This window comes from Sphingomonas crocodyli (assembly GCF_004005865.1).
Taxonomy (GTDB): Bacteria; Pseudomonadota; Alphaproteobacteria; order Sphingomonadales; family Sphingomonadaceae; genus Rhizorhabdus; species Rhizorhabdus crocodyli.
Genome location: NZ_SACN01000001.1, coordinates 613,846 through 671,516, shown reverse-complemented (window position 1 = coordinate 671,516; position 57,671 = coordinate 613,846). Strand labels below are relative to the sequence as shown.

The window sequence follows — 57,671 nt, the reverse complement described above, 5'->3', positions numbered from 1 at the left end:
CTCAGTGGCAACTTTCTTCTCGCTCATTGCAGTCTCCCCGCCGCAGGCCGCCTCAAGCGCCCATGCAGATGTATTTCTGGTTGAGAAATTCCTCGATGCCGTGACGCGAACCCTCACGCCCGAGCCCGGAATGTTTGATGCCTCCAAACGGGATAGGCGCGCCTGTGAGGCGCTCGGTATTCATCGCGACCATGCCGTATTGCAGTGCGTCGGTTACGCGCCACGCTCGCGAGACATCGCGCGTATACACATAAGCCACCAGGCCATATTCGCTGTCGTTGGCAGCCTTGATGACTTCGGCCTCATCGCTAAATCCGATGATGGCTGCAACGGGACCGAAGGTTTCTTCGCTCATGATCGCCATGCCAGGGACGACATCGGCGAGTACCGTCGGCGTGAAGAAAGCACCGCCTAGAGGATGAGGTTGGCCGCCCACCAAGAGCCGCGCACCCTTGGCTAGCGCATCATCAACATGGGCCTGCGATTTTGCGACCGCATTTACGTTTATAAGCGGACCGATAACGGCTCCCGGAGAGAAACCATCAGCCACGGAGAGTGCTGCAGTCCGCCGGGCAAAGGCCTCGGCAAATTCAGGCAGAATGTCTTGGTGAACAAAGATCCGATTGGCGGCGAGGCAGTCCTGTCCGCTCGTCGCAAATTTGGCAGCGACAGCGGCTTCGGCCGCGACTTCTACATCAGCATCGGGAAACACCAGAAAGGGGGCGTGACCACCGAGCTCGAGCGATACGCGCTTCATCGTTTGGGCGCAGCGCGCGAAGAGCTTTCGTCCAATCGCCGTGGAGCCGGTGAACGAGAGCGCGCGAACGATATCGCTGTCGCACAAATGGCCTACAATCGTCTCGGGATCTCCCGTTAAGACCGACAGCACACCGGGAGGCAGACCGGCTTCTTCCGCCAGCTCAGCCAATATCAAAGCGGAGAAGGGTGTCTCAATCGAAGGCACTGCGATTGCCGTGCAGCCGGCCGCAAGAGCAGCGGCGGCTTTGCGCGTCAGCATGGCAGACGGGAAGTTCCAAGGCGTAACCAAGGCTACGACACCGACAGGTTCTTTCTGAACCATCATCTTGCGGCTGGGCAGATGCGCGGGGATGACCTCCCCATAGATCCGAGATGCTTCTTCGGCGAACCAGCGTATGAAGCTCGCGCCATAAGCAATCTCGCCGCGAGCCTCATCCAGCGGCTTACCCTGCTCGGCTGTCATGAGCGCCGCCAGCGGCTCTGCTTCAGCTATGATGAGGTCATGCCAACGCATCAAAATGTCGCCGCGCTGCCGCGGAAGGAGCCCTGCCCAGCCCGGCAATGCGCCTTGAGCGGCAATAATTGCCTGATCAACATCCGTTGTTGAAAGGCAGGGCACATGCCCGACTATTTCGTTGGTCGCCGGGTTCCGCACGACAATCGTCTCGTCAGATCCTTTGATCCAGCGACCCGCCACATAGGCACTCTGACGCACGACGTGCCGCCAGTCGCGCCCCACGGACTGCTGCAGGTTATGAGCGACCATATCGCCTCCATTGGAGCCGGCCTCGCAGCCAGCGGGAATGTTCAGTTAGGTGTGGGTTGGGTCATGGCCGTTTGCCGGCCATGTCGAGCGCCACATCAACGATCATGTCTTCTTGACCGCCGACCATCTTGCGGCGGCCGAGCTCGACGAGGATCGCTCGCGTATCGATGCCATACTCGCCCGACGCTTTTTCCGCGTGGCGCAGGAATGAGGAATAGACGCCGGCATAGCCCAGGGTCAGCGTCTCGCGGTCAACTCGCACAGGACGATCCTGAAGAGGGCGCACCAATTCCTCAGCAGCGTCCATGAGCGCATAAAGATCGCAACCATGGGTCCAGCCATAGCGATCGGCCGCGGCGATGAAGACTTCGAGCGGAGCGTTGCCAGCTCCTGCTCCCATTCCGGCCAAACTCGCGTCGACCCGCATCGCACCATTTTGTACCGCGACGATCGAGTTTGCGACGCCCAGAGACAAATTATGATGCGCGTGAACACCGCGTTGGGTCTCGGGCTTGAGCACCCGATCATAGGCCTGAAGCCGGGCGGCATATTGGTCCATATTCATCGCGCCGCCGCTGTCAGTGACGTACACGCAGTGCGCACCATAGCTTTCCATGAGTTTGGCCTGTTGGGCGAGCGCGTCGGGCTCGCTCATGTGGCTCATCATGAGGAAGCCCGACACGTCCATGCCCAGATGTCGCGCGGCTTCGATATGCTGCTTGGAGACATCGGCCTCCGTGCAGTGCGTAGCGATGCGCACCGATCGCACGCCAAGCGCATAAGCATGCTTGAGATCGTGCACCGTGCCGATGCCCGGCAGCAACAACGTCGTTAGTACCGAATGGTCCAACACGTCGGCAACAGCGGCGATCCAATCCCCATCTGTATGGGCGCCAAAGCCGTAGTTGAAGCTCGACCCTTGTAAGCCGTCGCCGTGCGCCACTTCGATTGCATCGACTTTGGCTCGATCGAGCGCCTTGGCGATCGTCTGAACATGCTCGATGCCATATTGATGGCGAATAGCGTGCATGCCGTCACGCAAGGTGACATCTTGGATGTAGAGCTTGGTGGTTTCAGGATCGAAGGTCATGCGGCGTCTCGCTGCAGCCGTTTCATCGCAATCTTCTCGGCAGTGGCGAGCCCTGCAGAGGTCATGATGTCGAGATTGCCCGCATAGGCCGGCAAATAATGAGCCGCGCCCTCGACCTCGAGGAACACGCTGGTTTTGACCCCCTCAAACTGTCCGACGCCTGGGATTTTGACCGGATTATTAGATCCGAAGCGCTCGAACTGGATTCTTTGCTTCAGGCGATAGCCAGGCACATAAGCTTGGACTTTCGCCACCATCGCTTGGATCGCTGCTTCAATCGCGATCTCATCCGCACCAGACGAAAGCGTGAACACAGTATCGCGCATCAGCAACGGCGGTTCGGCCGGATTGAGGACGATGATGGCCTTGCCCTTAGCGGCGCCCCCAACTTTTTCGATGCCCAAGCTCGTCGTCTCGGTGAACTCATCAATGTTCGCACGCGTGCCCGGGCCAGCGCTCTTGGAAGCGATCGAGGCAACGATCTCAGCGTAGTGGACCGTTGCGACCGAAGAGACCGCGGCGACAATCGGGATTGTTGCTTGGCCACCGCAGGTGACCATGTTGACGTTGGATGCATCAAGATGTTCGTCGCCATTGACGACGGGGATCACATAGGGCCCGATCGCTGCCGGCGTGAGGTCAATCATCACCTTGCCAGCAGCAGTCACAGCATCGCTATGCCGCTGATGCGCACCGGCAGAAGTTGCATCAAACACCACGCCGATGTCAGGCCATATAGCGAGCCTCTGAAGGCCTTCGATACCGTCATGCGTCGTGGCGACACCCAGTCGCTCGGCCCGCTTCAGACCATCGCTCTCAGGATCAATGCCCACCAACGCCCCCATTTCGAGGATCTGGGAGTGCCGCATGATCTTGATCATGAGGTCTGTGCCGATGTTGCCGGATCCGATGATCGCGGCCTTCACTTTCGCGGCCATCAGCGGCGTCCTTCGAAGCTGAACGAAGCTTTACCAAGCCCGCCGATGGTTGCCGTGACGCGATCTCCTGGACTGAGCGGAACCATAGGCCCCAGAGCCCCAGTGAGCACGATGTCACCCGCACGAAGGGGCGATCCAACATTTGCCAAAGTACGCGCCAGCCAAGCGGCAGCATTGAGCGGATGTCCGAGACAAGCGGCTCCCGCGCCGAGCGAGGCTATCGCGCCGTTAATCTCGAGCACCATCCCGCAGGTGAAAAGATCTAGACCCGCAAGCGGCTTGCGCTCTTCACCAAGGACAAAGAATGCCGATGAGCCATTGTCGGCGACGGTATCAGCAAAGCTGATCTTCCAGTCAGCGATCCGACTGTCGACGATTTCTATCGCTGCGACAGCGTGGTCGACCGCGGCGGCAACCATATCCGGTGTTGCATCGCGCACGTCGAGATCACGCGCCATAATGAGCGCGACCTCGGCCTCTACCTTGGGTTGCAGCGTATTGGAGACCGGCAGAACCCCACCATCTGGGATCGCCATGTCTGCGAAGAGCACACCAAAGTCGGGCTGATCGACGCCGAGTTGGGTCTGAACCGCCTTGGCTGTGAGACCAACTTTACGGCCGACAATGCGACGCCCAGACTCTAGCCAGCGTCGGGTATTGATTGCCTGAACAGCATAAGCGCCAACAGCATCTGTCGGATCCAATATGTCACGAAGCGGCTGGATTTGCCCTGCTCGATAGGCCTCGATGAGGCGGCCGGCCGCGATGTCAAGATCACCGGACATGGCGTCAACGCCACGTCGCGAAGGCAATACCGCAACCCGTCCCAGCAGGTGTGCGATAGCAAGGAACATAGTCGATGAGGTCAAACGTCATGCCATCGACGGCGCCGGCCAACATAGACCAGCACCGCAATTCTGAGTTTCCTGATTGAAGTCGCTTGCGCGGGAGCGTTGCATGGCTTTCACGCCCACCCTCGCGCAGGATGTCGAGGAACATATTGTCGAGCTGCTCATCGACAACGAAGTGGCTGAGGCCACCCGTTGCGACGACTGCGACACGAATGTCTTCGGGCCAGCTCTTCACCGCACGGCGGATAGCCTCACCGATATCGAAAGCCCGTAGCGGGGAAATCTGGTTCGGCGGATAATATGCGTTGATGCTGATGGGGATGAGCGGCCAGACTTTCTCTATCATCAGCCGATGGTAGATATAGCCAAATGAGTGGCTCATACCCTGCCCCTCAGGGTAGAATTTGCTGTGCGAAGGGTCGAAGCCCATCTCGCACAAGTCACCGATCAAGCGTTCCGCGAGCTTAGCATTGACCGGAAAATTCAGAGCTTCCTGCGGATACCATTTTTCGCTGCGCAGCTCGTCGGCATATTTCCATTTCATGATGCCCTGCGGCAAATAGGGTAGAGTCTCGCCCCAATAGACTGAGAGCGCAGGCATGTTTTCGTCATGGAAAACCTCCCGCTGGTCATCACCAATCGCGATGATCACATCAGGGTCGGCATCGCTCAGAGCTTTTGCCACCGCGCGAATGCCTGCCTCATTGGCTTCGTGCCGCTGCTGCATGAGGACCGGATCAAGCTCTGCTTCGGTCTGCGGAGGAGCTTTAGCGAGAAGGTCGGCATATTTGATCTGCTCGCCATCATTGTCGAACAATGTGAAGCGCGTTTTATCGTCAACCGCACCTCGTTCGAGCCAGGCTTTGGGCTCCATTAACAAGATCGGGGAATGCGAACTGCCGACCCCCAACACAATTTTCGCCATTGTGTAATCCTTACCTAATGAGCGTTGGTCGCAGCGACGGATTGCCGGCTAAGCGACGGTCATTCGTTCGCGTGCACCGTCTGCAAAATCGACGCCGCGCGGCAGCACGATCCCAGCGGATCGCACGCGGTAAATTTCGGGCTGAAGAGGCTGATGTAGCTTGCCAGTGCTTTCGAGTTCGTCTGCCAGAGCAAGCATGAGTTTGCGCCAAGCAACGATCGCTGCGTCACCCGAACCCAACATCTCACGCGACCGATCTACGATCGGTCCCATAGTTTCCTGGATGGCAGAATCCTGCAGACCAATACCGATAATGCCGGTCGAGTTCTTATCGCGCTGCATTGCGCGATCGATGCCGTAATTGTTCGAGCGGTTATGGACCGGCTTGAAAGAGCCGTCGTCGAGAACCGGGACGTTGACCTTCGCGCTGTCTAGCCCTTCAAACTCGCGGAGTGGCCTGTCCGGACTCCAATACATCGTGAAGGTCCAGGTGTTGTAATCGTCGATAGGCACCCAAGCGTGGCCAGCAATCGGCCCCTCCGGACTACGTGGAGCAATCATGGTGTAGAAGGGCGCCAGGAACTGCGTGATCCGCCAGTAGAACTCCTCTTCGGAAGCCTTACGGCGTGCACCGATCAACATACCGTAGTCGCTAGGCCGGACGAAGAATTTAGGCGCAGTATCCTGCGCTAGAAAACTCAGGCGCGGATCGATCGCCTGCTGCCGCTCTCGAAACCCTCGCCCTGGTTCGCGGGGCGAGAGCAGGCTGTGAAGGATGCCGACATGACTGGAATCGATGCCGCCCTCGACGCCCTGGGCGTAATTATTCTCCTGCAGCCTTTTTTGGATATTCCGGTGAGTGGACGGAACGAGACCCCATTCGAGTTCCGGCGGCCGATCCGGCATATGATCTGGATCGCCCATATAGACCCAGATCAAGCCCCCCCACTCCATAGCCGGATAGGATTTGATCTTAACTTCATCGCGCATCGGCGAGTTTGCTGGCTCAGCCGGCATGTCGAGGACGTTGCCCGACACGTCGAATTTCCAGCCATGATAGACGCAGCGCAAACCGCATTCTTCGTTGCGCCCAAAGAACAAATCGACCCTGCGATGAGGGCAAAAACGATCTAAGACTCCGATCCTGCCGTCCGTATCGCGAAAGGCGATCAGATCCTCTCCGAGGAGGCGCACACGCACAGGGGCGCAATCAGCTTCCGGCATCTCCTCAGACAGAAGCGCTGGCATCCAATAGCGGCGCAGAACCTCGCCCATAGGCGTTCCGGGACCAACGCGCGTGAGCCGCTCATTATCTTGTCGAGTGAACATTCTCACACCATCGTTGCAGCATGGAAAGGTGGAGCAGCGCCCCGTTGACGAGCTGGCTATTGCATACCGTATGCGATGTCAACTCACGCAAGACCCTATAATCCGGGCGCGCGGCGCGATAATGGTGACTAATCTTTTTGCAAACGTCATTGATGTGTGCAGTATGCAATATCGTGGATTGGAGGTCGGAATGAGTGATGGGGGCGAAGCATCGGCCGTTTACCGGCGGCAGGCGTGGTTCATGGTTGGCTTTGCGACGATCGGCGTCATGTGCAGCGTCATTTCGACGGTCATGATCAACACCGGGCTGTTCATTCGGCCTCTCGGTGCTGCCTTCGGATGGTCACGCGGAGACGTTGTCGCCTCACTATCGATTGGCGCGCTTGTTATGGCGGTTGCCAACCCATTCGTTGGCCAACTCATCGATCGACTGGGCAGCAGAAGGATGCTGATCCTGTCTCAACTCGGCTTTGGTCTCGCAACCGCCGCCATCCCCTGGCTGATCTCCACCAACGGCATTAGCGGCCTCTATCTAGGCTATGCCCTTATCTCGATCCTGGGCGCGGGCTCGACGATCGTCGGCTTCATTCGGTTGCTGTCGGGTTGGTTTTCGGGACCCTTGCTTGGATCCCGCGGCTTTGCGCTGGGCTGCTGCTCGGCGGGCGTCCCGCTTGGCGCTGCGCTCTCTGGGCCGCTTGCCATCTATTTGATTGCCAAATTTGGCTGGGCTGGCGGCTTTCATGGCCTGGCCCTAATTCCGCTTTTGATCGCATTACCAATCTCGATCTTTGCGGTCCGAGAAGCACCTCTTCAGGAAGCTGCTCGCCACGGCAATGTCGATCTACCAGGCCTGACGTTGCGCGAAGCCAGCCGCACCGGGCATTTTTGGAAGCTGATCGCGTTAGTCTTCCTGATCTCAGCTTGCCTGCAAGGTCTGGCCATTCACATGGCGCCATTCCTGCAAGATGTTGGGCTTCCACTCTCCAGCGTGGCCATTATGACAACCTTGATAGCCGCCATTGGCATTCCCGCCCGTCTTGTCGCAGGACATCTCTTTGATCGCTTTTTCGCGCCCAGGGTTGCCTTTGTGGTATTTGCACTACCAGCCATCAGCACCTTGCTGATGGCTTCCCACCCCGTTGCGGCTGTAGCGATCGGGGGGAGCATTCTCCTGGGCATCGGCCAAGGCGCGGAATCTGATCTGATCGGATATTTGGTGAGCCGCTACTTCGGGCTGCGCCATTCCGGCAGGATCTTCGGCACAGTCTACGCAGCCTTCATGGTCGGCATAGCCTTTGGCCCGTTCGCCTCCGGACGCGCCCACGACTACACCCATAGCTATCAGCTGTCGTTCACCCTTGCAGCCCTGGGTCTCTTTGCAATTTGTGCGTTGCTGCTCTGGCTGCCGCGTTTTCCTGCCGAGTTCGAACGGCGGGCACCTGAGGCATGAGATACAAAGGCCGTGCGATCTGCTTCGCACGGCCTCACCATTTAGATGGCGACATCACACTTGTCAGCGCAAGAGCCCATCAAGGAACGCATCGAGAGCCGCATTGAAACGGGCTGGTTGCTCGAAATATGCCGAGTGGCCGGCATCCTCAATCTCGATGAAATGCGAGTTCGGCACGAGAGCCTGCACCGCGGCAATTTGAGCAGATGTGAATAAAATGTCGCTTTGACCTGCCACAAACAACGTCGGAACTCCGGCTTCCGCCAGGACAGCCGGCGACCAACGCGGCATGACACCGCGCACCGTGTGGACATTGACTGAATTGAAGGTCGCCAATTGCAGATAGAGATGCGTGCTCTCAGGATCCTTCAACCGTATCGACGGTCCCAAAACCCGTTCGACCTGCGAAAGCTGACGATTGGCTTCAGAGGTTGCACGGAGCGCAGAAGCCAAGGGCTCAGGTACCTGGATCCCCGCAAGAGAATCGGCGACCACGAGAGCTCGAACCCGGTGTGGATATTGGCAAGTGAAGGCCGCGCAGGTCCCGCCCCCCATCGACTGCCCCACCAAGATAGCGGTTTCAATTTCTAATTCGTCGAGCAATGCCAACAGGTCACCGACATAGCGCGACCGCCCCTCACCCTCGACGTCCTCCGATCCCCCAAAAGCACGGTGGTCGAACACCACGACGCGGTAACGCTGCGAGAAATGCGGGACCTGTCGAAACCACGAGACGCGGTTCCCACCCACACCATGAGCGAGAATGAGCGCCGGCCCATCGCCATAAGCATCATAGCGAATGCGGCTCGCACCGACTTGTAAGAAGGCCATAAATCACCCCGGATCGCATACTTGATTTTTGCATACGGTATGCATAGACCATTTATGCGTCAATGCTTCGGGCTGGGCCGAAGCGGGGCAGTCAACAGCACGGGAATAGAATTGTGGCAGACAGCTTCGTCGAAGAACGGCTTCTCAAAAAAGTGCCGCGTTGGCGCAATTATCTCGAAGCCAAGTTTGGCTTCAGGAACCATTGGTATCCTGTGAAATTTTCGCGTGAGATTGCCGAAGGCGAGGTGATCACCGCGAAAATTATGGGTGAGGAAATCCTGCTGAAGCGGATCGATGGGAAGGTTTTTGCCATCCGCGATCGGTGCATCCACCGCGGCGTCAAACTCTCAGAAAAGGTAGAGTGCTACACGCGTGGCACCATTACCTGCTGGTATCACGGATTCACCTATAAGTGGGACAGCGGGAAGCTCTGCGACATCATCGCTAGCCCCAACACTCCCATCATCGGCAAGAAGGCGCTGAAGAGTTATCCCGTCGAAGAGGCCAAGGGCCTCGTCTTCGTGTTCGTGGGCGACCCGGATTACGAGCCCCATCCCCTTTCACGTGACGTTCCACCGACCTTTCTGGACGACGACATGGTGGCGCACGGCGCGTCCTACATGGTCAAATCCAATTGGCGGCTGGGGTGTGAGAACGGCATCGACGACCTGCACATCTATCTGCACCGTCAATCACCGCTGGTTCCCAATACACAGCGATCGCTGCCCCTGGGCCACACTGACCGCCCCGATGATTTCTACGAACTTTTTGAAGCGAGCGACGGCCCCAAAGGCATAGCTCCGCGCAAATTCAAGGACGCCAAACCGATGGCCTATGAAGGCCGGGTTGAGGGCAAGGTCGTTGTCACTGGCACCAAGATGCACACCACCCCCGAGGAAGCCGCCAAGAAGCGGACTACCGGCCATTATGTGTGCCTGCCAGGCGTGCTGCGTGTGGACAATTTTCCATTCACCGGCCTGTTTCAATTTGAATGGTATGTCCCCGTGTCTGACGACACGCATCTCTACATCATCACCATCGCTAAGCGGTGCGCGACCGAAGAAGAGCGTGCGGAGCATGAGCATGAGTTCTTGCACCGCTGGAAACCCGTCTCGCTCGAGGGATTCAATAACGAGGATGTCTTCGCGCGTGAGGCGCTCCAGCCGTTCTACAATCATGACGATAACTGGCTCGAGGAAACGCTAGTCCGGGAGGACAATGGCATCATCCAATGGCGCGAACTGTGCCATCGCCATTCCAGCGGCGTCCAAAAGCCGAGCGACGTACTTTGAACCAGTGGAAGGGCGCGTAATGATCGTGCCCTTTCCGCATTTTGGGGTTTCGGTGATGCCGATCTACCCTTTTGCTCGCTTGGTGCTGATCCGCCGGCACGAACCAAGGCCGGCCAATCGCGTTCTCAATCAATCTGATGCGAACCAGCTCTCCCCTGCGGACGTGCCTGCGGCCGGCACGTCCGCCTTTCTGCGCATTGGCCTCATTCTTAGCTGCCAACCTTTAGCGCGCTGGTGAGCCCTTCGACCGCCGCAATAACCGACAAGGCGGTTATCCGACCAGTTCCCGGCTTCTCAATCGTCGGAATATTTTGGATCCGGAGCTCAAAGCTCGCGCTGTCCGCATCCACAAGGATTCGATGCGTATTGCGCTCAAGTGCAGGGTCCGCCCAGATCTGCAGTCGGGTCTGATCAGGCCCGATACCAGCGAGGGCGAGCGAGGCAGCGACGTTCACATTGGCGGGGAAACCGCGAGCACCTTCCCGAGCGCTGCCATCGAACAGCATGAGTGGCTCGGTGAGAGCCGAAAGATCGACGCCCTGACGCACAACCTCCGGGGCGCCAATAAGCGACTTGGGCGGCTTGCGTGTCACCATCGTGACCGAATGGATCGTCCCTTGGGCGGCCGCACGAACGGCATCGAGCCCCAAAAGGGCACCCGTCGCCATGATGATCCGTCCACCATGCGCACGTGCGATGTCGACCACGTCCATATTTTCGATCAGCGCTGCGGCACTGACCGTCACAACGCACGCACCGGCGGTCAGAGCCGGCACCACGATGTCACGAAACGCAGCGGTAGGCGCTGTTTCAACGACGATGTCAGCCTGAAGCGCCAACGCATCGGCGGACATGATAGGCACGTCTGCTCCAAGATCAGCTAGGCTCTGTTCAACCTTGGCTCGATCGCCGCCGACCACGCCGACCAACTCAAGGTCGGGCTGGGCAAGCACCCATTTCCCAACGGCTTTTCCGATCGTGCCGAAGCCCGCGATACCAATTTTGGTCATCGTACCTCCTGAAAATCGATGTTCAGCTTTCTTGGAGGAAGGCATGTCGCCTTGCAAATAAAAACGGCATACTGTATGCAGTGAACATCGCAGGAGATAAGAATGACGTCGATGACCTTCGTGTGCAAAATTGGGGATGTGCCGCTCAATGGCGTTAAGCAGGTCGCCCTTGCCTCCTTCGATGAGGAGTTTGCCGTCTACAACCTTGGCGGAGAGTTCTTCGTCACAGACGACATGTGCACGCATGGGATGGTTTCGCTCGCCGGCGGCGACGTTGAGGACGGACAAATCATTTGCCCACTCCACGGTGGCGCCTTCGACATTCGCACCGGGGCGGCAACGGAACTGCCCTGTCGGACTAAGTTGCGTACCTACCCGGTCGAAGTGCGTGATGAGGATATTTTCGCGGCCCTGGGATGATCGGCGACGCGATATCATTCCCGCTGGTCGCATCAGCTCGGCCTAGCCTAGACGCCGAGCGTAGCCAGCTGGCCCCGGTCACTCAGCTCAGGCAATATTCGCAGATCTTGTAGAGCATATAGAGCGGCACAAGCACGAGCCCGAGCAGCAGCAGACCATTCATGACCAGATCGACGCGATCAACGCGCTTTCCTGCATGACCTGGGGCGGAGCCGGCGACGCTGGCAGGAGCCTCGCCTGCCCCATCGCCGCCTGGCTTCTCCCCCTGATGGTCGACCATCTCGTTAGACCAGGACTTTGAGATCGACCGCATCATCTGTCAGGGCGGCAAAATCGATGCTCTTGCGGCCTACCAACTTACGCGCCGTGCGCATGTCACGCACGGCGTTGATAGCGGTAACGCCAGCAATACTGCTATCGACGACGTGGAAGATGATTGCGCTTTCTTGATCAAGGCGGCCTCGGACCAGGTCTTCGTCGCCGATCGGGCAACCGATCACCTGCACATTAATGTCATATTGATCGGTCCAATAGGATCCTGGCTCCCGATACTCATCGGTTGCGCCCATGATCGCGCGCGCCACATGTTCGCCGTGCATCGCCGCATGCGCCCAGGTTTCCTGGCGATCATACCGACCGAGGCCCGCGTTCATGTGGAAGGTGACCTCGCCAGCAGCGTATATAAACGGGTTGCTCGTGCGACCATTGGCATCAACGACGATACCACCCGCAGCGACCTCTAGATTGGCCTCGCTAGCAAGGCTTGTATTGGCAGTGACCCCCACACCGATGACCACCTGATCGGCGGCCACCTGTGTCCCATCAGAGAGATGGAACACGAAGCCATCTGCCATTCGCTCGGTTCTGGATATCGTCGTCTTCAGACGGATATCGACGCCTTCGCGCCGGTGACGCCTCAGAAGAAGGTGTGACAGTGGCGGCGAGGCTGAGCGTTCCATGACCCGGCTTGCCGGATCTATGATCGTCACTTGGTGTCCGCGCCCCACAAGCGAAGATGCAACCTCAAGGCCAATGACACCCGCCCCTACGACCACGACACGGCACGGTGTGCCGGCAGCGTTTCGCAATGTTATCGCGTCGTGAAGATAGCGCAGATAATGGACGCCCGGCGTTCCGTATGGGAGTGCATCGAGCACTCTCACTGACGACCCCGTCGCGAGAATCAGACGATCATAAGAGAGTCTGTCGCCTGAGGCCAATTCGATGGTTCGGACGTCCGGATCGATCGATACGCAACGTGCCGACAAAGACAATTCGACCCCACAAGCAGACAACTGCCCTTTGGGATCGAGACCAATCCGAGCCTCACTCCCATCATTCGTGAGAACGGCCTTGGATAGAGGCGGCCGATCATAAGGCGGGTGGGGCTCATCGCTGAGCAATTTGATACGCCCTTCAAAACCGGCATCTCGCAGACTTAAGGCGGCTCTGACCCCTGCAATGCCTGCGCCCACGATGATGACGGTGTCCGACGCACCCGGCGGTGTTGCAGGCATTAATCAGCTCCGTAACTGTACTGGGGAAATAGTTCGATGGCCGCCATTCCGGTGATCCACGGCGCAACGGGTTCGTAGAAAATGCGCTGCCCAGACGTAGCGCCTGCCGCCCCAGCTGCTACGAGCCAGGACAACAACTCTAGACCCCCATTGCCTGCCAGCTCCACGATCTGCGCACAGTCATGGGTGCGGGCGAACTCTTCTGCTCCGCCCTGCTCAAGCGTGCTCAGGAAATCTTGGTCAAAATCTTGAGCGATCTGACCTTCGCCAGGCATGCGAAGCCAATGTGAAAGGCCTCCCAAACCTATCACAATCACCCGCTCTCCTTTGGGACGGGCGCATTCGATGAATTGGCGCAAGATCTTGCCGAGCCTGTGACACCGCGCCGGCGAAGGCGGAAGCGGCATCCCACTATTTACATACAGCAACACTGTCTGAACGGCATCACTGGGATCCACCACCAGCTTGGGAAAGGCCATACCGTGGTCGGGTATGACCTCTTCAGCTTGGACCAGATCATAGTCCGCATGGGCTGCGAAACGTGCGAAGTCTTCGGCAAACGCACGGTCACCGTTCATGGTGGTCACCGGAACTCCGCCATCCCCTAATGTCTGCAGCCGGTCTGAGGTTGCGATAGCCAGCGGTATTTGGAGAGCGAGATCGAAATTGTTGAAATGATCTGGGCCGATCAACACGAGCCGATCCGGACGTAAGGCCGATACCCGCTCTCGGATGTGCAGCATTCCTTGAAGAACTGCCTCCGCCTGATGCTCAACGCCTTTGGGCGGGAACATCACATGCGACATACCGAAAGCGCCGACAATTCGACCCATTTCAACGTTCCAAAAGTCGGTCGAGATAGACGTCGAGCGGTCCAGCCTGCGCGGTTGCTTTGCCCTTGCGTAGCCGCAGATATTTCATCTGAAGATTGGGATGCACGCCCAGGTCAGTCATCGCCTCGATCGTTCCGGCTTCAAGCATTGCAGCCTCACCAGAGGTGACAGCATATCGCTCGAAGACCGGCGCTGGATCGATCGAGAACTGTTCGGCAGCTGCTGCATCGCGCAGCAAATCCTGGATCATTCGGTGGATCCGGTAAGGCGCAACAACTGGCATGTCAGGCCTCAAACCCTGGCCCGTTTAGAAAGGCGGTGGTTACCGCAACGAAGGCCTCTGGAGCCTCGATCATCACCCAATGGCCGGCGTGGGGCAGTATGAAGCCCCAACTATTTGGAATCAGATCGAGATAGCCATAGGTTCGCGCGAGAACGGCCACCTGGTCCTCCTTGCCGCCAACCACAAGCGTTGGGCAGCTCACCGAACTGATCCGCTCGCGCGGATACGTCATCGGATCTTCCTTGAGTCTATTGTGGATGGCTCCCATCGCAGCGCGCGCACCGGGACGCATGGTGAGCTCATGACGATAAGCCACCATTTCGTCACTGATCTCGAACCGCGAGCCCGCGAGAAAGCTAACGAGCTTGCGCATCCCCTCCGGCGTGTAGTCGTAGCTTCCCAGAGCTTTCTTTGCTGCAGGGTCGGGGTTGCTCACATCAAGACCGGCCGCCCCCATCAAGACGAGCTTGCGGACGAGCTCAGGTCGCTCAATTGCGATGCCAAGTGCTGTCGCACCACCCATCGAATTGCCGATTAGATTGACGGCCTTTCCTGCGCCGATCGTCTCCACGAAGCCCGCCATGTGGCGGTTGCGCATGGTCTGCCCATAGTCGAAATCTTTGGGGTCCGGCCGATCGGACTCCCCGAAACCAGGCATATCGACGGCGATCACGCGAAAATGCTGCGCGTAGGCCTCCAGACAGCCTCGCCAATTGCCCCATGCATCCGCACCAGATCCACCACCATGGATGAGAATGAGCACCGGACCGCTTCCCGCCTCGATGTAATGAGTCTTCACTCCTTCGATCTCAACGTAGCGCTTTTGAAGATCCACCACTCATCTCCTGTTTGCATACTGCATACCGCATTCCATCTACCGCGCAACAAAGAGTTGCGTCCGATGGAGCATGGGGCGAGAAGCAATCCTGGTTTCGAGCGTGAGCAGTTTGCTTTCGGGAGATGCAAAGAAGAGTGACGCGATCCTGTGGATTCGCTTAAGGAGTAGCGATGCGGGGCCGCACAGACGGTTGATCGACGATCGGAGAACAAAGTTGAATGTACGAGGAAAGGGCGCAACGGCTGTCGTTCAGGTCGATAGGCTGCGCGATCAGGTGTACCGCCTGATCCATCAGGACCTGAAGGTCGGACTGCTCGAACCCGGCCAACGCTTGGTCGAGGGCGATCTCGCAAAACGGTATAATGTATCCCGTACACCGATACGCGAAGCGCTATTTCAGCTTTCGCGAGACGGCCTTCTTAGTCCTGCCGAACGCGGATATGTTGTGGCGGCCGACGATGTTCAAACCACAATTGACCGCCACGAGGTTCGCGAGCTGATCGATCCGCGGCTTGCTGCCCATGCGGCTACCGATGGCACGCCAGCGCAGAAGCGAGCGCTCGAAAAGGCGCATGAGCGCCAATGCACGGCCCATTCTGCCGGCCGCCTAAAGGCCTTCATCAAGGCGAATCTCGAATTCCGGGCCGCTTTGCGGGCCATGTGTCGCAACCCTCTGCTCGAGCGCTGCTCTCAAATGCTTGACGATCAGGCTCAGCCGTCTCGCAGAGCCGTCTTCGAGGTTGAAGAATATCGCGCAATTGAGATCGCGCATGACACCAAAGTGCTGGAGGCGATCCTTGCCGGGGACGCAGCTCGTGCGGACGCTGAGATGCGGCAATATGTGGAAACGGTTCGGCGCCACCTTAAAAGCGTGACCCGGCCTGGCTCGCATGCCTCTGCGCCGACGCCGAGGGAAATAGCTTAATTCAATCCCTTATTTACAGCCGAGAGCGACCGGATCGGACGGGTCCGCCCGGTCGCTTCTAATCAATTCAACCGTCCAGCCCGTCCTTGATCGCCTTGGCAGGCGTGAAACCGAAGCGGCGATCTGGATCGCAGCGCCGGTGGAAGGATTGCGGTCTTCCCGTCCGGGGGCGGCTTTCACCTTGAACCGATCGTTTTGCCAACAAGCTCTACGAAATTTATCTCGGCGGGCAGTCGCCCGGTAAGGTGATCAATCCGATCCGATCGCTGCTGTTACGATGATCTCCACGAGCGTAGCGCTATTTGCCATAGAACACTGAGTCGTCGCACGAGTCGGGAACGCATCCGGTTCAACCCAAGCATCCCAAGCTGCGTTCATTTCCGAGAAGTCGCGGGCAATATCCTTCATCCAAATTTGCGCGGTGAGCAGCCGCGACTTGTCAGTCCCCGCGTCACGGAGGACCTTGTCAATCTTGGCGAGAGTTTCCTCGGTCTGCCCTTTGATATCAGCGTCCTTGTCGCTCGCGGTTTGGCCTCCGACATAGACTACCCCGTTATAGACCACAGCGCGTCCCCGCCGAGCATTCGTCACAATTCGTGTAATATCCATTGTCATATCCCTGTATTCGGGTGCCGAGATAATGCTTAAAAGCGGTGCCGGTCAGCGAGATGGCGCATCTTGTGTTAGTGTTCCAGCAACCAAGACTGGGCGCGCTGCACCATATCCGTGCCGTAATCGCTCAATGCCGCAGCTTCGGATATGACACCGTCTGCCAAATCCGCTGCGATGGCCTCTATCGATCGGTCCTGGGTGGGCCCGAAGCCGCCGCCGCCGGCCGTTTCGATGCGCAGTGTTTGCCCTCGTTCAAGGATCACACCTGCGATTTTGGATTCGAGCACTTGCTCGTCGGGCGTATCAGCATCACGCAAGAGGCGCGCTCGCCCGCCCTCTCGACCCCCGTCCACGCCTGCGGCACCGCGCTTATGGCTGTCAGAGCGCGCCGACACGATCGTCCCATCGCACAATGCACGGATCTGGCGCGCGATCCCCAGGCCTCCGCGTTGGCGCCCCGCTCCCCCGGAATCCACGACCAGACCATATTCCTCGACAAGCAACGGATATTCGTTTTCGAGCGCCTCGGTCGGCATGTTCAGGCTATTGGTCACATGAACATGAGTGGCGTCCATCCCGTCATGTTCGTGGCGTGCGCCGGATCCGCCGCCGATCGATTCACCAAAAACGTAGAAGCGCCGGCTATCCCCATCCGTGATTTCGCCGGACAGATTGATCGTCGGGAGGACGTCGAACGCTGAAGCAACAACTCGCTCTGGCGGAAGGATATTCCGAAATGCGCCGAACACTGCTCCGGCAATTTTTTGACAGGCTATGGTGCGGGCTCCATTGGCCGCTGGTGCCCGCGGGTTCGCTAGCGTTCCAAGTGGCGCACATATTTTGACCGCTTCGAACATGCCGCTGTTGGGCAAAAGCTCGGGATCGAGAAGCGATTTGACGCAGTAGTAGATCGTCGCACGCAAAGCGCTTTCTGACACGTTGAGCGCCCCGCGCGCCTGCGCCCCCGTTCCATCGAGATCGATCAGCAATTGCTCGCCGTCGACCGTCACGGCAACCTTGATAGGCACCATGTCACCACCATTGCCGTCGTCGTCGAGCCAGGTCGTGAAGCTGTGGGTTCCTTCTGGGAGATCAGCGATGCGGCGGCGCAAGCGGCGCGCCGTGTAAGTCAAGGTATCCTCGATCGCGGCCCGCATTTCGGCCTCGCCCATTTGGCGGACGAGTTCGAGCAGCTGCTCGGCGCCACGATCATTCGTCGCGATCTGAACCCGAAGATCGAGCCCCCGCTGCTCCGAGAGACGCGAGTTTGCCGCGATCAGATTGACGAGGTCGGCGTCCACAACGCCGTTCCGCGCAATCCGGATGACTGGGATACGTAGGCCTTCCTCAAAAATGGTACGGGCCTTCGCCGAGATTGATCCGGGCACAGAACCGCCAACATCCGAGTGGTGGCCAATATTGGCCGCAAAAGCCAACAACCGGCCATCATGGTAGATTGGCGTGACGATAGAGATATCCGGCAGGTGCGTGCCACCAGCAAGATAGGGATCATTGCAGATAAACGCATCGCCATCGCTGATTTCGTCTGCAGAATATCTCTTAAGGATAGCCTGCATTGCCCCCATCAATGAACCGAGATGAATCGGCATGTGAGTTCCTTGCGCCAGCAGCCGGCCTCGATCGTCGAACAGACCAACCGAGAAGTCTCGACGCTCCTTGATCTGTGCAGAAAAGGATGACCTTACCATCGTGATGGCCATCTCTTCAGTGATCGACATCATACGATTTGAAAACACTTCCATTGCGATGGCGTCGAAAGCGCGAGTGATTGCCTGATTCATTCCGCTGCTCCTTCAGGCCAAGGTTTTAATAATGAAGTTGCCCGCACTATCTGCGATTCCGGTCTGGTCGGGCCGCAACACTATTGTAGAGCTCATCTCATCGATGATCGCCGGCCCGATTAAGGGCGTGCCGAGCGGAAGTAGCGCACGGTGGTACACTGTGGTTGGACGCCATCCGGCCTGGCCGAAATAGACGTCACGCTCGTCGACCATAGCGGCGGCCAAACTGATCCCCGGCGAAAGAGTGGGGTTCGGAAGATCAGGTAATCGGCCGACGGCCTGCACGCGGCAATTAACGACTTCAACCGGATGCTCCGGGAGTTCGTAACCGAACTCACGTCGGTGCGTTTCGTGAAATGCATCGACAAAAAGGCTAAGACTACCGGATCCATCACCTGGCAAAGTAACCCGCAGATTATGGTTTTGCCCGAGATAGCGGGCGTCGAGCGTGATATTGATGAGACGATCCGAGGGAGGGATCTGCTCGAACGCCAGCCAATCGCGCCCCTCTTGAGCCATGGTGGAAACGCACGCGGAAATTCTAGGCCAACTTAGGTCATCGGCGGTGAATAGAGTGGTGCGGACAAAGTCTCGGCTGACATCGGACAAAAGCACACCGCGTGCACAGAGGGTGCCGGGCTCCTGTGGAACAAGGATTTGGGGCATGCCACATTCAACGGCCACGTCCGATGCGAAAAGGGGCCCTGCGCCGCCAAAGGCGAACAGCGTAAGCTTTGCCAGGTCATAACCATGCTCGCTCGAAACAGCACGTATCGCCCGGCTCATGTTCGCCGTCGCGATTCTTAACATGCCATATGCTGCGGCATCCACCGAAATGCCGAGAGGGCCGGCAATCTGATCATGGATCGCCTTACGCGCCGCGTCATGGTCGACCTTGAGGCGCCCTTCGAGAAGAGCAGTCGGGTTGAGCCTGCGCAAGACGATATTCGCATCCGTCAGCGTTGCTTCTGTGCCACCCTTGCCGAACGCAACAGGCCCTGGCACAGCACCAGCGCTACGGGGGCCGATCTTGAGCGCCGACGCATCATCGACCGCAGCGATGCTACCCCCTCCAGCACCAATCACGTGAATGTCGATCATTGGGAGCTTTACGGGAAAGCCCGCCACCAAACGCTCGCTGGTGAACTTCGGCCGGCCGCCAGTGATGAGAGAAACGTCCGTACTCGTTCCCCCGACGTCAAACGTCACTAGATCGAGGATATCCGCTGCTCGACCAATACTCGCGGCGCCCACGACGCCGGCCGCCGGCCCGGACAAACAGGTCAGAACGGGAAGTTGCTCGACGGTTTTCATAGGAAGCAGGCCGCCGTTTGAATGCACCGTCAGAGGTTCGACCTTCAATCCGCTCGCAGCGATGTTGGTGCGCAGCCGATCGAGATAGGCCTTCATCTTCGGCCCGACATACGCGTTGAGCGCCGTAGTCGACATGCGCTCGAACTCACGGAATTCAGGCAGCACTTCGGAGGAAATCGACACAAACACGCCTGGCAGGCGCGCCGCGACCTTGTCTCGGACTAGTTGTTCATGCGACGGATTCCGGTAGGAGTGCAGAAAGCAGATAGCGACTGCCTCGACCTTCGCGCGCGCCAGCTCGTCGAGTGCCGCATCAACGCTGTCGGTATCGAGCGGAGTTAAGACCTGCCCCTGAGCATCCAAACGCTCATCGACTACAAGACGGTGTACGCGCCGGATCAGCGGCTCCGGCTTGACCACTGAATAGTCAAACAAATCTGGCCTGGTCTGGCGACCGATCGCAAGCACGTCACGGAAGCCCTGAGTGGTCAGAAGGCCCGTTTTTACTCCACGCCGCTCTATGATCATGTTCGTAGCGACAGTCGTGCCGTGCCCGACATATTCAACTTCGTGTGGTGCGATCGAAAACAGATCGAGCACCTGGCGAATGCCTTCCACGATCGCCTCTGACGGATCTGACGGAGTGGAAGGGGTCTTGAAAAATCGCAACGTACCGGCGTCTCGATCAGAGACGACAAAGTCGGTGAAAGTCCCGCCGACATCTAGACCTATGCGATACATTTTTCGCGCAAACTCCACCTGGATCCTGGACTGTCTCAATCGAGCGCCCATCGAAAATTCACGGAACGATCGGGCAGTTACTTAATTCAGTCAAACTCGTGGAATGCGTAACTCATTCCAAAATGTTATGAACTCGGCGCCCGTGTATGCGCGTAAGTCGGTGACCGATGTTCGCTAGCTTCTGTGTTCGGCGGCAGTCGTTTGCGACGGTTCGAAGCGTCGGGAGCTTCAGCCCCATTACGGTCTGCGGCGCCCGGACATCTACCCAGCGTGGTCGGCGACCTGCCGTTCGGACTCTGCGACAGCCTCCCTCATCGGCTTCATTGCCAGCCGCAGCAGCCAGGCCCCGCAAGGCATCGTAAAGGAGCACAACAGTGACAAAGACCAGCCAATCCGACCCGCGTCGCCAAACACAAAATCGGTCAACGCGCCCACCAGTGTCGGCCCGAGCCCAAGGCCAAGAACGCCATATAAAGCATAGGCTAATGCGGTTAGCTGACCGCGAAGCTCATTCGGTGCCAAAATGGCCAAACTCGCCGCCATGTACAGCATAGACGGGATCGTGACCGCGAGCAGCACGCCGTAAACGGCGAAGAACAGCCAGGGATTCGGGATAAAAAAGGCGAGCACGGAAATCGGTGTCGAAGCGAACACGACCCATGAGTAAAAAAGGAGATTGGCGTCCGTCCTGCCGCGAGCATAGAGCCAATCGACGATGCTTCCCTTCAAAACCAAGGCACCGGCGGCGAAAAGGCTGACAACGCTCAAGATAGGACCATATTGGATCGGGTCGAGGCCGTAGCGGCGCGCAACAAAGGTCGGCACCCAAGCCGTCAGCGCGTATCCGCACAGGGCGATCAGGGAAAATCCGACATACATCGGAATCATCAAGCGGCGATGAGTTCTAAGATATTCGAAGAGATAGCCAGGCTTCGGCGGCGTAGCGCTTCTCCGCCCAAGCCTCGGCGGCTCCGCAAAGGTGAACACAAGAAGCGATGCCAGTGCACCCGGTATGCCGACGACGAAGAATACAGCTTGCCAAGGCTTGAGATCACCTAGCAGCGGAACGGCAAGCGACACTCCGCTTAGTAAGCCGATCAGCAATCCCCCCAGTCCAAAGGCGGTTGCCGATCCGATTTTATTGCTGGCTTGATAGATCGCCATTGCGGTGGTGAGGCGTTCGCGCGGGAATTTGTCCGCTAGAAGCGACGCCGCCGCCGGCCCTAATATGGCTTCACCGGCCCCAACGCAAACGCGGGCCGATCCTAGAGCCAATGCCGACTTCGCTAAACCGCTAGCGGCCGTCGCGATCGACCAGAAGCCTACGCCAAGAAAAATAGTCCGGCGGCGCGAATATCGATCGATTATCCAACCAAGGGGAAGTGCGCACACGCCGAGGGTAACGCCGAATGCAGGCCCTAGAATAAGGCCCATCTGAAAGTCGCTTATCCCGATATCGGCTTGGATAGGTTCCACCAACATCGTTAGGAGGTATCGGTCGAGAAAGGACATCACATAGAAAAAGCAAAGGACGGCGAGCGCCCACCAGGCGGTCCAGTCAGCCTTGAGCTTCAGAGTGGGATTATTGGCTGACGACATATTCACGCAGACCCCGACTTTCGACCAGCTTTCTGATCAAGTTCGTCAGATCGATCATCGACCGATCCATACAATCTGCGTGAGAAATCATTCTGACTTCGTCTGCAGAAATTTTGGACACCACCCACGCGATCCGATGTCGGGCGCCACGTTGGAGGTATCACGCTCCTCGGCCCGCTTTGACACCGTCTCGCGTGGAGCAATGCCTTTAGAACTCACTCGAAAGGGAGACCATGAACGCGCGCGGCGAGGCGAGTGTGTATGTGGGCGTACCTGCCGCAATAAGGGTGCCATTGACCCCGCGTGTTGCCACAGCGTTCGGCTGCGTCGCAGAGATTGCGCTCAGGAAAGGCTTGTTGCCGACGTTGGTGATGTTGAACTTCACCGCCGCTTTCTGTCCCCAAAATTCTGGAAGTTCATAACCGATACCCAGATCGACTGTGCTGTAGGATTTGATCTTCTGGTCGTTCATGAGCGTCGAGAACTGGGAACCGTTATACTTCCAGAGCGCATTGGCGAACAGCGACCCAGTCCGATAATTTAGCCCCGCGGTCGCAGTCCATTTCGGCGAAGCAGGCGCGACCTTGCCGGCCGTTGGAAGGAAATCGCCGCCTGTCGCGAAGTTGCTCTTTGTTTTCGCATCTAGATATTGTCCGTTCACATAAGGTGAGAAGCCGTAGATTGGCGCGAAACCTAACTCGGCAGTGACACCGCGCGTCTTCTGGGTGCCGGCGACCAGAACTGTCGAGACACCCGCTCCATTGAGAATTGCGCTAGCGGATATCTGACGATTTTTGATCGTCTTGTTGAAGAATGCGACGTCGAATGTGACAAGATTGTCGTGATAACGATATCCGAACTCCTGGCCGAGGCCGGTCTCCGGCCCCTTGTCCGACCGGCCGAGTTGAGCCACGCGGCCCGTCCCAAAATTGTAGGTGTTCGGGTAAAGCTGGATCGTGAATGGCGACCGAAGACTTTTCACGATATTGCCGTAGATCTGCATCGTCGGGGTCACATCGAACGCAAAGCTCGCTCGAGGCAGGAAACGATGGAAAGTCGATCCGAAATCGGTCTGCGGTCCCGGCGCTAGATTGGTTCCCCTGAGAGATTTACGAAAATATTTGAGTCCAACTTCGAGCGTTAGACGATCGTTCAGCAGTTTCTGCTGATCACCGATCGAGATCGCGTCAATTTTCGAACTGAACTTGTAATTCAGTCCCGCAATTACATTCCCATCGGTGGAGCGCAATGCATCGTTTGCCCACACGCTGCTGACGCTCCCGTCCTGAGCAACAGGCGTGAGATTGTTGATCGCGTCGATATCGAAATAGTCGTGCCAGTAGCCGACGAGTAGACGATTGGAGTCTGTCACATCATAGGTCAGCCAGGTGTTCGCACCAATGGCATAGTGGTCCTGGAAGCTATTCGACATCGCAGGAATCTGGCCGTTCACCAAAAATAGGCCAGTGGTGTTGATCTGAACGCGGCTCGTTCCATTGAACACACTCGCCGGGTTCACGGATGTTTGACCCGGGCTATTGCTTTTCGTCCAATGATAGTAGGGCACCACCGTAAGGGTAAGCCGATCGCTGAAGCGAATCTCATTTTTGAACGAAACAATCAGATTCTTGCGCTGATAGTAATTCAGCTTGTAATAATTCGTAGTAACGCCGGGCACGAATGTTCCGGCATAGTTCCCTATCGTATAGTCATCGGCGGCCTTTGCAGCGTTGAACTGCGCCAACGAGATGACATTCGAGCGCATGCTGTTCCAATCGGTGTAGGACACGAACAGCGTGCTGGTCGCCTTGTCGCCCCACTCCTTCGTGATCTTCGCATCAGCATGAACGCGGTCCCCCGTGCCCGGCAGATTGAAGGTGCCCGCTCTCGTGTAAGAGCCAGAGGCGAACGCCTTCAGGCCCGATTCACCGATAACGCCAGTCTCGAGACGCCCAAAGATGCGGTCGGTCTTGTACGAGCCATGACTGTAGGCCACGAATCCACCGAGTTCTTCGCTTGGTTGCCGAACCGTCGCGATAATCTCACCGCCCACAGCCGTCTGCACCGGATCGGTTATACGCGACGACCCGGGGATCACGGTTATACCCGCTAAGTTTTCAGGGTCGACGAAGGTCTCCGAGTAAGGAAGAAAGAAGGCTTGGTCGACGACCGGGATATCTTCGAGGATCCAACCCTGCTCGTTGGACGGCAAACCGCGGATATAGACGAAGCTACGCTGGGCCATCGCGAATGGATCCGACTGACCCGTTGCGATGCCGGGTAAGGTCGCAATGATCTGAAGGGGGCCACTCAGAGACATCCGCTCCGCTATCGCCTTAGCGCTAACACTGCTGACAGCTAGGGGCTCGCGCTGCGCGATCATGTTGCCGCCGCCAACCGCCCGCTTCGCGGTAACGACAAGCTCGCGCAGGATGTCTTCCGGCGCAACCGCACTGCTAGACACTTGCGCTGGGTCGGACGTCGCCTCGGCCGCCGCCGACGCACCAGACGCGGCAGGTACCTGCTGCGCCGACGCAGCACATAGTGCCGTCATCGAACCGCAACAGGCTAAAGCTACACGCAGAGTGATCGCTTTGGTTTTGTGCGCTTTGCCGTGAATGTTGTGCCGCATCGCGACCCCCCTTTTTATATTGCCGATATTTCGACGACATTGGGAGGCTATGCTGCGCGAATGAACGCTGTCTAATTCGTGTTTGTCGGACTTCATTCTGTAGCGTTATGTTTTTCGGAATGCGAAAGTGCGCTTGCACGCTTCCAACGGTTCGCATTTTTCATCGATTTGAACCCACGCCGAGAAAGATAGCGCAGGTGTAAAGGCACGGTTGGAGCTCGGCCGCCCTTCGAATTTCTTCTTGTTGTGATAACTTGCGCGCTGCCTTGTGAGGCAACTTGGATCAATGTTTCGGGGGCAATCGCTCGATCCAATGAATAATATAGTCGGCAACGACCAGATTGTTCCTGTCTTGCATGAGCATGTGGCTATTGCCCCGAAAGCCATTTTCCACTGGACGAAAAATGGATGCGTTACCACCTGCGTGGACGACACGTGACACGAATGCCTCACAATCCGCCAGCGCATCCCCCCAATTCGCCCCCACCGGCTGGCGAGAAGAAAGATGATCGCCGAAGATCACAAGGATCGGGACCGCCGACAAGACCCGTATTTGCTCTTCAGTGTAAACCGATGACGTGCAGCCGGCGGGTTCAACCGAGATGATTCCGCGAATATTTCCCTTGCCCAGCAACACAACCTCGAGCGGCATGCGACCTGCTTGAGAATGACCTATCATAACGACCTGCGTTAGATCGTCAGCCAGTTCGGACAGTCCCGGGATCGTTGGGTTTGGAACAGAATACATATCGGTCATGTCTGGCACGACCTGCTTGGCGAGTTCGCCTGTGGCCTCCAATGGAAACTGGCTGTCAGGAAAATCGGAACCGTCAGCTTGCTTTATACGAAAGCGGGTCAGCGCCGTGTCCGAACCAATACGCCGAATGTTCGGTTGTGATCCCGAGGGACTGACGCCGGCACGCACATCATTGAATTTTGCCGGATCGAAACCCGATCGCCCCCGGCCGACCTGATCAACGACATAGCTGTCATAGCCTTTGCGAACGAAATATTCGTACCAACCCATCCTGCCGTCGGGCGTCGTCTCGAAGCTTTTGCCGCTGAGAGTTCCGCCATGAATCATCACCACTGCCGTTCCCACGCTTTTGGCGGGGAGCATGTACGCGACGTACATCTGATCAACGATGATCTGACCATTGCCATAGAGGCCGATCTGGGCAGCGGTTCTCGCAACGGATTTCCCACCCACATAGAAGCTGCCCACTCCTCTTAATGTTAGTGAGGTGCCGGATTTCTTCAGATCCTCAAAGCGCTGAGCAACGCTGCCGCTTGATGAGAGTGCGGCTAACAACATGAAGGCTGTCAGCTTGCCCCTCAATCCACATGCGAAGTAGCCGATCAACTTGTTCACGTGCCCTCATCCATCGGTCAATCTCGCCCCCAACCGACGCCATTTCCGACTGGGCGGGCACCGGATGCGTCCATCAGTCGCTCTGGCGCGAGACCGCTAAGATCAACTTTGGAATAGCCATCAACCAGTAATTCTGCCGTCGCCACACCCAAAATGGGCACCAGCTGAAAGCCATGCCCGGAGAAGCCGAAGAGATGCATTAGCCCGTCGCGCGAAGGCGACAGACCCGCGATTGCAATGTTATCGAAAGTCTTTGCCTCCAGACCCGCCCAGGTTCGAACAATCCGCAGATTGGCGATCTCCGGGAAGAGCGCCAGCGCGGCAGCCGCGGATCGAGACATAGCCATCCCGTCAATCTCAGATGTTTCGGCTACGAGATCAGCCTTGCCCTGTTGGCCACCTCCAATCAATATAGTCCCTTGAGCAGTTTGTTTGAACGAAAGCTTTCTGCCGACAGCTCCGATCGTGGGCTTCAGAAAGGGCCTGACGCGCTCTGTCACGAGCATCATGGAGGCTTTCGGGCTATCAAGGGGTATCTCATCGCCTGCCATCGCAGCGATCTGCGCAGCCCAAGCTCCACCTGCGTTCACGAGCAGGGGCGCCTCGAAATCTCCTGTCGTGGTTCCCACTGACCAGAGCGCCCGGCGTCGATCGATTGACGTTACGCCAATCCCTTCGTGAATGTGGACGCCTGCACTTCGCGCGGCAGCGTAGAATGCCTTGATCGTGCGATGAGGATCCGCAGCACCATCTTTCCGAACAAGCCGCGCGCCAACGCAGTGACGAGAAATTGCTGGTACGAGCGCTCGCAGTTCCGCCGCGTCGATCATTTCTTCATGCGTAAAGCCGTCCGCGCGAAGGAGCTCCACTTTCGTCGCCAGATCGATCAGCTCGATTTCTGTTTCAGCGACCTTGATCTGCCCGCTCGGCTCGAACCCACAGTTATCGCCAACGAGCTCTTCCATGTGATGCCACATTTCCATGGCGGCAAGAGAGGCCGGTAATTCGGCGCGGGCTCGGCCGAGCGTTCGGACGCCGGCAGCCGAGGCTCCGGAAGCATGGCGCCCGATCCGTGCGCGCTCGAATAATGTGACTTTCAACCCTCTTCGCGCCAATTGCAGTCCCGCTGAAAGGCCATGCAAGCCACCACCGACGACCAGAGCGTCTGAGGTCCTCTTCATCGCGACACCTGCAAGTCAGCCAACTCCCCCAATGTCAGCGGCTTGAGGGGCGGACGGATGCGGGGAAACGCGACACATCGCCGTTCTACACCTTGAGCTTCGGCCACAAGCCGCACTAGGCTGAGGCCGCATTGCCGCCCCTGGCATGGCCCCATCCCCGCCCTTGTTGCGATTTTCACGCCATCCGTACCGAGATGGGTGCGGCCCTCAAGCGACGAACGGATCGTCACTGCTTTAACCTCCTCGCAGCGGCACACGGTCGCACCGTCCTGGATCGCCAACTCGACAGGAGGATATGCCGCATCAATGAAGCGCCTAAAGCGCGCGGCCGCGTTGAGCGCTCGCTCTAGGGGCTTTGCTAATTGGATCGCCTCGAAACCCGGCATTTGCTCTGCTGCCGCCAATATGCCTATCGCAACGAGCTGGCCGGAAAGCCTTGCTGCCCGAGCCCCCGCGATCGTCGCGCCGTCGCCAGCAATGAAGATCTTCGGCTCAGAACTTTGACCAAATCTGTTCCGGACGGGCTCGAAACAGGATTGCCTGTCATTCCAGCGATGTTCGCATCCCGCAGCCAGCGTTGCATGCAATGCTGGCACGACCCCATCGTGGACCAACAGCAACTCAGTATCGATTTCCCCTGTAGTCCCCGAGCTCGTTTCGTATTGCACGCGCTCGAGGCATTCACCGCCACGCGCTTCGAGCGAAACCACATGTCTTATGGCTGGAAGCCCAGATGTCTCCACCGTCCAGCGCAGACCTCGGCAAATATCCTTCCACCCATAAGCCAATGCACCGGGCAAATAGCGAAGCGACCGAGCCATTGAATTGGGCGGCGTCGTATCCAGCAGCCCTGCAACCCTACCGCCGGCGGCGGTCAACTGATGCGCATAAAGAAGCAGTAACGGCCCACTGCCTGCGAGCCATACCGGCTTATCGGGAATTTGCCGTGCCACCTTCAATAGGATTTGGGCGGATCCGACCGTCATGACCCCGGGCAGTTCCCAGCCTTGAAACGGCATTGGCCGCTCTTGCGCGCCCGTGGCCAACACAAGGAAATCGGGCTCGAACACGCGTGTCCTGCCGCCATGGCTCAAGAAAACGCGCGGCCCCTTTTCGATCTGCCAGACCTCCGCGTTCGGAAGATAAGTGCCACCGCTCGCGCGGAATCGCCGGACAAGTTCAGCACCTTCTCGGTCCTCTGCGGAATGAGCATTCCGATTTTCTATGGAGGCGAAAATCCGCCCACCCGGTGCGGGCTGGTCATCCGCGACGGTCACCGAAACTCCGCGCGACTGAAGATCCAGCGCAGTCGACATTCCAGCGGGTCCCGCGCCGACGACGAGCACCGCAGTCAACGAAGAGCATCCTTAAAAGGATCTGGCCGGCCGGCCTGCCGATTGACAACCATGCCTTCCGTCACCCGGGCCATGCAGCTGCGCGTCGAAGTTACGCCGTCAATCTCCGCGAGGCATTCGAAGCAAGCCCCCATCATGCAATAGGGCGCCCGCGGCGAACCGCCGATGACCGTTGTACGGCTCATGTGAGGAGCATGTCGCAACAAGACAGCAGCAACCGGCTCGCCGAGATCCGCCTTGATAGCGTGGCCATCTACTGAAATGGTCACCTGCTTCACTGTGGTCAGGCTATTGTACTTTCTGAACATGGACGCTTTCGACGATCTGTTATGCGCCACGTTTGTCCGCGCTGAGATCACGCGTCAAAGTCGATTTCTGACGAGTTCATTCTGCGGAGTTATGTTTTCTTAGTTGGCCGTCAACAGCGGACCCGGCTGCGCGAGCCGCGCCCCCAACTACCTTCCTAGTCCAGAAACATTTCTGTAAGACACCAATATCGGTCGTTCTTTCGCTGAGGTTATGAGATGCGGCGCCACGTTAATTTGAGACAAATCGAGGCTTTCGCTGCCGTCATGCAGAACGGAACAATCGCGCGAGCAGGCGAAATGCTGAATATTTCGCAGCCTGCCATGAGCAAACTCATTGCCAACCTGGAATTCGATTCCGGTCTCATCCTGTTCGATCGTGTCAAAAAACGATTGGTGCCAACAGAACATGCCCTGCGGTTACGAGACGAGGTCGAGCGGATTTTTGCCGGTGTGCATCAGGTCGAAAGTGCCATCACGGCGCTCCACCGCGAGGGGCAGGGACGTCTTGTAATTGGTGTGATGCCAGCCTTGTCAGGCAATTTCGTGCAACGTGTGACTAGCGCCTTCCTCCGGTCGAATGAAAACGTCATTTGTTCCGTGCAAGCGATGAACTCACAGTGGGTGGTCGAACGTCTTGTTGCGAGAAAGATCGACGTCGGGCTAATCAATGGCCGGCTGGATAACCCCCACGTCCTCGTCACAACGCTTCTTGAGCACCCTCTCGTATGCATCATGCCGAAGGATCACCCCCTCAGCTACAAGACGCATGTCGAGCCAGACGATCTGAATCAATTGCCGTTCGTTGCTTTCGAACCCCACATTTTTGTACGGCACCTCGTCGAAGAAATGTTCGAAAAGCATCGGATTACGCCTAGCATCGTTGTATCAGCCAGCGCGGTGCTCACGGTGTGCGAATTCGTAGCCGCGGGGCATGGCGTATCTTTGGTACATCCGTTGATGGTCAGCGGGCTTGAGAACCATTTAGTTGCCCGTCCTTTTGAACCCAGCATTCCTTTTAAATTTCAGCTTTGCCGAAGCGCCGACAGTAAGAACACAAGGCTAGTCGACGCTTTCGCGGCAGAAACACAAATCATCGCTAATGATTTATCGCGCGCGCTGTTGACTGTAATGGTATAGCCGCTGCTCTCGAGCGCTTCGATCGCCTGCCATGCTTGTCCGGCCGCCAAACGCCGGCGAAGTTTCCTGCATTCCCGCATGCCCAAAAAGAATATGTGACTGTCGATGACAACGGCTTCGCCTTGCCCGCCCGGTCGCGTGTGATCAGTTCAACCGTTCAGCTTGTCCTTGATCGCTTTGGCAGGCGTGAAACCAAGCTTCTTCGAAGCAGCGATCTGGATCGTAGCGCCCGTCGAAGGATTGCGACCTTCCCGTGCAGGGCTGGCTTTGACCTTGAACTTGCCGAAGCCCGGGAGCGAGACCTCTTCCCCCTTGGCGGCTGCGTCGGCGATGCCGGCGAAGACCGTCTCAACCAGCTTCTTCGCATCCGCTTTGGTGAGACCGTGGGCTGCCGCGATGTGATCAGCGAGGTCGCTATTGTTCATGGATGTGTTCCTTCTGCACTATGCTGGCCTGTCTTGACGAAGTGCCGCCTGTTCAGGCGTGACCTGCGTCACATCGGCCTTGCTGCAACGTGAGCGACGCGCTGCCGCCTGTCGATTACCGCATCAGCCGAGCGCCTGTCGCACCTAAAGTCGCTCTCGCTACCGTCATCACAGACAATCGTCACGCAAGTTTGACCGGACCGCAGATCGAAGCCGTCAGGGCTCTTTTCGAGACATCCAGCAGCGATCATTTCCGGGATGAATCCGTAAGGTTGAAGGGCAGCGGAGCATAAGAGCGGTGGTCCGCTGGCCTGCAGGGATTGGGCCGAACATTGAGGAAAGCGTTCGTCGAGCTTTGTTAGCTGTCGCAGCCTTTCGACGGCCGAAATATGGATCTTGGGCCGCCCTGCGCTGTGAGCGATCTGATGATAGCGGAGCGGTTCGCGGAAATTGCGATACAGCGCCTTATACGCGATCGTGTAAGCTTTGGCGTCATGGATGGGACCATACCGATCCTCAAACACGCGTGCATCGGCCGCAAACAGCTTGGCAGGCCGAAGCCGATCCAGCATCCAGTTAAGCGAGACGCCCTGTAAGAAGCCGTCGACCCTATCGTCGGGAGAGTAGCTGCCACCAACGTCGGCATGCGCGCCAGCAAACCATATCTCCTGGATGTCGGTTGGTGGTGCGTTGTGGCAATCTTCGCGCATCTTGGGCGCATTGGCGAAGATTGGTGTGAAGCTATAGGCGCGATCATCATCGAGCGAGAGCGCGTGATAGACGTGGCGCACGTTGCAGGTCGTGATCAGATAATGGTCCGGGCTCTCTGTTGGATCCTCGGTTCGGTCGGGCGTTCCAAGTGCCTCCACCGTATCCCAAAGCGCCATAGTCTCGATTTCGGTCGCGAGATTTTCGCCGCGCATCTCGATATTATAGGATGCGAGAATATTGCGAATGGCGCCAAGCCGGCGTTCATTCTGAGCATGCAGGGTCTCCCCCTTATGCCGTCCGGTTTTGTACGCGTCATAGATCTTGTCGACGATCATCGTGCGCTGGGCGACTGGCCGCGCCGCGAGATCCGGGATCCCAGCTATGGCGATCAGACCACCCAGAATGCGGACGCCGTAAGCACCTCGGCTAAAGCCACTCAAGTAGATATGGTCGCCCGGCCGATAGATCTCGGTCAGAAATGCATAGGCGCCCTTCACATCGGCCGCCATGCCGTAGCCCATTGCTAGGCCGAGCGCTCCACCGCGACTGCCCACACCTTCTGCATAATAGGTTGCGAGCGTGCGATCGCCCTGTTGCCCAGCGTAGTTGTCAACGAATTCGAAAAGGCGTGCCGCATTAGTGCGAGAGATCTGGCTATTTCCCGTCCCGTCAACGGTGACGAAGATATTGCGCGGGCGCTCCGGCGGTTGCCCTCTCAGCCCATAGAGTGAGCCGACCTGAGTGACGGCGCAGCCGCTGAGCAAGAATGCGATGCAGAGTGTGAGAATGGCTTTCATCGGCGCCTCCACTAAGGTCATGGTTACAAAGCCACGCGACGCGCCGATACCGGCCATTCAGTCTCGCAAAGGCACCGTCAGAGCGGCGGCGCAGAGATGTCCTTACGGACGTAATCAGCCTGATGTTCGGCGAAACTCTCTTGATCGACGATCTGGAGATCCGCACGCCCCGTCATGAAGCCGGTTTTGATCTGGCAGCGGACATAGCTTGTCTGACCAGGGCGAACGTTCACTTCGACGCTCGCGGTCTTATTGGTGAGAATATAGGGCCCAGCCGGCACCACCCACTCTGCGAACTTACCGCGTCCCAACTCGACAATCTCGTGGCCACGATAGCGGACCGGGCAAGCGACGCCGTAGCCCATGATCGCAGATGGACGGTAGATGACGATCTTGCCACCCGCTGGTGGGGTTAAGGCCGCCACAGCAGCAACCGTATCCGGCACTGTTTGCGCGATGGTCGGCGCTGCAGCAATAAACGCGAGCACCCAGTACGAATGGCGGGCTCCAGCGATTGCACGCCGACATTCTGACGCCTTGCCCATTTACTCCCCCCGCTGAATTGTAGCCCCCGCTACTGTGAACAACTGGGCATCAGCAACGAAATGCGTCAAGCTACAAATGATCCGGCATGGTTCATACCGCCACGTCGAAGTTATTAAAGGTAGCGAGTCAAATTACCGCGCCTTCGCGAATGCTAACGCATCAAACGCATCGTGCACTGATCACCACGATATTTACTGATGCCCTGCGCACGACGCCGGACACCTTTATATATTTTCAACAGCCGCACTCAAAGGCCAGCTCTTAGCTGAGCATGCTGCTCGGTTGGGTAAGCGCAGCTGGGCACAGGACAAGATCCAGATGCTCGCGCGTCATAAGCCCGCGGCTTAGAACGATGTCGTAAACGTTGAGCCCCGAACTGTGCGCCTCGACAGCCACCTCGGTCGCGAACTGATATCCGATGTGTGGATTGAGCGCGGTGACAATCCCGATCGATCGTTCGACCTGAGCCCTCAGAAGATCACGATTGGCCGTTATGTCGCGAACGCAATGCCGTTCGAGCGTTTCACACCCCGCGGTCAAATGGGAAAGGCTCCGCTCGAGGCTGTAGAAAATGATCGGTTCGAACGCGTTGAGCTGAAGCTGGCCGGCTTCCGCGGCCATCGTAATCGTCATATCGTTGCCGATCACCTCGAACGCGATCTGATTAACGACCTCGGGGATCACTGGATTGATCTTACCGGGCATGATCGAGGACCCTGCCTGACGCGGCGGCAGATTTATCTCGTTGAACCCTGATCGAGGGCCCGACGACAGCAGGCGGAGGTCATTGCAAACCTTCGACAGCTTGACCGCGATACGCTTCAGAACTCCCGAGAGTTGGACAAAGGCACCGCAATCTTGCGTTGCTTCGATCAAGTTCGGGGCAGTGATCAAATCCTGGTCGACGATCGCTGACAAACGCTCACGCACCAGCGCAGCATAGCGGGGATGTGAGGCGATGCCTGTTCCGATCGCGGTACCACCGAGATTGATTTCACGGATCAGGCCCGAAGCCTCGAGCAAGCGAGCTTCGTCTTCCGCCAGCATCAACGCGTATGTGCCAAACTCCTGGCCTAAGGTCATCGGGACAGCGTCTTGAAGCTGCGTCCGGCCCATCTTGAGGACGTCAGCAAACTCCTGCGCTTTGGCATCAAAGGCCAGCCGCAGATTGGCCATCGAGACGAGCAGGCGTGAAATCGCCGACAAGGCGGCAAGCTTCAGCGCCGTCGGGTAAACATCATTGGTCGACTGGCCGAAATTGACATGCTCATTGGGATGAAGGCGGACATATTCACCGCGCTCGAAACCCATAATCTCGAGTGCACGGTTCGCGATAACCTCATTGGCGTTCATATTGGTCGACGTGCCCGCCCCACCTTGGATGGGATCGACGACAAACTGATCATGCAATGCGCCGCCACGGATTTCCCGGCACGCTGCAACGATTGCGTCCTTGCTCACCGCATCGATGCAACCCAACTCGCAATTCGCCTCTGCTGCGGCCTCCTTGATCGCTGCGAGGCCTACGATCAGATCCCTACATGTTCCAATCGACGTACCTGTTATCGGAAAGTTCTCCATCGCTCGTAACGAGTGGATTCCGTAATAGGCGTTTTCGGGAACGGGCATGTCACCGAGCAGATCGTGCTCCAGACGAAAGGCGCGCGAAGGTTGGATCACGGCTTGCTCCTATCCGATAGAGTTCCCGCCGCCCGAGGATCAGGCTCAAGGCGAGCGCACTGCTGCTAGGCACATCAATCGTGCCCGGCGCACCGCACATATTGGTGAGTGAAGCGTCAAAAAGACCCCGATCCTCCGCGCTCGCCACCCGCATGACGAAGAGCACGGAGGATCGGGGCAGCCCCGGACCTAAGCGGCCTTGACGATGAAGGGGTAGCGCTCGATCAGATCATCCTTGAGCGCCCGCATTTGCCTTGCAGTGCCGTTCTCGGCGAAGCGCCCTTCGGCGACGGCCGTGAAAACCTGATCTTTGAGGAATTGGCGCCATAAGGTCGGGACCGACGACAGAAGCTCGGTCAGCAGCCCATAACGCTCTGTGGTCCACGTCGTCTCGAACCTGTCTCGGAAGGCGCCAAGGTCGAAGAATCCATTGGCTCGCGTAGAGACCAAATTGGCTCGATGAGCCTCAGTCGCGACCGGATCGAACCCATTGTCGCTCAAGATCACGCCATATTGGATTTTGGCATTTTCAGCCGACACAAACCCGCACTGCACGTCGCGAACGACCAATGCGGGATCTCGGGTCAGAGGATCGCCATAACCACCCGCCCCGGGGCCAATCATGCGAATGACGTCACCCGGCTCACAATTGACGAAATCGATATTGCCCAGGCTTCGCTCTTTTCCGGTGCCCGGGTTTTTTAGGAAGAGCGCGGTCGTGCCAGCTTGACCGCCGGCCAGCCCCCAGGCCGAAAACAAAGATCGATCGCGGCTACGCGAGGTGACAACGGTGTTGGGGGATGTGACCTCGAACTCCATGACCGAGGCTAGTCCGCCGCGATAACGACCAGGGCCGCCCGTATCCGGCCACAGCCCATAACGCTTCATGCGGACTGGCACTTCGACCTCGATGATCTCGACGGGCGTATTGCGCAAAAAGGCCGTATAACCTCCACAGCCTTCAGCGCCGTCGCCAGCCGGCATACCGCCACCACCGCCGCCAACGGGGCCGAGCGATGCCATGACCGGCATGCTGTGCCGGTCAAACGTCTTCACGTTGACGATGGCAATCCCCCCTGCGGCTGCGGCCGGCAGGAGTTCTGGAAGCGCTTGCGCGAAGGCTCCAAATGCTGCGCTTTGCATCACTGTGCAGGTCAGCGATCGCATACCTACCGCAGCAGGCGGCTCACAATTGACGACCGTGCCCTGGGGCAAGATCGCGCGAGCCGCGCGTAGCGTCCCGGCGTTCAGCAAAATGCCGGGGCTCAACGTGGACAGCACGAAGGTCAGCCCGACGAGCGCCAGAGGGTGACGCTCCAAGCCGCCCGTGGGCATGTTCAGCGACGAGGAGAGCTGCGGGTCGCTACCGGTATAATCGAACTCAACCGCATCATCTTCGACGCGCAAAGTTAGCGCAATGCGGCATGGATTTTCGCTCGCGCCATCATCGTCGGCATAGTCACTGAAGAAATATTCGCCGTTCGGGATGGTCTGGATCACCCGCCGCGCCTGCGCGTGGGCATAGTCCAGGATCGCAGCTGTTCCGGTGCGGAAATCATCCAGGCCAAAGCGGTCGATGATTTCGACCATCTTGCGCTCACCGATATTGACCGAGGCGAGCTGAGCCTTGAAGTCCCCCCAATTCTGATCGGGTGCGCGGACGTTCCGCTGCATCAGAGCCGCCAGCTCTTCGTTGAGAAGACCGGCTGACACGATCTTAACGGGCGGGATCCGAAGTCCCTCCTGGACAATTTCGCTCAGCGAACGGGACAGGGATGCAGGTACGGCCCCGCCGACGTCTGTGTTATGGATATGGCCCGCAACAAAGCAGGCAAGCTCGCCCTTGTAGAAAACCGGTTTCCAAATGTGGATGTCCGGCGTGTGCGTTGCGACATGTCCACTATAGGGATCGTTCGAGATGCAGATATCACCCGGCTTGTAGGACGGGATGAGGTCGAGCATCGGGCTGTAATCGATACCGCTATACCATGGCGCACCAAAGCTGTGCGGCGACGCAATTGCGTGGCCATCAGCCGACAGGATTGTGCAGGAGAAATCCTCGGTTTCTTTGATGAAGGTGGAGTGGGCTGTCCGAAGCAAGGTGAATGCCATCGCATCCGCTGCTGCAGCACAATGGTTCATCAGGATTTGGAGATTTTGTCCGCTGATAGCCATTTCGCGCAGCTCCTACGACTTCGACGCGATGATAAGGTTGCCGAAGCGGTCGACTTCGATGTCGAAACCGCCCGGAATGCAGGTGGTGCAGTCCGCTTGAGCGACGATTGCAGGGCCGGTAAAAGCCGCGCCATAGAAAAGGTCTGTGCGATTATAGAGCGGCACCTGGACCTCTGAGCCACCCAGGAAAACAGGCACGTGTCGCGCAACAGGCGCTTGCCCGGTCCTTTTCTCCTGCTCTGGGAAGGTCGGCTTAGGCGTCGCTCCCGAAATGACGAGCTTCAGGCTGATGAGCTGCACCGGCGCTGTGCGGTCTTGGTGATCGAACAGCTGCTGATGACGATCGTGGAAAGCACTGGCGATCGCCTCGAGATCACCTGCCTCAATCCAAGTCGCCTCAATGGGCGTCTCAATCTCGAATGACTGGCCACGATAGCGCATGTCCGCCGAGCAGCTGATGACAGGCGCATCTTCATAGCCCTGATCATCGCGCAACCATCCAATCGCTCGGGTCCGCAGATCATCATAAGCTGCGCGAAGGGAGTCTTCGATGCCAGCCTCAAGATCCTCATAGAGCGTCTTGATGAAATCGCTGCGAAGGTCCGCGATCAATCCGCCCAGGGCGCTGAGCACGCCAGGCGTGGGTGGCACAATCACGCCCTTCATATTGAGTTCGCGCGCGAGGAAGCAGGCCGTCATTGGTCCTGCGCCACCGAAGGCAAGAAAATAGAAGTCCCGCGGATCTACGCCAAAGCGGGACACAAGCCCGCTTGTATCGGTGTACATGCCGGACACTGCGACGCGGATGATCTGCTCGGCAGCCTCCTGCACCGAAAGCCCCAGGGGGCGGGCCACTGTGTCGATCGCCTTCTCGGCAAGCGATCGGTCGACACTGATCGCATTATAGCCAAGGTCAGAATGGCCAACGAAACCGGTCGCTGCAAAAGCATCCGTAAGAGTAGGACGCTCGCCGCCCCGCCCAAAGCAAGCAGGACCAGGTCGCGATCCCGCGCTGTCGGGGCCGACTTTGAGAATGCCAAGCTCATCGAGCCAAGCAATCGAGCCCCCACCCTGGCCAATGGAACTGACCGAAACGGTGGGCACGTGGATCTGGAAATCGCCGATCAACTCTCCCACGCCATATTGCGGCTGACCATCGACGATCACTGCGACGTCAGCGCTGGTCCCACCAACGTCGAAGCTCATCACGGCAGGAAAACCGCATGTCTTTGCGAGATAGCTGGCGCCGATGACACCCGAGGCTGTGCCGGACAGGATCATCTGGACACATTGGGTCTTGGCCTGAGCTACGCTCATCACTCCGCCATTAGAACGCGTGATGCGCGGCTTGGGAACGACCCCAAGACCTTCGAGCGCCTGCTCGAACCGCGTTAGATAATGTTCGACCTTGGGCTGAACATATCCACTGATGGTGGCGGTGATCGTCCGCTCATATTCACGAATGATCGGCCAGATCTCAGCCGTCGGGAAAATCGGGAAATCTGGCACAAGCTCAGCAGCGATCGCCTTCACCTCTGCTTCGTGTGCGGGATTGCGGTAGGAGTGGAGCAGTGAAACGACCGCCCCTTCGCAGCCTGCTGCGCGCGCGGCTGCAAGCGCCTGCTCGACACTTCCTCGATCAACCGCGAGCAAGGGGTGCCCATCGGGGCCCATACGCTCGTCGATTGAAAATACCCTGTCACGTGAGATCAGCGGCTCGGGCCGCTTCGACAATAGGTTGTGGATCTGCGGAATTTTAAGACGCGCAAGCTCAAGCACATCCTCAAAGTTTCGAGTGGCGAACAGCGCCAGCTTGATGCCGTTGCGCTGAATAACGGTGTTGACGCCGACTGTGGTCCCATGAGTGAAATATGAGATATCAGAAGGGCTGATCCCATATTCGGCCTCGATCGTCGTCAGCCCCTTGATCACCTCGGCCCCCGGCTCATCGGGGCGCGAAAGCACTTTCAACGTCCTCACCGACTGGTCGCTCTCATCCAAAATGGCGAAGTCCGTGAACGATCCACCAACGTCCACACCTACTCGAAAGCCCATGATTCAATCCCACATCCCAAGGCCCCTGCGTTGCCAGAACGCACAACTCGTGACGGAGAATTTCAATATATTGAGCAAAATTGCAAGCGCCGTTTTACGACCTCCCGCTCATCGCAAACCCGCTTTCTCCCAATGCCCGGCACTTGGTACCGATATTTTTCCGTTGCCGGCACCCCACATTATATGATGGCAGGGCACGATAGATTGAACTCCATACATCAGTATCTTGAACTTGCTTATTGCGCCTTCAAATATCAGGTGTAATCTTCTTCGATCCGACTCACGGCAATTTCCGATCAAAAATGATGTAAAACAGTGAGTTGGACAGGGAGCCCGAAGCAGCCACGTAGGATTGGCCTGCAGGTGCGAGGGCATGAAAATGAATGAGGGGGCGAAAATGATGAATATCGCATTTTCCAAAGCGCGAGCGAGCGGGGGTATTCGCCGCGCGTTGATGGTCAGTAGCTGTATGGTGGTTCTAAGCGCGGCGAGCGCTGCCGGCGCACAAACCGCTACAACCCAGCAGCCGGCAGACGCCCAGGAAGTTGGTGACATCGTCGTGACCGCGCTGCGGCGCGACACCACGCTGCAGAAGACTCCTCTCTCGATCACAGCTGTGCGCGGTGACACGCTCTCCAACGCTAATATTTCGGACAGCACCGATCTCGTGAAGGTGGCTCCGGGCCTAACTTTTGCAGCCAATTCGGATGGTGGCAGCCGCATCGTGTTGCGCAACATTCAGGCTGCAGGCGAACCGACGGTCGGCCTCTATTATGGCGAAACTCCGCTCACCAGCCCGCTCGGCAACAACAACGACGCCGGCGAAGCCACCCCCAATGTTCGCTTGTTCGATGTTGAGCGCGTTGAAGTTTTGCGTGGCCCACAGGGCACGCTTTATGGTTCGAGCTCGATGGCCGGCACGGTTCGCTTGCTGTTCAACAACCCCAATCTCACCGATTATGAGGGCAAGGTCGCCGGCCAAGCAATGACCGTTGATCATGGCGGTACGGGCTACGAAGTCCAAGGCGTCGTCAACACGCCGCTGGTAAAGGATATCCTCGCTGTTCGCGTCGTTGGCTTCTACACCGACGCGCCCGGCTGGGTTGATTATCCGGTCCTGGGCAAGAAGAACCTCAACACGACCAAGAGCCGCGGCGGACGGGCGATGCTGCGTTTCCAGCCGATGGAAAATCTGACGCTAGACGGCATGGCCGTCATTCAGGATGCGACAGGTAACAATGCCAATTGGCGGTATAACACGTATCGCGACGGGACTGGGCCTGCTTATGTTCAGCCGCTCCGGTCGACACAGCCGCAGAGCGACAAGCTGCGCCTCTACACCGGCAATCTCAAATGGGATCTCGACGACTTCGCGATCGTTGGCAACGTGTCCTGGCTTCGCCGCAATCGCGGCTATAACTGGGATTCGTCTGACTTTCTCAACCGCTTCTATCCAGGCGCGCCGCTCGTAAACGTCGTGCGCCAGCGCGTGAGGTCCGAAACACAGGAACTGCGTGCATCGAGCACGACCGAAAGCCCGCTTCAGTGGACCGTTGGTGGCTTCCACTCGCTGCGTGAAGAAACCAGCAGCAGCCTGATCAAGGCTGCCGATGCCACCACCGGCGAGGTCGTGTTTCCGGCGACGGTTGCGGCCGGCACGCTGATCTACGATCGGCGTATCAATAGCCGTCTGGAACAAACCGCCGGCTATGCCGACCTCTCTTACAAACTCTTCGACGCACTGACCCTGAATGCGGGCGCTCGCTACTACGACTATAAGGTGACGGTCGGCGGCTCGATCCCGATCGGTCTCACCCGCATCAACATACGTCCTTCGCCTTATTCGGAAGGCAAAGGCTCAGACAATGGTTGGCTGTACAAGTTCAACGTCTCCTATCAGGCGACGCCAGACTTGCTCGTTTATGCGCTTGCTTCGAGCGGGTTCCGTCCGGGTGGCGCAAACCAAGCCTTGGGCCTTCCCGCCGCGCTCGTCCCTTATAAGGGCGACAGCATGTGGAACTACGAAGCCGGTGTGAAGTCGAGCTGGCTCGATCACGCGATTACGGCCAATTTCGATATCTTCCACATCGATTGGAAAAACCTCCAGTCGACCGGTTTTGACCCCAGCGGTATCTTCAATATCGTCACCAACGCGGGCACGGTCGGCGTCGACGGTATCGAAGGTGATCTGGCGATCCGCCCGGTGCGAGGCCTGACTCTGACGGCGTCGGGCTCCTACATTGTGAGCAAGCTCAAGGGGAACCAGAACGTCCCTGGCGGCTTCACGATTACGGGCGCAGGGTTGAAGGATGACAATGTTCCGCGCACCCCGCGGACGACCGCACAAGCCGCGGCCCAATATGACTGGGACGTCTCCTCCAGCCTACAGGGCATTGTTCGAGCGGACGTCTCGTATCAGTCGACCCAGTGGATGTTCTTCCGTCGTACCGACGCCGCGACGCAGCGTGTCCCTGGCTTTGCGACCGTGGGCGCCAAGATCGGGATCGGGAATGAGGATGCCGGTTGGCATGTCGACGCGTTTGTGACCAACCTGTTCGATAAGGTTGGCATCCTGCGCATCGACAACACCACGCTGAACGGCGGTCCCACCGCTATTCGTGCGACGAGCATTGCTCCGCGCACGATCGGCATGTCGTTTAGCAAGTCGTTCTAATCTCGCCTGTCCAGCCTCGCCTGTGTGCCGGGCTGGACAGCTTCTCTTCTAGGGCTGCTGGCGTAAGCGCGATCGCCACAAGCCGGCTTGAAGCACTCAACGAGCGCTAGAATGAAACGGCCCTGACGCCGAAGCCTCAATGATCGGGAGGCACCGACGTGATCGCGCTGCCCCCATCGCCGAAAAATCTACTGTCCCGTGCCGAGCGTATGCCGCGCGAGAGCGACGTTCACCGCGATACCATGAGGCAATATGGCATCGTTGAAATCGTAACCGGGATGATGGAGCGGCACGGCAGCCGCTCCCGAGACGGGTGCTTGACCGAGCCAAAGATAGGCACCCTTGCAAGCCTGCAGCATGAACGCAAAATCTTCCGATGTGAGAGCGGGAGCTTGCGCAATCTGTGCCGAACAAACGCCGTTAAGCGCCGTCATCACATCATTGGCAGCTTCGGGGTCATTGATGGTGGCTGGATAATAGCGGTCATAGTCAATTGTAGCTCGGGTCCCGGTCATCATGGCGATGCCGTCCGCCGCTTGCCGCAGCTCAGCCTCAATGCGATCCTGAACATCCGCATCAAATGTCCGCACAGTCCCGCCGACAATAGCTGAGGCCGGGAGTACATTGTGCGTATGGCCCGCCGAGATCCGCGTAACCGATAGAACAGCCATTGCAGATGGCGATGCGCAACGTGCCACCAATGTCTTGAGTTGGAGAGCGAGCTGAGCTGCGGCCGCTACGACATCGGAGGCGGTTTCGGGCTGCGCTGCATGCCCCCCCTTCCCTTCGATGAGGATCTCAAATTTATCGGCTGCCGCCATGATCGGGCCGGGGCGGGTCGCCACCACGCCTTCCGGCAATCCCGGCCAATTATGGATTCCAAAGACGCGATCACATGGGAAGCGCTGGAAAAGGCCATCCTCAATCATGGCCCTTGCACCACCCAGCCCCTCCTCTGCCGGCTGGAAGATGAAATTGACCGTACCGTCAAAGTCCCGCTTGTCTGCCAGCTCCTGGGCTGCGCCCAGCAGCATTGCGACATGGCCATCATGACCACAGCCGTGAAAGACATTGGGATGGCGGCTCGCATAATCGAGCCCCGTCATCTCTTGTATTGGCAAGGCATCCATATCGGCGCGCAGGCCTACGCTGCGCGACGAATTGCCTACTTTGAGCACGCCAACCACGCCCGTAGTCCCGATATTCCGATGGACCTCAAGACCGAGCTGTTCGAGGAAGTCGGCGATGCGAGCCGCCGTTCGCTGCTCCTTGAAACCCAATTCTGGGTAGGCATGCAAATCACGTCGAATAGCGACAAGCGCTGAGAGGATATCATTCGTCCCGCATGTCGTTGCCATGATCGAGCCTTTCCACGGTGCGTTATGAGGCAGGCTTCGCACTGCCAGTCAGATATTGCATCATAATCTTGAATGTTTCGGCGGGAAAGACTGCATGTGCCTTGAGCGTGCAGCGCCCCGCATCGGACGCATGCCGACGCGCCAGAGCGTGAGTATTTTATCGATTTTCTGAGATCCACTGGAGTTTTGGTCTTATCTCATGCTGCTGTGGCGAGGCATGTGCCTCCAGAGCGACAGGGCGCCTGAAGGAGCCCGTAGTTTATTATATTGAATATATCGCAAGGACTGCCTACCGCTCGCCTTGCCAGAAAATGAGTCGGCGGCGCGTAGGATTAGGACTCATAACCGAAGCGCAAAAGCTGCGCGCCGAACCGTTCAGCCCGGGACCAATATCAGCGGCCCGATATGAGGATGGGTGAGAGATGATCGAAGTGTACAGTCGCAGACAGTCCTACGCGCCAGGGCAGACCGCGGAATTGTGCTTCTCCACCGATGCTCCAACCCTGCGCTATTATCTGGACCGCGCAGGCAGGTCGTCGCAGCGCGTCGCTGAAGGCGACTGTGCGGGCGCTTTTCATGAAATCCCTAAAGATGTGGTCGCCAATGGATGTGGCTGGCCTGTTGGGCTTTCGATCGCACTACCCAAAGATCTGAAGTCAGGATTCTACATCCTCACGCTGCAAAGCGCGTCCGGAGAAACAGGTGAAACCTTCTTCGTTGTGCGCGCCCCTCAGCCTTCGTCTGCGATCCTGTGGGTGCTCGAGACCAATACCTGGAACGCCTATAATACATTTGGCGGGGCAAGCACCTACGTCTCAGACGAGCTAGGCTATCTCGGTGGCGCGCCCATTGTCTCGTTCGAAAGACCCCTACCCAAAGGCTTCATCTCTCTTCCCGAAACCGCGCATCGATTTGCGACCTCTGCGGCCGGCACCGCATCAGACTTCGTCGCATGGGCCCAGCGCCATCACATCTCCAAGTTCGCCGGTTCGGCGAGCTGGGCGCAATGGGGCGGCAAATTTGCTAAATGGCTCGCGCGTGAGGGGATCGAGGTTGACTATGCGGTCAATGGCGACCTCCAAGAATTCCCCGATCTGGCGTCGGGCTATCGCCTGATCCTGTCGACTGGACATGATGAATATTGGTCGTGGGAAATGCGCGACACAGTCGAAGCCCACGTGGCCAACGGCGGTAACGCGGCCTTCTTCTCCGGCAACACGGCCTTTTGGCAGGTGCGCCTTGAAAAGGAGGGCCGCCAAATGGTCGCGTTCAAGCGCAAGGTTGCACGCGATCCCATCCTTCATACCGCGGACAAGCGACGCAACACGAGCATCTGGTCCGATCGGCTGACGCAGCGGCCAGAGAATACGATGACCGGCGTCAGCTTCACCCGAGGCGGATATGCGCGCTTTGGTGGGGCAACTCCCGCGTCAGCTGGCGGATACACAATTTATCGCCCCAACCATTGGGCATTGGCCGATACGGGGCTGAGTTATGGTGATCAGCTGGGCGCGACGCATGCCATCATCGGCTATGAATGCGATGGCTGCGCGCTGAAACTCGAAAAGGGTTTGCCTTTTCCGACAGGCGAAGACGGAACGCCGGAGAATTTCGAGATCGCGGGAATTGCTCCGGTCGCGTTATTTACGCGCGAGACGGCTCCAGCCGGCTCCTGTCCTGACGGCATGCTTTCAGATCTTGAGTTCGTTGCTCAGCAAGCAGGTGGAAATCTCGAGCCAGAAACCCTTGCGACTTACGCTCATGGCCACGCTGTGATGGGAAGCTTCACTTCTCCTGCTGGAGGGATCGTCTTCACCGCCGGCACTACGGATTGGATTCATGGCCTAGAAGATCCGGCCGTCAGCCGGATCACGCGCAACGTTCTCGATCGCCTGGCGGCACCAGCAGCCGAACGGACGACGCAGTGAACAGATCGTCAATTTGACGCAAAAATTTCAATAAACTGTTGCAAGCTGATTGCCCTACGTGCACGCTCCACTCAACCCTCGGAGCCCTGGCATAGCGCAATCCGGCGGGATTAGGGGCTATTTTGCATGTTGTACCTTTCTTCGGACGTCGGCGGGACATTCACAGATCTGGTCCTCATCGATACCGAAAATGGCAATATATTGGTTGACAAGGTGCCATCGAGCGCCGGTGATGGCGCAGCAATCATCACTGGCATTGAACGTCTTTTAGCCAAAGCGGGCCTGTCGATCAGCGACCTGACCAGCTTCATCCATGCATCGACCATTGCGACGAACGCCTGGCTGGAACGCAAGGGCGCCGACGTTGTCCTCCTCGTTACCAACGGCTTTAGAGACGTGCTGGAGATCGGGGATCAGCGGCGCCCTCACACTTATGGCCTGACGTCCGAAAAGAGATGGCCCGTAGTTCCTCGATCCAAAATCATCGAGGTTGAAGAACGGGTCGACGCCTTCGGTGAACGGATCACAATTCCGGATCAGGCCACTATTGATAGCATTGTAGCGCAGCTCAAAGAGATGAACCCGCAAGCGGTCGCCATCTCTTTCCTGTTCTCATTTCACAATGACGGCAATGAGCGCTTGCTGGCGGACGCCATCGAAGCGGGTACGGGACAAAAGCCCTATCTGTCGTGCGAGATCAATCCGCAGATGGGTGAGTTCCTGCGGGCGAATACGACAGCTGCGGCCGCTTATGTGGGACCCGAGCTTTCGGCCTATTTGAAGTCTCTAACGACAAAATTGTCGGCTGTCGGTTTCGCAGCACCGCTGAGGTTGATGTGCAGCAATGGCGGTGTTGCAGCCCCTCCCTCGATCGAGGCCAATCCAGCCGCAATGCTGCTGTCGGGCCCCGCGGGCGGCGCAATCGCATCCGCCGAACTAGGGCGACAGATTGGCGCAAAAAATCTGGTCACTTTCGATATGGGCGGCACATCGGCTGACTTTTCCCTCATCATCGATAGCCAACCTGGCCTTACCCATGAACGCGCGATCAACGGCCAGGTCGTGCGGGTCCCGATGCTCGATATCGAGACGATTTCGGCAGGCGGCGGATCCATTGCAACGGTCGATCATGCCGGCTCGCTCCATATCGGCCCGCATTCGGCGGGCGCTGTGCCAGGTCCAGCCTGCTACAGTAAGGGTGGCACCGCGGCGACGTTGACCGATGCTGTGGCGGTTCTTGGCATTCTCGATCCTGCCGATTTCACCGGGGGCGACATTCGCCTTGATATTGAACGCGCTCGCGCGGCCATCGCCAAGGATGTGGCGGGACCTCTCGACATCAGTATCGAAGAGGCCGCCTTCGGAATGATCGCGGTTGCCTGTGCCCAGATGCGGCAGGCCATCCGGACGCTCACCGTCGAACGCGGACAAGATCTACGCGACTTCTCGCTTTTGGCATTCGGGGGAGCAGGTTCGATCTTCGCGTCCTTCATGGAGCGCGAACTAGGGGCCGAGCAGATCCTTATCCCACCACGGCCAGGTGTGTTTTCAGCGCTCGGCCTGCTTATGGCGGACGTCCGTCATAGCGCACAGGCGGTGTTTGCAGGCGACCTCGCGACAATTTCCGACCAGGCCCTGAAACGCGCTTTTGACGAGCTTTTTGGTAAGCTCGAAGCCTCTCTCGAGAGCGATGGAATCGCAAACGAGAAACGCTCTTATCAGCAGGCACTCGACCTTCGCTATAAAGGGCAGTTCCACAACCTGACTGTCCCTCTGGCTCGTGCAGCGGACGGACGTGTCGATATCGCAGCCATCGAGGAAGCGTTCGACGCACTTCATCGGCAGGCGTTCGGCCATAGCAATCCGGGCGGCACGTTGGAGGTCGTCAACCTGCGCATGACGGCGGTCGGTGACGTCGCAAAGCCGACTTTCAATCAGATCCCTCCCAAGACGCGTGCCCATCCCGACCCGATCGGCTGGCGCGAGATGCTGCTCGACCGCACCGGCTCTCGTCAGAAATGCCCAGTTTACGCTCGCGCAGATCTGGCTCCCGGGGACGTGATGGAGGGCCCCGCCGTGATCAGCCAGAGCGACACCACCGTGATCATCCTACCGCGTCAGATCGGCCGCGTGGACGACTTCGGAGTCATTAGCATCCGCTCGCAAGGAGAGCCGAATGTCCGCTAATTTCAGCATCGATCGCGATGTATTTCAGCATCAGCTGGTCGGTATCGCCGAAGAGATGTCGAGAGCGCTGCGGCGTAGCGCCTTCTCGGCCGTCATCTGGGATAGCTACGATTATGCCTGCGGTATCTTCACCCCGGAAGGTGAAATGCTCGCACAGGCCGAGACCATCGCATCGCAATTGGGCACGATGTCGACGGCCTATGGGCATATTCGCCAACGCATTCCGCTCGAGCAATGGAAGCCCGGCGACGTCTTCATCTGCAACGACCCCTATAAGGGCTGCACGCACACACCCGACATCACCCTGTTCAGTCCAATCTTCAACGATGGCGAAATCATTGGCGTCGCCTCGACGATCGCGCATCATCTCGACATTGGCGGACGGTTCCCGGGAACAACGGTCGCGGACAATGTTGAGGTTTATGCCGAAGGCCTGATCTTCCCTCAGATCCGCTTCATCGATGGTGGCGTGCAGAACGAAACTGCGGTCGAGTTCATTCGCTCAAACGTCCGCTTCCCGGACATCTGCCTTGGCGATTTGCGTGCTCAGGTCGCGGGCTGCCGCACGGCGGAGCGGCGCCTTGCCGAACTGGCAGCCCTCCACGGTAACGAAACCTTCCGGCGACTGGCGGCCGCGACCCTCAATTACGGCGAGGCCTATGCACGCGGCATGGTCGAACGCATTGCGGACGGCCGCTATGAAGCTGAAACGCTTCTCGAAGACGGGATCGCAAGCGAAGATAATATCCGGTTGCATGTCGTCGTCACGATCGAAGGTTCGTCGATCAAGGTCGATTTTGCCGGGTCGAGTGATCAGCGCCCTGCGGCGCTCAATTGCCCCTGGTCCTCGACCATCTCCATGACCAATTACGCGCTCAAGTGCGTTGTCGCACCTGATACTCCGCAAAATGGCGGGTTTAATCGCGTATTTTCTGTCGAGGCACCGCTTGGAAGCGTACTCAATCCGCGCAAACCAGCAGCGGTCGCGGCCCGCCACTTTGTCCAACAGGGCGTAGCGGATGTCATCTTGAAGGCGCTTTCCGAAGCCGTGCCTGAACGCAGTGCGGCCGGGAGCCAGATTTCTTTTCCTGTCTTTAGGGCAAGCGGTGTCGATGACCGTCCTGGTCGCCTGAAGACAGGCGAAGCGGTGCCGTTCACCGTTCTCGATCTGATGGGGGGAGGCATGGGCGGATCTGTTGCCCATGACGGTCTCGACGCGGTTGACACGCATGGCAGCAATTGTTCGCTCATCTCCGCTGAAGTCATGGAGAGCCTAGGACCTGTGCGCGTCCTCCGCTCGGCGCTCGTGCCCAATTCTGGCGGGGAGGGACAGCATCGCGGAGGCCTCGCCCTGGAACGTGTCTACGAGTTCCTGACAGATAGCGCCGCGGGATGGGTTCGCCTCCAGCAACGTTCCGCTGAGACAGCGCCCTGGGGTGGCCGTGGTGGCAAAGCCGGCAGCCCAAGCCTTGTCGTTTATAATCCCGATACCGATCGCGAACGCGGTTATCTCTCTCCGCGCGAGAACATGCTGAGCTTCGGCATGGGAGACAAAATCCTGGTCCGCAGCGCCGGCGGCGGCGGCTTCGGCTCGCCACAAGATCGGCCAGAAGCCGAACGGGTGCGCGACCAACAAGAGGGATATGTCTGACCATGAGCGATCTATCTGGCCTGTCGAAAGGCCCGTCGCTTTGGGAAGCGACATCGTTCCCCGCTCCCGAATGCGAAGCTCTAAACAGAGACGTGAAGACCGACGTCGCGATCATTGGCGCCGGCTATACCGGCCTATCGGCGGCCCATTTTCTTGCCAAAGCTGGCATCGAGCCGCTCGTTCTCGATGCCAATGCGATCGGGTGGGGATGTTCAGGCCGCAATGGCGGCTTTATCTCGACGCGATTTCGCACAAGCTTTGCAAGCCTTGCCTCAAGCCACGGGCGCGCAGTTTCAGATCGTATGCGTCAGATCGCTCTAGAGGCGGTTGAGAATGTCCGGGAGATCATCGAGGAGCTCGATATCGCCTGCGATTATCATTCTTATGGTGCGATCTTTGCAGCCCACAATGACAAAGCGATGGCGAGCCTACGGGCTGCCACGCAGTGGGTCAGAGACGAGCTAGGCGAGCGCGACATCGAAGAGATTGATCGCGACACGGTGATCGCGCTCACTGGCTCCACCTCCTTTGTCGGCGGGAATCTCATGCCCAAAGTGGGTGCTGTTCACCCCCTTAATTTTGCTCGCGGCATGGCGCGATCCCTACATGCCCGCGGCGTACCAATGTTCGGCAATTCGCCAGTCCTGTCGATCACTCAGAAAGCCGGCGGCGTCGAGCTTCGCACACCGCGTCAGCTTATATGGGCACGGCACGTCATCATCGGGACCGATGGCTATACGTCGCTCACCAATTTCGTGCCCAGTCTGGCAAAATCGCTGGTTACTTTTCCAAGCGCTCTAATCGCGACAGCAAAGCTCGATCCCGGGCTTTTGTCGAGCGTGCTCCCACAAGGGCACATATTGTCCGATACGCGCCGCCTGCTGCGCTATGGCCGCGTCTATGATGGTCGGCTGTTATTCGGCGGACGCGGGGCATTTGACGGCGATGCCAGCGGATCAGCCTATCGCCGGCTTCGCAGCGAAATGGTCAAAGCCTATCCACAGCTCGCCTCCGTACCGATCGACTATGGCTGGTCTGGGTTCGTTGCGATGACCCTCGATGGCTTGCCGCGCATGGGACAGCTCGGCGACCACGTCCACTATGCCCTGGGGTATAACGGGACAGGGCTCGCCATGAGCAATATGCTCGGCCGCTTCACCGCCGAGAAGATCCTGCGCAAGACGATCGACACCTCGTTGTTGTCGTCGCCTTTGCCGCGCGTGCCCTTCCATAGTTTGCGTGTCCCGGTCGTGCGGGCAGCAACCCGATGGTACCAGTTCCTCGACCAATTCGCGTGACCGGCCTCCCGGTCCCGCTTCGAGACCGATCGTCGCGCTGGTGTTGGCGCACGTCATGTATGTCTAAACTGGGGGGCCATCATGATTGCACCTTCTGATTCCGCAACAACAGCGTCGGTCGGTCAGGCCACTGCGGCTAAACGCCACCTGTTCATGTTCGTGATCTGTTGGATCGTGGTGGTCGACTATCTCGACCGCTATTTGTTCGGCGGGATTGCGGAATCGGTAAAGACGACGATCCCGCTAAGCGACACGCAGATCGGCTTCATTTCGGGGCCCGCTTTTGCGATCAGCTACTGCCTTTTCACCATCCCGCTCGGCCGGCTGGCTGATCGCGTATCGAGGGTAGCGGTCTTGGCCGGCCTTCTCGCGGTTTGGAGTGTCGGTGTTTATCTGATGTCGCATGCCCAGGACTTCTCAGGGCTAGTGTTCGCGCGGCTCATCATTGGCCTGGGCCAGGCAGGCGCCCTAGCGCCTGCTCACTCGATGGTGGCTGACCTATATCCCCCACATCGGCGCGGCGGAGCGATGGCCGTGGTGGGGATTGCGGCCTCGCTTGGCGCACAACTCGCGCCCCCCGTAGGCGGCATCCTGACAACGACGTTCGGCTGGCAGGATGGATGTCGCGTGCTTGGCGGTATCGGTGTCGCAACCGGCATTTTGTTCATACTGCTCTTCAAACAGCCGGTCCGCGGCATTTCAGAAGGGCGACCTTCCGAACCGGCTAAGGGCGACAGCTTTCTTGCAGCGGCAGGAAGCCTCTTCAAACGGCGCTCCTATCGATATCTCATCCTCGCCTTAGCATTCACCACGATGGCGGATTATGGCACTCAGATGTGGGTGACGCCGCTCTTTGCGCGCAAGCTCAACATGTCGCCGACCGAGATTGGTTTTCAGATCTTCCTTTATTTCGGGATGGCCTCGATCATCGGCTCGGCGGCCGGCGGTTTGATGGTCGATCGCCTGGTCCGCTTCAATCTGCGATGGGGCTTTTGGCTACCGGCTCTTGCGACCTTTTTAGCGGCCCCTCTCTATCTGGGCTTGTTGCTGATCAAAGATCCGCAATTGGCTTTGCGGTTCCTGGCAATCCCTACCTTTCTTTCGATGTGCTGGATGGCGCCGTCCTACGCTCTGCTTCAATCGTTGGCAGGAGTCAGAAGGCGATCCGTTGCGGCATCAATCGCGGTCTTTTGCGCCAACATCGTGGGCGGCGGCGTAGGTCCCCTGCTTGTAGGAGCCTTAAGCCAAGCCCTTACCGTGCGGTTCGGTGCGCAGGGTCTTACGCTGGCGTTCGTCACGATGGGTCCAGTCTTCCTCGCTGGCAGCGCCTGCTTCTTTCTGGGCGCTCGCACATTGACTGAGGACCTGAAAGACGCACGCGAGGAGCAATAGTAGCCGTCTGCTCCAGCTATCCCGGAGTGGCCGACAGGAGTTGCGCAGGGCTCAAGCCACCTTCGCGGGCATGGTCGCTGTGTATGATGCACGCTCTCGTCACAGCCTAACCGCAGCCACATAACGAGGGTGCCAGCGGCAGTCTCGGATCACTTTAGTGACACGTACCAATTCCGTTTCGCTGGCGCCGATGCCACGGAGCAGGGTTTAGCGGATCACTAGAAAATGCCCTCCGCCGCGGCTGAGGCCAGCATGACGTCTGAGAAATTTAGGTGCACGAACTGACGAGCATATGATGCGAGCCCGTGACGGTTAAGCCCGGGACCGGTAGCGTTGCATAGGCCAACGCTACCAAGCCCCTTGCGGCAGCTCAGTCGAAATCAATCAATACGCTCTTGTGTCGCAAATTGCCCTCGAAAGCCTGCCGGCCGAGATCCTTGCCGAAACCCGACTGACCATAGCCGCCGGTGGGAATGACCATGTCTCCGCTCCGAATGAAGCGGTTGATCCAAACCGTACCAGCAGCAATACCGCGCATAGCCCGCATCGCCTGCGACAGGTTGCTGGTGTGCACGCCAGCCGCCAAGCCGTAAATGGGATGAGCAGCGAGCGCGATGCCTTCCTCTTCATCTCGGAAGGTCTGAATGGTCAGGACGGGGCCGAAAATTTCCTCGATGAGCGCCGGATTCTCAGCCTCCAATCGATGCAGCAGGGTAGGACGATAATAAGCCCCCTCCCCAGTGTCGGCAAAGAACCCACCTCCATGTCTCACCTCAGCACCTTTGGAGAGGCTCTGCTGGACAATAGCGTCGATACGGTCTGCCTGCTTGCGGCTGATGATCGGCGAGAACTTGGTGTCCGATGCCCAAGTAAGGCCCGGCGCTAAACGGTCGATCATCTCGATGATCGCATCGATAAGCGGCTCAGCGATGCGCTCGTGGACGATCAAGCGGGACCCCGCGATACAAGCCTGGCCGGCGTTGCCGCAGAAGCCACGAACAATGCAATCGGCGGTGTGCCGGATGTCATCAACATGCTCGAAAACCAGCTGCGGGCTCTTGCCACCCAGTTCAAGCGTCATCGGCTTGATGCCCGTCGCTGCGATCTCACTCATGATGGCCGCGCCAGTGCGCGTTGACCCGGTGAAGCTAACCTTAGCGATATCCGGATGCCGCACGATCGCCGAACCTGCATCCTGACCATAGCCGTGAACGATGTTCAAAATGCCAGCAGGCATACCCGCCTCAATCGCCAGTTCTGCAACCCGGACGGTTGAAAAAGGCGTGAGTTCGGAGGGCTTGAGAACAACCGCATTTCCTGCCGCTAGCGCAGGACCAATTTTCCACGACATCATCGAGAGTGGGAAGTTCCACGGCGCGATGGCACCAACGATGCCATAGGGCTCCGATGCTACAAATCCCAAGCTCTTGCTGCGGGTGGCCGCGATATCGCCCCCGAGCTTGTCCGCATATTCTCCGAAGAACCGAATGGCTTCGATCGTCGAACGAACATCGCCGTTAAATGCCTCAGTGACAGGGCGCGTCGAGCCGAGCGCTTCAAGCTGCGCAAGCGGTACGATATTCGCCTCGAGCAGATCCGCCCAACGACGTATGACCCGCCCGCGTTCACGCGGCGCAACCGTCGCCCAACCCGATGCCTTGAGCCCGTCTGACGCAGCGTCAACCGCCTGTGCGACGACCGCTTCGTCGCCAGCCGGAAGCCAACCCAACGGCAATCCATCGGACGGACGCAGAACCTGAATGTCTTCATTGGTGGCGCCCACAGCCTTGCCGCCAATGAAATGCCCGCTCGGGATGCGAATTTCGTGCGGAAGAAAATCTAGCGAAGACATGAAAGCGGTCCTTCGATGTTGAGATTTTGGGAGCGGATTGATGATCTGACCGGGCAGGTTCGGGTACGGCCGCTTGGGATCGCGAGCGTTGCACCAAGGCATTGCGTGATCCGCATCAGCCAAGCCTCTCCAATGTCGCGGATCCCAAGGAAGCGATCCGACGTCCCGCAGTCACTGACAGGCGCCGATTAGCTGTTTCGGGCGCGCAAATTTCAAACCGGCGACGATGCCGAGCCGCGATATTCAATATATTGATGATACGACAATCGTCAAGAAGCCGCTACGATCAACGATCTGCCGCATCCGGGTCTGTCAATTATCTAGGTATATGGCGGCCTCCCTCAACCCTATCGCCAGAACGACAACCAGCACGCATCAAACATTTGGAGATATAATAGTGAATTTCACTCTTGCGCACGGTGCTGATTTTTGAATATTGGCGAAAGCCATTCCAGATGCCCTGCCGAAGCAGAGGCGCTGGCCATCATCATCGGTGAGGACACATGAACTCTGCGAAACATGAGGCGGACAGCTATCCGTGCATCATCGACCTACGGGCGTTTGCCGCGCAATCGCGTGAGGACAGCCAAGAGCTGGAAGGTCATGATTTTCTCGCCGACCGCCGCTATGTTTCTCTGCCGGATGGCCCGACGGCACTGGGGCTAATTGAACTTGCTGCAGGCACTGGGACGGTTGCGTCGATGCCAAATGATGAGTTCATCCTCGTCATGGATGGCGAGGTGCAGATCCGTGGTATAGTCGCTTTTTCGCTGAAGACGGGAGAAAGCGCAGTCCTGCCCAAAAATGCTGCCTTCTCGTGGGACACTAGCGCGCCTGCGACCATCGCATTCATGTGCCAAGCAAGCAATGAGACAACGGCGCGAGAACCGGTCAAAATCGACCCAACGCTGCCGCGCGAAGCGTCACCGCCGTTGCGCGAGGGGCTGGTCATTGGCGAGATGCCCAAAGCCTTCCGTCATATTGATTTTGAATCGAACGACGGCCTTTTTGCCGCGGCTGCGTGGAATGCGAATGGCTATGCGCGCCGCCCGGTCACGTTTGATTATTTCGAACTGATGCATCTGCTTGAAGGCTCGGTCTCCTTCGTAGACCGCCGCGGTGCAGATCATGTTTTTAGCAAGGATGACATCTTCGTCGTGCGCAAGGGCGGCGAAGTAAATTGGGTCAGCACCGTGCCCGTCAGCAAGGTGGCGGCTATTTGCCGCGCTTAACAAGAGCTTCGAACTGGGAGAAAATGGCTGTTGCCTAGAGGATCAAACCCGTATTCAATCACTACATTGTGCGAATGCGGGTTAGGTCATCAAAGGTGAACTTCGGCGGGTTCGACCCGCATAACCCATAGCAGCCGCGCCTCGCTGTCACCTGGGTTGAGAATACTATGTGGCACAGCGCTCGAGAACTGAAAGCTATCGCCGGCATTGAGCATGCTATGATGCCCATTAACGGTGAGTTGGATGGAACCCTCGAGAATCCAGCCAGCCTTCTCACCTTCGCCCAGGAGAACATCGACCGATTTTGCCCCAGCGGGCAGGCCGATGATCATCATCTGGATTTCGTGATCGCCCGACGGAGTGAGCAACTCCTTGGTCATGCCTTCGCGACCAACTTTGAAGATCGGACGATCCTCAATCCGTCGGATCAATTCACGGTTTGCGGCGACCGCCTTGGCACCGCCGCTTTCTAAGAGCGCCGTCAACGGAACGGACAAGGCGATATGTAGCCGCTCAAGAGTTTTGAGTGACGGATTTGTCAGCCCGCGCTCGATTTGGCTGATCATGCCATTGGATACGCCAGCCTTCGTTCCCAGCTCGTTGATCGATAGGCGAGCAGCCTTACGAAAAGAACGCAGCCGAACGCCAACATGGGAATCGCTGACAGCCTCTTCTCCGCTCGACTTGCTCATGCACTCTCCCCCTGGCGCCGAATGGCTCAGCGCGCTCTTCACAATCCTGCTACCTGTCGATTTTTTCGCGAATGCACAACATAAAGTTGCATCGATTTCACGATGATCAATCGCAATCGAAAGCATCTCGGTGCGCTACCAGAGAGGCGATCGAACTAGATTTGGCAGCAGAACATGCCAGTTTCTGGAGCTTTTCAAACGCGGAATGTGGAAACGTCTCATTCGGGCGAATATGCGCCCAGCCGCTCAAAACCGCACTAAACTGGTTGCACGGAGTAGATTATTGAGCAATATATTGAAAATATCAGCTTGAACCACCGCCGGTTTCGCCGACACCGAGGCGCACGACCACGCATGAGAAACAAATTATGAGCAAGCCTCGTCCGAACGAGCAGGTTGTCATCCGGCCGTTTGAACCGGCGGATATTGCGAAGGCTCATGCGCTCTCAAGCTCCTTTGGGTGGCCGCAGCGCCTTGAGGATTGGCAATGGTTCGGCACTTTCGGCCGTGGCTTTGTCGCCGAGTGCGACGACGTCATCGTCGGGACCGCTCTGCATTGGGACTATGATCAAGGCGTAAGCTCCATTGGCGCCGTCATGGTCGATCCACGCCTTCAAGGATTTGGCATCGGCAAACGCCTAACGGAGGCGTGTCTGGATGCACTGTTTGGCCGCACGATCATCCTACATGCCACACCGGCAGGCCGCCCTCTCTACGAACGCTTCGGCTTCGTCAGCCAAGGCGTCCTCTATCAGCATCAAGGGTCGATCAAATCGACACTGTCGCCGGTTTCAGTGGCAGCAGGTAGGATTGTATCGCTTACCCCCGATCTCGCCGCTGTCGTAGTTCGGCTGGCACAGGAAGGATCCGGACTCCAGCGTGATGCATTCACCCAATCCATCTTGGCGATGTCGGAAGGTGCCGTGCTTCTGGAAGACGACGTCCCGGTCGGCGCCTCTTTATGCCGACGCTATTGCGGTGGCTGGGCCATTGGCCCTGTGGTCGCGCAGGACGAGCGGGCCGCACAATCTCTGATTTCATACTGGCTAACGCGCGCGGTAGGCGAGCATGTTCGGGTTGATGTCAGCGGAGATGTCAGTGATGCATTTCGCGCCTGGCTCGAAGCGGCAGGACTGGAAGCGGCGTCAACGGCTACCCCAATGGTGCGTGGCATGTGGCCGCAAAGAGGGCCTGCAAAGCAGTTTGCACTCGTCACGCAGGCAACGGGGTGATGAACGATCGGAACAGTCCCGGCAGGCGTATATCGCGGACGCTTAAGCGGTCTCCTTATGGGTCGGCCTGGAGCTTCCAGATATGAAGGAAACGCTAAGCCCTACTCAGCTCGTTAGGCTCGCCGAGACCAGCCGGAAATCGGTAAGGCTTTCAATCGATGGGCATGACGTCAAGGCGCTCCAAGGCGATACGCTGCTCGTTGCTATCCTGACCAATATAGGGCGTTTGCGTCGCTCCGAATTTGGCGATGGCGACCGAGCTGGCTTCTGTCTGATGGGCGCTTGCCAGGATTGTTGGGTCTGGACGGAGGCCGGTGATCGGCTGCGAGCTTGCTCGACCCCTGTCGAGCCGCGGATGCGTATCGTAACGGGAGAGCCAGACGGGCTATGGCCGATCCACGTATAATTATCGTTGGAGCTGGGCCTGCGGGCGTCAGAGCCGCAGAAGTACTGGTCAAAGCTGGTGTGCGGCCGACCGTCATCGACGAAGCCGCCGCCGCTGGTGGTCAGATCTATCGACGCCAACCCCTAGGCTTCCGCCGATCGGCACGCGATCTTTATGGGACCGAAGCGAAGCGGGCCGTCGCTGTCCATAATGCCTTTGCTTCGCTGCTTCCGGCCATCGACTATCGAGCGCAGACATTGGCCTGGGACGTTGACGGCAGGGCGCTGCGCATTGTCGCGGGGACAGTTGCGGAAACATTGCCGTTCGACGCGTTGATTTTGGCCTGCGGTGCGACCGATCGCCTGTTTCCTGTGGCCGGCTGGACCCGTACTGGCACGTACAGCCTTGGTGCCGCGCAGATCGCGCTTAAGGCACAGGCATGTTCAATTGGCCGTCGCGTTGTCTTCATGGGTTCGGGGCCGCTCCTCTATCTGGTAGCTGCCCAATATGTGAAAGCCGGCGCGCAGGTCGCAGCCGTGCTCGACACATCGTCGGAATTAAATCGCCTGCGAGCTTTGCCTCTGATGGCCTCTCGGCCTGATGTCCTTGTGAAGGGGGCTGCTCTTCTCTGGCGGCTCCGACGTGCCGGTATCCCAGTCCATCGCGGTGTAACGCCATTGGCCATTGAAGGGCAGGATGCTGGTCAAGGCGATGGCCGTGTCGCCGCGCTCACAGTTAGGCTGGCAAATGGGAGCTTCTTGAGGACAAATTGCGATGCTGTCGCGCTCGGCTACCATCTGCGTGCCGAAACGCAGCTTGCGGATCTCGCTGGCTGTCGCTTCGATTTCGACCACGATAGTCGGCAATGGCTTCCCACAACCGACATGGATGGACGCAGTTCGGTCGAGAACGTCTATCTCGCTGGCGATGGCGTGCGGATCCTAGGCGCAGACGGCGCCGAAAATGCCGGTCGTCTTGCAGCGATGGCGGCGCTTGAGGATTTAGGGATCGCCAATGGGCGTGAAAATCGTTCGAGGTTACGCCGCTCGCAAAAGCGGATGGATCGCTTTCGCAAAGGCCTGTCTATCGCCTTTCCCTGGCCAGCTCATCTGGCGAAGGATCTCGACGACAACACCTTAGTGTGCCGCTGCGAAACTATTACCGCTGGCGCCTTACGCGACGCCGCTTGCGAACGCGGTGCTCCCGAAGTCAATCGAGCAAAGGCGTTCTCGCGCGTCGGCATGGGTCGATGCCAGGGCCGTTATTGCGGTTTAGCAGGTGCCGAAATCTT

The 57,671-nt window shown here is 58.2% G+C and carries 48 protein-coding genes and 1 pseudogene (2 of these 49 only partly in view); 16 read left to right on the top strand and 33 right to left on the bottom strand.

The features are described from left to right. The 7 genes from EOD43_RS03340 to EOD43_RS03310 all read right to left on the bottom strand — a co-directional run. Positions 1 to 27: the start of a thiamine pyrophosphate-binding protein gene (locus EOD43_RS03340; RefSeq protein WP_127741079.1), read on the bottom strand. It extends 1,599 nt beyond the left edge of the window; only the first 27 of its 1,626 coding nucleotides appear in the window; its start codon is at positions 25 to 27; its stop codon lies beyond the left edge, outside the window. Positions 28 to 52: 25 nt separating this feature from the next. Beyond that, entirely contained in the window at positions 53 to 1,525 is a 1,473-nt protein-coding gene (locus tag EOD43_RS03335) for an NAD-dependent succinate-semialdehyde dehydrogenase (protein ID WP_127741077.1), read from the bottom strand. Positions 1,526 to 1,586: 61 nt separating this feature from the next. Then, on the bottom strand, positions 1,587 to 2,615 hold the full coding sequence (gene dmpG, locus EOD43_RS03330; protein WP_127741075.1) for a 4-hydroxy-2-oxovalerate aldolase: 1,029 nt from the start codon (positions 2,613 to 2,615) through the stop codon (positions 1,587 to 1,589). Beyond that, positions 2,612 to 3,553, bottom strand: a complete 942-nt coding sequence (locus EOD43_RS03325) for an acetaldehyde dehydrogenase (acetylating) (RefSeq protein ID WP_127741073.1) — start codon at positions 3,551 to 3,553, stop codon at positions 2,612 to 2,614. The genes dmpG and EOD43_RS03325 overlap by 4 nt, the downstream gene beginning before the upstream one ends. Beyond that, on the bottom strand, positions 3,553 to 4,338 hold the full coding sequence (locus EOD43_RS03320) for a 2-keto-4-pentenoate hydratase (protein WP_127741071.1): 786 nt from the start codon (positions 4,336 to 4,338) through the stop codon (positions 3,553 to 3,555). Before EOD43_RS03320 ends, EOD43_RS03325 begins: the two co-directional genes overlap by 1 nt. 4 nt (positions 4,339 to 4,342) lie before the next feature. Then, the gene (locus tag EOD43_RS03315; RefSeq protein WP_127741069.1) at positions 4,343 to 5,329 is read right to left on the bottom strand and encodes a DODA-type extradiol aromatic ring-opening family dioxygenase; all 987 of its coding nucleotides are present in this window, start codon (positions 5,327 to 5,329) and stop codon (positions 4,343 to 4,345) included. 48 nt (positions 5,330 to 5,377) lie between these two features. After that, on the bottom strand, positions 5,378 to 6,604 hold the full coding sequence (locus EOD43_RS03310) for a Rieske 2Fe-2S domain-containing protein (RefSeq protein WP_127741067.1): 1,227 nt from the start codon (positions 6,602 to 6,604) through the stop codon (positions 5,378 to 5,380). 175 nt (positions 6,605 to 6,779) lie between these two features. Here EOD43_RS03310 and EOD43_RS03305 point away from each other — a divergent pair, with 175 nt between their 5' ends. Further along, on the top strand, positions 6,780 to 8,108 hold the full coding sequence (locus tag EOD43_RS03305) for an MFS transporter (RefSeq protein ID WP_164857067.1): 1,329 nt from the start codon (positions 6,780 to 6,782) through the stop codon (positions 8,106 to 8,108). Between the two features lie 63 nt (positions 8,109 to 8,171). Here EOD43_RS03305 and EOD43_RS03300 read toward each other — a convergent pair whose 3' ends face one another. Continuing rightward, positions 8,172 to 8,939 (bottom strand): alpha/beta fold hydrolase, encoded by a 768-nt coding sequence (locus EOD43_RS03300; protein ID WP_127741063.1) that lies wholly within the window; start codon positions 8,937 to 8,939, stop codon positions 8,172 to 8,174. Positions 8,940 to 9,052: 113 nt separating this feature from the next. On the opposite strand from EOD43_RS03300, the gene EOD43_RS03295 reads away from it, so the two are divergent. Continuing rightward, a complete protein-coding gene (locus tag EOD43_RS03295) occupies positions 9,053 to 10,231 on the top strand; it encodes a Rieske 2Fe-2S domain-containing protein (protein WP_206363483.1) in 1,179 nt (392 codons plus the stop codon). Between the two features lie 19 nt (positions 10,232 to 10,250). After that, entirely contained in the window at positions 10,251 to 10,469 is a 219-nt protein-coding gene (locus tag EOD43_RS23515; RefSeq protein ID WP_164857066.1) for a hypothetical protein, read from the top strand. Here EOD43_RS23515 and EOD43_RS03290 read toward each other — a convergent pair. Next, entirely contained in the window at positions 10,441 to 11,241 is an 801-nt protein-coding gene (locus tag EOD43_RS03290; RefSeq protein WP_127741059.1) for an aspartate dehydrogenase, read from the bottom strand. The two genes, EOD43_RS23515 and EOD43_RS03290, sit on opposite strands and share 29 nt — an antisense overlap. Positions 11,242 to 11,343: 102 nt before the next feature. Here EOD43_RS03290 and EOD43_RS03285 point away from each other — a divergent pair, with 102 nt between their 5' ends. Then, complete coding sequence (locus EOD43_RS03285) at positions 11,344 to 11,661, top strand: non-heme iron oxygenase ferredoxin subunit (protein WP_127741057.1); 318 nt, start codon at positions 11,344 to 11,346, stop codon at positions 11,659 to 11,661. A gap of 82 nt (positions 11,662 to 11,743) precedes the next feature. Here EOD43_RS03285 and EOD43_RS03280 read toward each other — a convergent pair whose 3' ends face one another. The 5 genes from EOD43_RS03280 to EOD43_RS03260 are packed head-to-tail and all read right to left on the bottom strand — an operon-like array spanning position 11,744 to position 15,129. Continuing rightward, entirely contained in the window at positions 11,744 to 11,941 is a 198-nt protein-coding gene (locus EOD43_RS03280; protein ID WP_127741055.1) for a hypothetical protein, read from the bottom strand. 4 nt (positions 11,942 to 11,945) lie between these two features. Next, the gene (locus EOD43_RS03275; protein WP_127741053.1) at positions 11,946 to 13,178 is read right to left on the bottom strand and encodes an NAD(P)/FAD-dependent oxidoreductase; all 1,233 of its coding nucleotides are present in this window, start codon (positions 13,176 to 13,178) and stop codon (positions 11,946 to 11,948) included. Further along, the gene (locus EOD43_RS03270) at positions 13,178 to 14,011 is read right to left on the bottom strand and encodes a DODA-type extradiol aromatic ring-opening family dioxygenase (protein ID WP_127741051.1); all 834 of its coding nucleotides are present in this window, start codon (positions 14,009 to 14,011) and stop codon (positions 13,178 to 13,180) included. Before EOD43_RS03270 ends, EOD43_RS03275 begins: the two co-directional genes overlap by 1 nt. A 1-nt stretch (position 14,012) precedes the next feature. Further along, a complete protein-coding gene (locus EOD43_RS03265; RefSeq protein ID WP_127741049.1) occupies positions 14,013 to 14,261 on the bottom strand; it encodes a hypothetical protein in 249 nt (82 codons plus the stop codon). Positions 14,262 to 14,295: 34 nt separating this feature from the next. Beyond that, positions 14,296 to 15,129 carry an alpha/beta fold hydrolase gene (locus EOD43_RS03260; protein WP_164857065.1) on the bottom strand — a complete coding sequence of 278 codons (834 nt, stop codon included), beginning with the start codon at positions 15,127 to 15,129 and terminating at the stop codon, positions 14,296 to 14,298. A 103-nt stretch (positions 15,130 to 15,232) separates the two neighbouring features. Between EOD43_RS03260 and EOD43_RS03255 the strand changes: the two genes are divergently transcribed. Then, on the top strand, positions 15,233 to 16,057 hold the full coding sequence (locus tag EOD43_RS03255; RefSeq protein WP_164857064.1) for a GntR family transcriptional regulator: 825 nt from the start codon (positions 15,233 to 15,235) through the stop codon (positions 16,055 to 16,057). A 67-nt stretch (positions 16,058 to 16,124) separates the two neighbouring features. Here the strand turns inward: EOD43_RS03255 and EOD43_RS23945 are convergent. The 10 genes and pseudogenes from EOD43_RS23945 to EOD43_RS03205 form a co-directional block, all read right to left on the bottom strand. Beyond that, positions 16,125 to 16,246 (bottom strand): annotated as a pseudogene (locus EOD43_RS23945) (HU family DNA-binding protein); the annotation flags it as partial. A 60-nt stretch (positions 16,247 to 16,306) separates the two neighbouring features. Next, the gene (locus EOD43_RS03245) at positions 16,307 to 16,666 is read right to left on the bottom strand and encodes a RidA family protein (protein ID WP_127744598.1); all 360 of its coding nucleotides are present in this window, start codon (positions 16,664 to 16,666) and stop codon (positions 16,307 to 16,309) included. Between the two features lie 74 nt (positions 16,667 to 16,740). Further along, on the bottom strand, positions 16,741 to 18,471 hold the full coding sequence (locus EOD43_RS03240; protein ID WP_127741044.1) for a hydantoinase B/oxoprolinase family protein: 1,731 nt from the start codon (positions 18,469 to 18,471) through the stop codon (positions 16,741 to 16,743). Between the two features lie 12 nt (positions 18,472 to 18,483). After that, positions 18,484 to 20,544, bottom strand: coding sequence for a hydantoinase/oxoprolinase family protein (locus tag EOD43_RS03235; RefSeq protein WP_240653060.1), 2,061 nt, complete (start codon positions 20,542 to 20,544; stop codon positions 18,484 to 18,486). A gap of 243 nt (positions 20,545 to 20,787) precedes the next feature. Then, positions 20,788 to 22,125 carry an MFS transporter gene (locus EOD43_RS03230; RefSeq protein WP_127741042.1) on the bottom strand — a complete coding sequence of 446 codons (1,338 nt, stop codon included), beginning with the start codon at positions 22,123 to 22,125 and terminating at the stop codon, positions 20,788 to 20,790. 208 nt (positions 22,126 to 22,333) lie between these two features. Beyond that, positions 22,334 to 24,757 (bottom strand): TonB-dependent receptor, encoded by a 2,424-nt coding sequence (locus EOD43_RS03225; protein ID WP_164857063.1) that lies wholly within the window; start codon positions 24,755 to 24,757, stop codon positions 22,334 to 22,336. Between the two features lie 283 nt (positions 24,758 to 25,040). Continuing rightward, positions 25,041 to 26,129 (bottom strand): alpha/beta hydrolase family protein, encoded by a 1,089-nt coding sequence (locus tag EOD43_RS03220; protein WP_206363482.1) that lies wholly within the window; start codon positions 26,127 to 26,129, stop codon positions 25,041 to 25,043. 17 nt (positions 26,130 to 26,146) lie between these two features. Beyond that, on the bottom strand, positions 26,147 to 27,310 hold the full coding sequence (locus tag EOD43_RS03215) for an NAD(P)/FAD-dependent oxidoreductase (RefSeq protein ID WP_127741038.1): 1,164 nt from the start codon (positions 27,308 to 27,310) through the stop codon (positions 26,147 to 26,149). Next, positions 27,307 to 28,656, bottom strand: a complete 1,350-nt coding sequence (locus EOD43_RS03210) for an FAD/NAD(P)-dependent oxidoreductase (RefSeq protein WP_240653219.1) — start codon at positions 28,654 to 28,656, stop codon at positions 27,307 to 27,309. Before EOD43_RS03210 ends, EOD43_RS03215 begins: the two co-directional genes overlap by 4 nt. A gap of 5 nt (positions 28,657 to 28,661) precedes the next feature. Next, a complete protein-coding gene (locus EOD43_RS03205; RefSeq protein WP_127741034.1) occupies positions 28,662 to 28,973 on the bottom strand; it encodes a (2Fe-2S)-binding protein in 312 nt (103 codons plus the stop codon). 216 nt (positions 28,974 to 29,189) lie between these two features. Between EOD43_RS03205 and EOD43_RS03200 the strand changes: the two genes are divergently transcribed. Next, positions 29,190 to 30,110 (top strand): LysR substrate-binding domain-containing protein, encoded by a 921-nt coding sequence (locus EOD43_RS03200; RefSeq protein WP_127741032.1) that lies wholly within the window; start codon positions 29,190 to 29,192, stop codon positions 30,108 to 30,110. Positions 30,111 to 30,259: 149 nt separating this feature from the next. Here EOD43_RS03200 and EOD43_RS03195 read toward each other — a convergent pair whose 3' ends face one another. The 6 genes from EOD43_RS03195 to EOD43_RS03170 all read right to left on the bottom strand — a co-directional run bounded on the left by EOD43_RS03195 (position 30,260) and on the right by EOD43_RS03170 (position 38,499). Next, positions 30,260 to 30,535, bottom strand: coding sequence for an HU family DNA-binding protein (locus EOD43_RS03195; protein ID WP_127741031.1), 276 nt, complete (start codon positions 30,533 to 30,535; stop codon positions 30,260 to 30,262). A gap of 68 nt (positions 30,536 to 30,603) precedes the next feature. Further along, the gene (locus EOD43_RS03190; RefSeq protein WP_127741029.1) at positions 30,604 to 32,100 is read right to left on the bottom strand and encodes a phospholipase effector Tle1 domain-containing protein; all 1,497 of its coding nucleotides are present in this window, start codon (positions 32,098 to 32,100) and stop codon (positions 30,604 to 30,606) included. 20 nt (positions 32,101 to 32,120) lie between these two features. Continuing rightward, positions 32,121 to 32,588, bottom strand: coding sequence for a hypothetical protein (locus EOD43_RS03185; protein ID WP_127741027.1), 468 nt, complete (start codon positions 32,586 to 32,588; stop codon positions 32,121 to 32,123). Positions 32,589 to 32,850: 262 nt separating this feature from the next. Next, on the bottom strand, positions 32,851 to 34,269 hold the full coding sequence (locus EOD43_RS03180; protein WP_240653059.1) for an aspartate ammonia-lyase: 1,419 nt from the start codon (positions 34,267 to 34,269) through the stop codon (positions 32,851 to 32,853). A 189-nt stretch (positions 34,270 to 34,458) separates the two neighbouring features. Continuing rightward, positions 34,459 to 36,444: a hydantoinase B/oxoprolinase family protein gene (locus EOD43_RS03175; RefSeq protein ID WP_127741025.1), complete on the bottom strand. Its 1,986-nt coding sequence runs from the start codon at positions 36,442 to 36,444 to the stop codon at positions 34,459 to 34,461. A 12-nt stretch (positions 36,445 to 36,456) separates the two neighbouring features. Then, positions 36,457 to 38,499: a hydantoinase/oxoprolinase family protein gene (locus EOD43_RS03170; RefSeq protein ID WP_127741023.1), complete on the bottom strand. Its 2,043-nt coding sequence runs from the start codon at positions 38,497 to 38,499 to the stop codon at positions 36,457 to 36,459. Positions 38,500 to 38,896: 397 nt separating this feature from the next. On the opposite strand from EOD43_RS03170, the gene EOD43_RS03165 reads away from it, so the two are divergent. Next, positions 38,897 to 41,173, top strand: a complete 2,277-nt coding sequence (locus EOD43_RS03165; RefSeq protein ID WP_164857062.1) for a TonB-dependent receptor — start codon at positions 38,897 to 38,899, stop codon at positions 41,171 to 41,173. A gap of 188 nt (positions 41,174 to 41,361) precedes the next feature. Here the strand turns inward: EOD43_RS03165 and EOD43_RS03160 are convergent, their stop codons facing one another. Beyond that, positions 41,362 to 42,531 (bottom strand): M20 aminoacylase family protein, encoded by a 1,170-nt coding sequence (locus EOD43_RS03160; RefSeq protein WP_127741019.1) that lies wholly within the window; start codon positions 42,529 to 42,531, stop codon positions 41,362 to 41,364. 422 nt (positions 42,532 to 42,953) lie between these two features. Between EOD43_RS03160 and EOD43_RS03155 the strand changes: the two genes are divergently transcribed. From EOD43_RS03155 to EOD43_RS03135, 5 genes are all read left to right on the top strand, one after another. After that, on the top strand, positions 42,954 to 44,459 hold the full coding sequence (locus EOD43_RS03155) for a N,N-dimethylformamidase beta subunit family domain-containing protein (RefSeq protein WP_127741017.1): 1,506 nt from the start codon (positions 42,954 to 42,956) through the stop codon (positions 44,457 to 44,459). A gap of 126 nt (positions 44,460 to 44,585) precedes the next feature. Next, the gene (locus tag EOD43_RS03150) at positions 44,586 to 46,646 is read left to right on the top strand and encodes a hydantoinase/oxoprolinase family protein (protein ID WP_127741015.1); all 2,061 of its coding nucleotides are present in this window, start codon (positions 44,586 to 44,588) and stop codon (positions 46,644 to 46,646) included. Then, positions 46,636 to 48,297 carry a hydantoinase B/oxoprolinase family protein gene (locus EOD43_RS03145; protein ID WP_127741013.1) on the top strand — a complete coding sequence of 554 codons (1,662 nt, stop codon included), beginning with the start codon at positions 46,636 to 46,638 and terminating at the stop codon, positions 48,295 to 48,297. The genes EOD43_RS03150 and EOD43_RS03145 overlap by 11 nt, the downstream gene beginning before the upstream one ends. Positions 48,298 to 48,299: 2 nt before the next feature. Further along, a complete protein-coding gene (locus tag EOD43_RS03140; RefSeq protein ID WP_127741011.1) occupies positions 48,300 to 49,595 on the top strand; it encodes an NAD(P)/FAD-dependent oxidoreductase in 1,296 nt (431 codons plus the stop codon). Positions 49,596 to 49,676: 81 nt separating this feature from the next. Continuing rightward, positions 49,677 to 50,987, top strand: coding sequence for an MFS transporter (locus EOD43_RS03135; RefSeq protein WP_127741009.1), 1,311 nt, complete (start codon positions 49,677 to 49,679; stop codon positions 50,985 to 50,987). A 370-nt stretch (positions 50,988 to 51,357) separates the two neighbouring features. Here the strand turns inward: EOD43_RS03135 and EOD43_RS03130 are convergent, their stop codons facing one another. Beyond that, a complete protein-coding gene (locus EOD43_RS03130) occupies positions 51,358 to 52,839 on the bottom strand; it encodes an aldehyde dehydrogenase family protein (RefSeq protein WP_127741007.1) in 1,482 nt (493 codons plus the stop codon). Between the two features lie 503 nt (positions 52,840 to 53,342). On the opposite strand from EOD43_RS03130, the gene EOD43_RS03125 reads away from it, so the two are divergent. After that, positions 53,343 to 54,071: a cupin domain-containing protein gene (locus tag EOD43_RS03125; RefSeq protein WP_127741005.1), complete on the top strand. Its 729-nt coding sequence runs from the start codon at positions 53,343 to 53,345 to the stop codon at positions 54,069 to 54,071. Between the two features lie 89 nt (positions 54,072 to 54,160). Here the strand turns inward: EOD43_RS03125 and EOD43_RS03120 are convergent, their stop codons facing one another. Beyond that, positions 54,161 to 54,889, bottom strand: a complete 729-nt coding sequence (locus EOD43_RS03120; protein ID WP_206363481.1) for a cupin domain-containing protein — start codon at positions 54,887 to 54,889, stop codon at positions 54,161 to 54,163. A 242-nt stretch (positions 54,890 to 55,131) separates the two neighbouring features. On the opposite strand from EOD43_RS03120, the gene EOD43_RS03115 reads away from it, so the two are divergent. The 3 genes from EOD43_RS03115 to EOD43_RS03105 form a co-directional block, all read left to right on the top strand. Continuing rightward, positions 55,132 to 55,995: a GNAT family N-acetyltransferase gene (locus tag EOD43_RS03115; RefSeq protein WP_127741001.1), complete on the top strand. Its 864-nt coding sequence runs from the start codon at positions 55,132 to 55,134 to the stop codon at positions 55,993 to 55,995. An 82-nt stretch (positions 55,996 to 56,077) separates the two neighbouring features. Continuing rightward, positions 56,078 to 56,401 (top strand): (2Fe-2S)-binding protein, encoded by a 324-nt coding sequence (locus EOD43_RS03110; RefSeq protein ID WP_127740999.1) that lies wholly within the window; start codon positions 56,078 to 56,080, stop codon positions 56,399 to 56,401. Then, a protein-coding gene (locus tag EOD43_RS03105; protein ID WP_127740997.1) for an FAD/NAD(P)-dependent oxidoreductase crosses the window boundary here: on the top strand, positions 56,383 to 57,671 show its 5' portion. 100 nt of this gene lie beyond the right edge of the window; only the first 1,289 of its 1,389 coding nucleotides appear in the window; the start codon lies at positions 56,383 to 56,385; its stop codon lies off the right edge, out of view. Before EOD43_RS03110 ends, EOD43_RS03105 begins: the two co-directional genes overlap by 19 nt.

What these genes read in the sequence shown, in the direction of transcription:
- EOD43_RS23515 (WP_164857066.1), top strand. Translation starts at nt 10,251, where the DNA reads ATGATCGTGCCCTTTCCGCATTTTGGGGTTTCGGTGATGCCGATCTAC.
- EOD43_RS03310 (WP_127741067.1), bottom strand. Translation starts at nt 6,604, where the DNA reads ATGGGCGAGGTTCTGCGCCGCTATTGGATGCCAGCGCTTCTGTCTGAG.
- EOD43_RS03305 (WP_164857067.1), top strand. Translation starts at nt 6,780, where the DNA reads ATGGTGACTAATCTTTTTGCAAACGTCATTGATGTGTGCAGTATGCAA.
- EOD43_RS03265 (WP_127741049.1), bottom strand. Translation starts at nt 14,261, where the DNA reads ATGATCCAGGATTTGCTGCGCGATGCAGCAGCTGCCGAACAGTTCTCG.
- EOD43_RS03290 (WP_127741059.1), bottom strand. Translation starts at nt 11,241, where the DNA reads ATGACCAAAATTGGTATCGCGGGCTTCGGCACGATCGGAAAAGCCGTT.
- EOD43_RS03110 (WP_127740999.1), top strand. Translation starts at nt 56,078, where the DNA reads ATGAAGGAAACGCTAAGCCCTACTCAGCTCGTTAGGCTCGCCGAGACC.
- EOD43_RS03325 (WP_127741073.1), bottom strand. Translation starts at nt 3,553, where the DNA reads ATGGCCGCGAAAGTGAAGGCCGCGATCATCGGATCCGGCAACATCGGC.
- EOD43_RS03270 (WP_127741051.1), bottom strand. Translation starts at nt 14,011, where the DNA reads ATGGGTCGAATTGTCGGCGCTTTCGGTATGTCGCATGTGATGTTCCCG.
- EOD43_RS03215 (WP_127741038.1), bottom strand. Translation starts at nt 27,310, where the DNA reads ATGAAGAGGACCTCAGACGCTCTGGTCGTCGGTGGTGGCTTGCATGGC.
- EOD43_RS03230 (WP_127741042.1), bottom strand. Translation starts at nt 22,125, where the DNA reads ATGTCGTCAGCCAATAATCCCACTCTGAAGCTCAAGGCTGACTGGACC.
- EOD43_RS03155 (WP_127741017.1), top strand. Translation starts at nt 42,954, where the DNA reads ATGATCGAAGTGTACAGTCGCAGACAGTCCTACGCGCCAGGGCAGACC.
- EOD43_RS03315 (WP_127741069.1), bottom strand. Translation starts at nt 5,329, where the DNA reads ATGGCGAAAATTGTGTTGGGGGTCGGCAGTTCGCATTCCCCGATCTTG.
- EOD43_RS03145 (WP_127741013.1), top strand. Translation starts at nt 46,636, where the DNA reads ATGTCCGCTAATTTCAGCATCGATCGCGATGTATTTCAGCATCAGCTG.
- EOD43_RS03225 (WP_164857063.1), bottom strand. Translation starts at nt 24,757, where the DNA reads ATGCGGCACAACATTCACGGCAAAGCGCACAAAACCAAAGCGATCACT.
- EOD43_RS03160 (WP_127741019.1), bottom strand. Translation starts at nt 42,531, where the DNA reads ATGGCAACGACATGCGGGACGAATGATATCCTCTCAGCGCTTGTCGCT.
- EOD43_RS03190 (WP_127741029.1), bottom strand. Translation starts at nt 32,100, where the DNA reads ATGGCCGGTATCGGCGCGTCGCGTGGCTTTGTAACCATGACCTTAGTG.
- EOD43_RS03335 (WP_127741077.1), bottom strand. Translation starts at nt 1,525, where the DNA reads ATGGTCGCTCATAACCTGCAGCAGTCCGTGGGGCGCGACTGGCGGCAC.
- EOD43_RS03285 (WP_127741057.1), top strand. Translation starts at nt 11,344, where the DNA reads ATGACGTCGATGACCTTCGTGTGCAAAATTGGGGATGTGCCGCTCAAT.
- EOD43_RS03205 (WP_127741034.1), bottom strand. Translation starts at nt 28,973, where the DNA reads ATGTTCAGAAAGTACAATAGCCTGACCACAGTGAAGCAGGTGACCATT.
- EOD43_RS03195 (WP_127741031.1), bottom strand. Translation starts at nt 30,535, where the DNA reads ATGAACAATAGCGACCTCGCTGATCACATCGCGGCAGCCCACGGTCTC.
- EOD43_RS03280 (WP_127741055.1), bottom strand. Translation starts at nt 11,941, where the DNA reads ATGGTCGACCATCAGGGGGAGAAGCCAGGCGGCGATGGGGCAGGCGAG.
- EOD43_RS03150 (WP_127741015.1), top strand. Translation starts at nt 44,586, where the DNA reads ATGTTGTACCTTTCTTCGGACGTCGGCGGGACATTCACAGATCTGGTC.
- EOD43_RS03165 (WP_164857062.1), top strand. Translation starts at nt 38,897, where the DNA reads ATGATGAATATCGCATTTTCCAAAGCGCGAGCGAGCGGGGGTATTCGC.
- EOD43_RS03170 (WP_127741023.1), bottom strand. Translation starts at nt 38,499, where the DNA reads ATGGGCTTTCGAGTAGGTGTGGACGTTGGTGGATCGTTCACGGACTTC.
- EOD43_RS03125 (WP_127741005.1), top strand. Translation starts at nt 53,343, where the DNA reads ATGAACTCTGCGAAACATGAGGCGGACAGCTATCCGTGCATCATCGAC.
- EOD43_RS03245 (WP_127744598.1), bottom strand. Translation starts at nt 16,666, where the DNA reads ATGGATATTACACGAATTGTGACGAATGCTCGGCGGGGACGCGCTGTG.
- EOD43_RS03300 (WP_127741063.1), bottom strand. Translation starts at nt 8,939, where the DNA reads ATGGCCTTCTTACAAGTCGGTGCGAGCCGCATTCGCTATGATGCTTAT.
- EOD43_RS03130 (WP_127741007.1), bottom strand. Translation starts at nt 52,839, where the DNA reads ATGTCTTCGCTAGATTTTCTTCCGCACGAAATTCGCATCCCGAGCGGG.
- dmpG (WP_127741075.1), bottom strand. Translation starts at nt 2,615, where the DNA reads ATGACCTTCGATCCTGAAACCACCAAGCTCTACATCCAAGATGTCACC.
- EOD43_RS03140 (WP_127741011.1), top strand. Translation starts at nt 48,300, where the DNA reads ATGAGCGATCTATCTGGCCTGTCGAAAGGCCCGTCGCTTTGGGAAGCG.
- EOD43_RS03175 (WP_127741025.1), bottom strand. Translation starts at nt 36,444, where the DNA reads ATGGCTATCAGCGGACAAAATCTCCAAATCCTGATGAACCATTGTGCT.
- EOD43_RS03120 (WP_206363481.1), bottom strand. Translation starts at nt 54,889, where the DNA reads ATGCTTTCGATTGCGATTGATCATCGTGAAATCGATGCAACTTTATGT.
- EOD43_RS03320 (WP_127741071.1), bottom strand. Translation starts at nt 4,338, where the DNA reads ATGTCCGGTGATCTTGACATCGCGGCCGGCCGCCTCATCGAGGCCTAT.
- EOD43_RS03200 (WP_127741032.1), top strand. Translation starts at nt 29,190, where the DNA reads ATGCGGCGCCACGTTAATTTGAGACAAATCGAGGCTTTCGCTGCCGTC.
- EOD43_RS03275 (WP_127741053.1), bottom strand. Translation starts at nt 13,178, where the DNA reads ATGCCTGCAACACCGCCGGGTGCGTCGGACACCGTCATCATCGTGGGC.
- EOD43_RS03240 (WP_127741044.1), bottom strand. Translation starts at nt 18,471, where the DNA reads ATGAATCAGGCAATCACTCGCGCTTTCGACGCCATCGCAATGGAAGTG.
- EOD43_RS03185 (WP_127741027.1), bottom strand. Translation starts at nt 32,588, where the DNA reads ATGGGCAAGGCGTCAGAATGTCGGCGTGCAATCGCTGGAGCCCGCCAT.
- EOD43_RS03115 (WP_127741001.1), top strand. Translation starts at nt 55,132, where the DNA reads ATGAGCAAGCCTCGTCCGAACGAGCAGGTTGTCATCCGGCCGTTTGAA.
- EOD43_RS03135 (WP_127741009.1), top strand. Translation starts at nt 49,677, where the DNA reads ATGATTGCACCTTCTGATTCCGCAACAACAGCGTCGGTCGGTCAGGCC.